Below are 57,671 nucleotides of genomic sequence, written 5' to 3' on the forward strand. Positions count from 1 at the left end.
CAGGTGGCTACAGCGAAGAGGTCACACCCGTTCCCATCCCGAACACGGCAGTTAAGCTCTTCAGCGACGATGGTAGTTGGGGGTTGCCCCCTGTGAGAGCAGGACGCCGCCTGGCAATTCAAAAGGACAGAAGATGCTGTTCTTTTTTTATTTAAATTGTAAAATTTATTCCAATAAAAAAGCTGCACAAAGAAGGAACGATCCTTCCAGTGCAGCTTTTTAAACATTATTTGGCTCATACAGCTCCCATGCATATTTCAGGGAATCCACGATGAAATCGGCGACTTCTTCGGCGGACCGATGATTAATAGACAATTTTGAATGATTGATGGCATAAGCACTCTGCCGTTTATAAAATAGCTCTTCAATTTCAGAAATGTCTTTGCTTTGCAAAATAGGCCGGCTGTCAATTAAAAGATTGAGCCGTTCTTTCCATTCTTCCCAAGCGACATCAAGATAAAATACAATACAGTGATCGAGGCAGGCTTTCCGAATATCTGGATTTAAAAAAGCACCACCGCCGATAGACAGTACTTTCAATTTTTCTTGCGCCAATAAGCATGTTTTTTTCTTTTCGTAGTCACGAAAAAATGGTTCGCCGTGCTGATCGAAAATTTCGGGAATAGTCATGCCAAAATCTTTTTCAATCTCTTTATCCACATCAATAAACGTTCGATATAATTTCTTCGCCACCAGCTCTCCGATTGTCGTTTTGCCGACACCCATAAAACCGATCAGCACAATTGTTTTCTGTCTTGCAGACGTCCTTACATTGTTCAATTAAAACACTACTCTCTTTAAGTGAATTACCTTTTAGTATAGTATAGCTGTGCAGTGGCGTAAATATTTTTTGGAACTTTAAAAAATAAACTGATGCCGTATGCGGCAAAAATACTGATAATCATATAAAACAAAGCATATCCAATATTCCAGTGGATATTTGAAACGGATTTATCCGTAAAAGATCTGATAAAATTGATACAGATAAATTAAATAGGCTGTACATGACTGTCGCGAGACTGCATGTAATGAATGAGTATAATTGTAAATGTGGAAGTAATGCAACAGCTCGCTTAGCAGCGTAATCGATATGAGCGGATGAAACCCAGTCAGCAATGTCACTAAAAAATAAAGGCCGATCATAAATTAAAACAGCAGTCTTTGATCCGAAGTGCTTCGAAATCTTTGCTGTAAAATAGACAGGGCATCGGATTCTGCAAGCGTGCTGACAAATAAGCCCACACTTAAGAACATAAAGAAGTAATTTGACAACCCTGACGTCCGCTGTTTCCAAGATGCCTTTAGTCTGCAAAGGCGTATTTAAAGGCCTATTTAGTTACAGGGCAGAAAGAAAAAAATCTGAAAAATGAATTTGATAATAAGTGGGCTGCCTCAAAACGGGGATGGTCCTTTTTATTTATTGTTACACTCATTTATGGGCTGAAAAAAGATCAATGAGAATTCTTTCCTGTTCGTGCTACAATGAAAAAAATAGCATCAGGAAAGGATGAATTAAATGAAACCAGTGGTTGTAGTCTATAATCGTTTGTATGAAGAAGCGCTCGAGTATATCCGGGCATCATGCGACGTTCATTATTTCCCGGGGTATAAAGAAAATTATTTGGAGTTTATGGAAGCGCTAAAAACGGCGGACGGCTTAATTGGTTCTGGCTTAAAGGTAGATGAGGATTTTCTGGACCAGGCACCGAATTTAAAAATTATTGCAAACAAGTCGGTCGGTTATGACAATCTTGATATTCCGCTTCTGAAAAAACGGGGCATTCGGGCGGCGAATACACCAGGTGTGCTGAATGACACAGTCGCCGATACGATCATGGCATTGATGCTCGCAGCTGCGCGCCGTGTGCCGGAACTCGATCAATTTGTGAAAACAGGCGGCTGGACAGAAAATGGCTTTAAGGATCATCAATTCGGTGTAGACGTTCATCATAAAACACTGGGGATCATCGGAATGGGCGGCATCGGCTCAACACTTGCCAAGCGAGCGCATTTTGGTTTTGATATGAACATTTTGTATCATAACCGTTCGCGAAACGAACAAGCAGAGAATACATATAAAGCTGTGTATTGTCAGATGGAGGAACTGCTTGAACAGTCGGACTTCGTTTGTGTGATGACACCGCTCACACCACAGACAAAAGGAATGATTGGCAAACATGAATTTACTCGAATGAAAAATACCGCCATTTTTATCAATGCTTCGCGCGGACCGGTTATTGATGAATCGGCTTTAATTGAGGCTCTGCAGAAAAAGCAGATTTTAGCTGCCGGGCTCGATGTATTTAAAGAGGAGCCAGTAGAGCGGGAAAATCGGCTTCTTTTAATGCCAAACGTTGTAACATTGCCACATATCGGATCGGCAACAGAAGAAACACGCAAAAAAATGGCAATGCTTGCGGCGGAAAATGTCGTGGCTGGCGTTACAGGTGGACAACTGAAGACACCGATTTTTTAGTGAATATGAGACCTGTTTTAATGATTGAATTATTCTTATTTTGATTGAATGCTATTACTTAACGAACTATATAAATTGAATTAAACTTCTTGCTTTCTCCGCTTCCTCTCATAAAAGGATACCTTTTTAAAAAGCTACCCTTTCATGACTGGGGCTAAGTGCCGCTGCCTGATTTTTTCTCAACGGCTAAGTGTGAACTTTTTTGTTTAACTTATATAAATAAAAGCTTTTTTCTTCATACGTGCTAACGATCCATTTCCTTCGTTTTGGGAAACTTTTTTCAAGGATTATTAACACGAGCGCAGGAATTTCGTTCGGTTAAAACAGGTTCGAGCTTTTTAGTGACTTGTTCAGCAGAATCAGTCTCCAGCTGTTTAAAAAGAAGCGAGACAATTTGTTCCGCAATGAGTTCTACCGGCACGCCGACACTTGTCAAAGGCACTTCGAGCGTTGACATTTGTGGAATGTTATCATAGCCAACTATGGAAATGTCTTTTGGAATAATCAAATTGGTTTCGCGGATCGCCCGAACTACACCGGCGCTAATATCGTAGCTTGCACCAACTACAGCAGATGGCCGTGAAGAACCCTGCAGCATGCGTTTGGTTGCCTGATAACCGTCGTACCATTCAAGCCCGGCAGAGTTGATAAAAGATTGTTGGTGGACAGGCAGGTTAAAATGATTCATTGCCTGCTGAAAGCCAATGTATTTTTCTTTCTGATGGGAATCAAGGGGAGAAAAATCACCAATAAATGTTATGGAGTGATGGCCTAGCTGCTGTAAATAGTCCACTGCTTTGAACATCGCTGCCTGGTAATTGACATCTATCAATGAAAAATGATCTTGCCAGCCAGCCCCATAAGAAACGACCGGAAAAGGTGCAGTAATAGGAGAGGGAACGCTGTTTCCTTCATCAAAAATAATCGCGCCGTCTACATGGCATCGCTTAAAAAGCTCCAGGGAGGAGTCCGCCGGATTTACTGATAAAATCATTGAAAATCCTTGCTTTTTAATTTCATTATTTAACTGTGTTACAAGTGTTGAATAGGCCGTACGCTCAAGCGTTGGCCAAATAAGCCCAATTGTTTTTGATTGCTTTGACACCAATTGCTGAGCCGCGAAGTTTGGTTCGTATCCCATTTTGCGTGCCACTTGATGAATTTTTTCTTTCGTTTTGGGCTGGACAAGTGGGCTGTCATTTAAAGCTTTTGAAACAGTGGAATAACTGACACCAGCCGCTCTTGCGATATCTTTTATTGTAATGGCCATAAAAATCACCTATTATATATTTTCTTCATAATACAATGAAAAAACGTTGTTATCAATGATATATTATGCTACAAATCGATATAAGTTAATATAATAACAACGTTGTTATTTTAAAGGAAGCGGAATTAGTAAAATCATTTATGAGGACTCAATTTTTGTTGACAAATAAGACAGCGATTACATCGCTTGAAACATAGGCAAAGAATATGCGATTATTGACTGACACTGCCATTTAAGCCTGAAAGAAATTTATGAAAACAAGCAGCTCAACAATATAGCTGAGGCGTGGCTGTACAGTGATCATTACAAGTGGCGTTTAAGGCGGGCGAACGGGGAATCACCTATTACGAGTGACGCAGACGATTACGATAAGTTTTCGGTGTGGGAGAAAACCGTTCTGATGCCGATTGGCAGCCCGCTTTACAATTAGGCACAACTTGAATGACCAAATGGAGTGTGGTATGCGAAGGAGAAATTTTACAACAGTTCATTCGGAAGACAGCCTTCAAGAAGTGTTGCACTTCCGTATAAGCAGTTTTTAGTTATGAATGAAGTAAATCAGCTTATCGGTATTTTAACAAGTAGACTTTTATATACGCAAAAAAATGGTGACAGCGCGATTTTAAAAAGAAAGCTACATATTCCACCCTTCATCAGAAAATACTATTCAAGTGCCTGCGCACAAATTTAATTTTTGACGGAGGGATAATATGGGTATATTAAGCGGGAATCCAAAAGATGAGCCTCTTCATTACGGTGAAGTGTATACATTATGGGTAGGATCGCTTTCAGCAAAAGGTATGGCGGCTGGTTATAGCACATTGCTGAACCATGCGGGAGACGGCGACTTGAAAAAGCTGGTTGAACAAGGAATAAAGCTTTCAAAAGACGAAGCGATGGCATATGACGAAGTATTAAAAGCAAATGGGGTGGCTTTACCGCCAGCTCCGCCAGAACGTCCAAAGGCGGATCTTAATGACATTCCGGATGGCGCGCGCTTTACCGATCCGGAAATTGCTGCAGCGCTCTCCCGGGACGTTGCTGTAGGAGTAACAGCATGCAGCCAGGCGATGGCACAATGTATCCGTGAAGATGTTGGTGCGCTGTATACTCGTTTTCATGGAGAAAAAGTAAAATATGGCGGTGAAGTCTTAAGACTGAACAAAGAAAAAGGATGGCTTGTTCCGCCGCCGCTGCACCGGGAACCGGGGGAAGCAAAGTAAATAACGTAAAGCTGCCGCAAAGCAATAATGTGGCAGCTTTTTTCATAAACTTTCTATTTATTCTTATGCCAGTGATTGACGCTCTTGAAGCACGTCCGATAAGATAAAAAGGACAAAATGTGGGAGGGGCATCATGAGCGAGACGTCAATTTTAAACAAAATAAACCGGCAGAGCAGCGAAATGAGCGCGGCTGAACAAAAAGTAGCGTCCTTTATTTTGGACAATGCTTATCTGGTGCCGAACATGACAACAGGAGATTTGTCGAGAAAAGCAGGTGTCAGTGAAGCGACGGTGATTCGTTTTTGTAAAACGATCGGGATTGGAAGCTATAAATCGTTTAAATTAATGCTGGTGAAAGAGCTGTCGAATACATCGGTTGGCGTCAACGATTTTTCACTGCTTCAGTCAAAAGATTCTCCATACGAATTATTCAATAAAGTGACTCATTTGAATAAAGGTGCACTTGAAGCGGCAGTATCAGCACTCGATAAGCGGGAATTAAACAAAGCGATTGAGGCGCTGCTTGGGGCGAAGACACTTTTGTTTTACGGTGTGGGCGGCTCGGCAGCGGCAGCGGTTGACGGACATTATAAGTTTGCGAAGCTTGGCTTCCATGCAATGATGACGCCGGATTTCCACTTTATGCTTTCGATCGCGTCTCATTTAAAAAAGGGTGATGTATTTATTGCCATCAGCACGTCTGGGAAAACAAAGGATATCCTGGAGCTTGCCCGCTTTGCGAAAACAAGAGGCGCTACCGTGATGGCCATTACGAATGTCAGCAAATCACCGCTTTACAAAGAAGCGGACATCACATTAGGTACACCGGTTGTTGAACATGAAAACCGCATCGGCAGTATTGCGTCGAAAATGGTTCAAATGAATATAATTGACGCACTTTATGTGGCGACATTCCACCGGATTGGTTTGTCTGTGGAAGAGCCATATAAGAAAGCATCTGGCGCGGCAGCGAAATTAAAAAAATAATTTTTTGAAAAAATTTAATTTCATAATATTACTGAAAAAAATTGTATTTTTATTTCTTAGGCGTATAATAATTAGTAGACGCTATAGGAATGAGTGATAAAATGCCAAGCATTCGTGATGTCAAAATATTGCCAGGTAATGAAGCTTTCAATAGTCTAGTTTTCATGAAGCAGCTTTTAAATTCAGATCAAATAAACGATTCTATAGCATTGAAGATAATCGAAAAGGAATTAAATTCTCTTTATAAAGTAGTAATTGCAGCTATAAATACGCTGCAAAACAATGGGCGGTTAATTTATATTCTTCCTAGATCAAGTGAGCGCATTCAAGTAATGGACCTGAATAGGCGGGTACAGCCAAAAAGCCGCATAGCAGGGAGGAAATATTGCTCGGGAACCGGAGGCAATGAACTGCTGGCAAGAATAGAGCTGAATAAGCTACAGGTTGGACCGCGTGATATGGTCATCTGCTTCATTCCGGCTGCAGAAGCGCCATATGTGAGCAGCAGCTTGAAATATGCGAAAAAAAACGGTGCAATGACTGTAGGTATTTCACTTGATAAGGGAATTCAGCAGGATTTGCAAGTAAATATAAGCATTAATCTGGAATTATTCGAAGATTCAATACACTTTAGAAAAGCATTCGTGCAAAGCTTTTTAATAAACACTATTTCCAATGCAGCATCGAACTATCTCATTGATCATGATTGAAAAACACCATTCTAATATACGACTGAGTATTTCCCCGCCTTCACTTCGTTGAAAGGCGGGTTCTTCTGCTTGTGGCGAATAATCATTTCAATGCACATAACTTTAGTGGTATTTGTGCAGGCTTTATTTTATAATAGGGAAAGCGTACAATTTTAACGATAAAGGAGTTTTTTTATCATGGCAGAAAAAACATTTACAATTACAGATGAAACGGGTATCCACGCTCGTCCGGCTACAGTACTTGTCCAAACAGCTTCAAAATTCAGCTCAGATGTAAATCTTGAGTATAACGGCAAAACAGTGAACTTGAAATCAATCATGGGCGTTATGTCTCTTGGGATTCCAAAAGGCGCATCCATTAAAGTAACTGCTTCTGGTTCGGATGAATCACAAGCGATTGATGCTGTAGGCGAAACAATCAAGACTCAAGGTCTTGGTGAATAATTAATTATTTCCATTTAGAATTATGCAAAAAAACGAAAAGAAGAGATGCTTCTTTTCGTTTTTTTTATTCAAAATAGGAAAATGAGGGGGAGAAAGATGAAATATTTATTAATTGCCATTGATTTAGATGGCACGTTACTGAGCAACGAAAAAGAAGTGGATGATTACTCCATTAAAGCGATTCGGGAGTTTGAGAAAAGGGGAGGACAGGTTGTCATTTGCAGCGGGCGAACGCCATTGGCAACAAAATGGATTGCGGAAACGCTGGAATTGAAATCTCCCATCATCTCTTTAAATGGAGCTGTCACACATAATCGTTCGGGCAGCTTAATTGAAAAAAAGACATTTTCAGAAGAATCTTTGGATACATTTTCTTTGTTTTGCTCGAATGAGAACGTTTACTTCCATGTGTATGATGGAAACAGCTTAATTATCCCCGAAGAAAATGTCTGGAATGAAAATTGGATTGAAAAAAATATTCTTTCGCTCCAAAAAACGGGCGGCAGCCAGCTGCTTAGAGAAGAGTTCATGAAAGAATGCCATGTGAAGGTTATTCCGCATATAGCAGAATGGCTAAGAGAGCGTAAATCGATTAGCAAGATAGCGGTATTTAGCGAGCAGAACAATTTACGCCATCTTAAACGTAAAGTGGAAAAATTATCCGGAGAATATGAAATAGCCAGCAGTATGAATTACATGAATTTAGAAATTTCGCCCCGTGGGACAACGAAAGGAACTGCTTTGGAAACCTTGGCTTCAAGGCTCGGCATCCCGATGGATCAAATAGCAGCCATAGGAGATAATTTTAACGACATTTCAATGCTTCAATGTGCCGGACGTGGAATTGCGATGGGGAATGCACCGGATGAAGTAAAGTCAATGGCAGATCAAATCACGGCATCGAACGAAGAAAACGGGGTTGGAAAAGCGATTTATTCATTGATCTAATAATATTTTTTTGCCTTGATTGAAATTTAATTTCAAATAAATAAAAATAATATTGAAATTTAAGTTTAAAAACAGTACAATATTTTTAATCTTTAAAAGGGGGGGTTTGGGTGGAAGAAAAGCTCATGCAGCTGACGACAGAGTCAAGAAATACTCGGACAGTGCATATCGATACAGCGGACACGAAAGAGATCTTACAAATAATGAACGATGAAGACATGAAAGTGGCGCACGCGGTAAAAGAGGTTCTGCCACAGGTTGAAAGAGCCGTCCAATTTGTTCTCCACTCATTTAAAAATGGGGGCCGCCTTATTTATATGGGGGCTGGAACGAGCGGGCGGCTGGGCGTTTTGGATGCGGTAGAATGTCCGCCGACATTTAGTACATCTCCAGATATGGTTCAAGGGCTGATGGCTGGCGGTGAAAAGGCATTTATTAAAGCGGCAGAGGGTGCAGAAGACAATGAAGAAGCAGGTCAAATGGATTTAATAAATTGCAGGCTGACAAGCAATGATACAGTGGTTGGTTTAGCTGCCAGCGGGCGAACGCCTTATGTAAAAGGTGCTTTAAAATACGCGCAGAAGGTTGGCGCAAAAACGGTTTCTATTTCGTGCAATAAAGAAGCGCCAATCAGTCAGTTCGCCGACCAAAGCATTGAAGTCATCGTTGGGCCGGAGATTTTAACAGGTTCCACACGCTTAAAAGCTGCCACGGCGCAAAAGATGATTTTAAATATGATTTCCACTGCTTCTATGCTGCAAATGGGCAAGGCGTATGAAAATTTAATGGTGGATGTTCATGTCAGCAACTTTAAGCTGAAGCAACGTGCGGTTCATACGATTACCCGTATTACGAACGTGTCGAAAAAGGAAGCGGAAGGCACACTTGATTTGGCAAATAATGAGGTGAAGCCTGCTATCGTTATGCTGAAGTGCGGTGTCACATTTGGTGAAGCAAAAGAGCTGTTAAAAAAAGCAGAAGGCTATGTAAGAAAAGCCATCCAATTTGGCAGTCGGAAAGGGGATGCGAAGTAATGGCGGCCGGTGGATTAAATATGCTGAGAAATATCTTAACACAGCTCCCTCCATCAGAAAGAAAAGTGGCAGAATTTATCTTGAAAAATCCTGAAAAATTACTCCATTCTACTGCAGGGGAAATCAGTCAAATGGCGCATTCAAGCAGCGCTGCTGTCATTCGGCTCTGCAAGTCAATAGGGGTTAAAGGATATCAAGAATTAAAAGTACGGGTCGCCGGTGATTTAGTGAAAGACCATGAAAAAGGCTACCGCGATATTGAAAGTGGTGAATCGTTAGAAGGGATCGTCCAAAAAACGACCAGCAATAGTATCCAAAGCTTAACAGACACGGCAGATATTATTAATTATGCAGAATTGGAAGCGGCAGTGGATGCGCTGGCTAAAGCAAGAACCATTCATTGTTTTGGGATTGGAGCATCACATCTTATTGCAATGGATGCCCAGCAGAAATTTTTGAGAATCCATAAAGGAGCCACCGCTTTTACAGATGCACATCTTGTCGCTTCATTGATTGCGAATGCTGAAGAAGGCGATGTTGTATTAGGGATCTCTTTTTCAGGCGAAACAAAAGAAGTTATCAACATACTATCCTTAGCCCAAAAAAGAGGAATTAAGACCATCAGCTTAACAAAATACGGATCATCTTCCGTGTCGGATCTGGCAGATATTCCCCTTTTTACATCAGCATCCAATGAAGCGCCGTTGAGAAGTGCTGCCACCGCTTCAAGATTTGCCCAGCTTTTTGTTATTGATATTTTGTTTTTAGGTATTGCCACTACGGAATTCGAACAAACCGTGCAATACATTGACAACTCAAGAGAAGCCATTCAATTTTTAAAAAATTCTAAATAAATGAGGCGTTATTCGGCTCTTAAGCCGTTGTCTGTTAAATAAAGGGTTGAAATATTGGGGGAAGGGTGGAAATAATATGTCAAATGAAGATAAAATTATCGCACAGCAGATCTCTGATTGTCTCGGTGGGGCAGAAAATGTAGACTCCTTCACACATTGCATGACCCGCCTGAGAGTAACACCTGTTGACCGCACACTTGTAAATGCAGGAGCAATTAAGCAAATTGACGGCGTGTTCGGTATTGTAGAAGAGGAAACGATTCAAATTATTTTGGGACCGGGCAAAGTAAACAAAGTAGCAGAAGAGTTTGGCAGGGTCGTGAAGGAGTCCGGCCAAAACATGCTGAAGGATCGCACAGCTGTTAAAAAGTCAGAATTAAAAGAAAAAAATTCGACACCTTTTAAATTGTTTCTTCGCAAAATTTCCAGCATCTTTATTCCTTTAATACCGGCATTAGTTGCTTCGGGATTAATTACCGGAATTTCGAGAGCGGTCATCCAGGCCGGATGGCTGGATGCTGAATCACAATTTGCCATACTGCTGACGACGATTGGCGGCGGTTTATTCGCTTACTTAGGAATTTTAGTCGGGCTCAATGCGGCGAAAGAATTTGGCGGATCGCCCGCGCTTGGTGCGTTAGCTGGTATTTTGGTTATTAATCCGGGTGTAGAAAGCATTACGTTGTTTGGGGAAGCATTACTTCCCGGGCGTGGCGGCTTAATTGGTATTTTGTTTGCTGCCATCTTTATTGCATATGTAGAAAAGTGGGTTCGAAAAGTTGTGCCGCAGTCACTTGATATTATTTTGACACCAACGATTGCTTTATTAGTCACGGGGATTGTGACGTACATTATTTTTATGCCGATTGGCGGTTTTATTTCAGATGTGATAACAGGCGGACTGCTGGCTGTTCTGGATGTTGGCGGTATTGTTGCAGGCTTTGTATTAGGCGCAACGTTCCTGCCGCTTGTTGTAACAGGGCTGCATCAAGGGCTGACACCTATTCACCTTGAATTGATTAATTCAATTGGCGATGATCCGCTTCTGCCTATTTTAGCGATGGGTGGAGCCGGACAAGTAGGTGCGGCATTTGCGATTTATATGAAAACGAAAAAAGTTCGATTGAAACGGGCGATTGGAGGAGCGCTTCCTTCGGGGATGCTTGGAATCGGAGAGCCGCTTATTTTCGGTGTGACACTGCCGCTGGGCCGGCCATTTTTAACAGCTTGTCTTGGTGCGGGTGTAGGGGGTGCTTTTCAAGCTTATTTTAATATTGCAACGGTTGCTGTAGGTGTTTCCGGATTGCCGCTTGCATTCATCGTGCTTCCGCATCAAATTGTTCTTTATTTAGTCGGTTTGGTGATTGCGTATATCGCCGGATTTATCTTTACGTACTTATTTGGATTTAAAGACGAAATGGCCGCAGAATTTGACTGATTCAAGAGCGCAGAATCATATTTGAAAACAGGGGGCTAAGAATGTTTGGGATTTCAATTTATTTAAATGAAGAAATAAACGAAAAGCAGCAGGCATACATAGAGCAGGCGCGGAAGCATGGTTTTAAGTGGATATTCACGTCGCTGCACATTCCGGAAGATGATTCATCCAAGCTTCGCAGCCGGTTTAAACAGCTTGCTCAAATGGCAAAACAAGCTGGGATGGATCTCATCGCGGATGTTTCTCCTGTCTCGTTGCAATTGATTGAAGCCTCAATCGATCAGGTAGAAGAGCTGCTGGAATGGGGTGTGACCGGGCTTCGTGTCGATTATGGCATTGATTCAGGTCAAATTGCCTTCCTTTCTACTAAAATGCAAGTGGCGTTAAATGCGAGTACATTAACAAATGGTGATTGGCAGGAAATACTTCATGCGGGGGCAGATATAAGCAACATAGAAGCATGGCATAATTTTTATCCGCGTCCTGAAACAGGGCTTGATGACCAGTACATAAAAGAAAAAAATGAGTGGCTTTGCTCACTCGGATTAGCCACAATGGCCTTTGTCGCAGGTGACAGCGACAAGAGGGGGCCTATTTTTGAAGGGCTGCCAACGCTTGAAAAACATCGTTCTGAGCCGCCTTTTGCTGCCGCGATCGAACTTGTACGTCAGTTACATACAAAAAAAGTGTTGATTGGCGATCCTCATTTATCAGAAGAAGCGTTCCAGCAGTTTAAATGGTTTGGGCAGGAAGGATGTATTCCGTTAAGAGCGGAGCCATTCACAGATGTATCGTTCTATCAAAGTATTCAAACGAACAGGCAGGATCCGGCAAGAGACTGCATTCGTTCTGTTGAATCAAGAGGGTTTGCGCAAGTCGGCAGAGGTACATTAGAGCCGTTTCAGACGACAGCCCGCCAGCGAGGCTCGATAACAGTTGATAACAAACAGTACTTAAGGTATGCAGGTGAGATGCAGATTGTCCTCAATCCATTGCCAGCGGATGAAAAAGTAAATGTAATAGGTAAAGTAATAGACAAGGATTTGGACATTCTTTCTTTTATAGGTGCGGGACAAAAATTTGTGATTATCTGGAATGAATAATGAACTGTAACAGTCACCGAATCAGATTCGGTGATTTTTTTGTGCAATTTGGAGAAAAGAACAGGGGGGTGATGATGATGAACATTGAAGTAAAACCAGCGGCAGCTGCGGAACTGAAAAAGGTTGAGTACAAGGAAAATGAAGGCGTGCGAATTGAGTCGGTTTTTATTGGAAGCTGCTCGATTGCATCCGAATATCATTTGAAAATTGATCGAAAAAAAGAAGGAGATGATTTATTTGTTGTAGAGGATATTCCGCTTCTTGTTTCAAAGGAAAGCCAGGAAAATCTTCATAAACAAATTTCGCTCGACTTTAATCCGGCTATGGGCTACAAATTAACATCTGCAGAAGAAACATACCGTTACAATTTAAAATTAGAACGTGCTTAAAAGAGATCTTCGGAAAATGAAGGTCTCTTTTTTTATGTTAGATAATATAACAAAAACCACTTATTTTCTGGAAGGATCGCTGTATAATGAACACATCAACCATGTTATCTTTTGTTACATATTAAAGGTATAAAAGGCGACGAAAAGGAGGGGATAAAAAAGCATTCTCATTTCAATGAGAATGCCGTCCGGAGAACAAGCATAAAATGATCAGTCCTATGCCTTGTTCTCATTATATCATACGAAAACAATACTTTTTAAGGGGTGTCTGTATGACAGTAATGAGAAAATTTTGGAGCAAACACACAATCATCGCAGCGATTTCAGCTGCCGCGCTTACGCTGAGCGGCTGTGCAGCGTCAAATGCTTTAAATGAAGAGGAAGATGCACCAGCTGCCGACACGAGCGATACGGTTAAGGTCGGTGTGCTGCATTCATTGAGCGGTACAATGGCGATCAGTGAAGTATCACTGCGAGATGCAGAATTAATGGCGATTGAAGAAATTAACGCAGAAGGCGGCGTTCTTGGCAAGCAGATTGAACCAGTTGTCGAAGATGGAGCATCGGACTGGCCGACATTCGCAGAAAAAGCGAAAAAGCTTTTGCAGAAAGATAAAGTAGCGACTGTTTTTGGCGGCTGGACATCCGCAAGCCGAAAAGCAATGCTGCCAGTATTTGAACAGAACAATGGTCTGCTCTGGTATCCGGTCCAGTACGAAGGGATGGAGTCATCACCGAATATTTTCTACACAGGTGCAACAACAAATCAGCAAATCGTGCCATCTGTTACATGGCTTCTTGAAAACAAAGGGAAATCTTTTTTCTTAATTGGGTCTGATTATGTATTCCCTCGTACGGCAAATAAAGAAATTAAAGCGCAGCTCAAAGCGGAAGGCGGCACGCTTGTCGGTGAGGAATATACACCGCTTGGCCATACGGATTACAGCACGCTGATCAGCAAAATTAAAGAAGAAAAACCAGAAGTCATTTATAACACGCTGAACGGTGACAGCAACGTTGCTTTTTTCAAGCAGCTAAAAGATGCAGGGATTACAGCGGATGACATTACGGTTCTTTCTGTCAGCATTGCAGAAGAAGAAATCCGCGGTATCGGAACAGATATTTTAACCGGTCATTATGCGGCGTGGAACTATTTCCAAACAACAGATACGCCGGAAAATGAGAAATTCGTCGCAGCCTACAAAGAAGCTTACGGAGACGATCGCGTGACAGGTGATCCAATTGAAGCAGCTTATAATGCCGTTTATTTATGGGCAGCCGCTGTTGAAAAAGCAGAATCATTTGATGTCGATGCTGTAAAAGAAGCGGCAGGCGGCATTGAATTTAAAGCACCGGGCGGAACTGTAACGATTGATGGTGATAATCAGCATACGTACAAAACAGTTCGCGTTGGCGAGATTCAAGCAGACGGCCAGTTTAAAGAAGTATGGAATTCAGGGGAGCCTGTTAAACCGGATCCGTATTTAGAAACATACCCTTGGGCAGAAGGCTTAAATTAATCGGAACAAATAAGGGAGGAAAACTTCTCCCTTATTTGTTTTTAAAAAGGAGTGAACAGCATGGCAGTTGTCATCACACAGCTATTTAACGGGATCAGCCTCGGATCGATCTTGCTTCTCATTGCGCTTGGACTGGCAATTACATTTGGCTTGATGAATGTGATTAATATGGCACACGGTGAGTTTATTATGGCTGGGGCGTATACAACATACGTGGTCCAGCAGGCATTTTCACATTATATTCCGGCCTCTTTGTTTAATTATTATTATGTTGCAGCAATTCCGCTCTCATTTTTAATTGGTGCGCTGCTGGGATTCGTGCTCGAAAAAACGCTTATTCGCTTTTTGTATCACAGACCGCTCGACAGCCTGCTTGCTACATGGGGTGTCAGCTTGATTTTGCAGCAAGTGGCACGTTCCATTTTTGGCGCGCCAAATGTGGCGGTAACAGCGCCGACATGGCTTGACGGTGGTTTAACTATTGCTGGGGCAGTGCTTCCGTACAAACGTTTATTTATTATTGCACTTGTAACCATTTGCATGGTGTCCCTCTATTTATATCTTGATAAAACAGCAGCAGGCCGCAAAATGCGCGCTGTAACGATGAACCGCAGTATGGCATCAAGTCTTGGTGTTTCAACGAAAAAAGTGGATGCAACGGCGTTTGCGATCGGTTCAGGTCTCGCTGGGATTGCCGGCTGTGCGCTGACCGTTCTTGGGCCGATTGGTTCAACAATCGGCACGTACTATATTGTTGACGCGTTTATGATTGTTATTTTAGGCGGGATTGGAAGCTTGATTGGTACGGTTTTCGGAGCACTTAGTGTCGGCATGCTGGGAACGATTGCTGAATTTTGGAGCGGCGCTTCTATGGCGAAGGTCATTGTGTTTGTGGCTATTATTGCGTTTTTACAATTTAAACCGGCTGGACTGCTTTCCGCACGTACACGGTCATTAGAATAGGAGGGAGCGGAAAAATGGATAAGAAAAAACTTGGCTACTGGCTCTTTTTTATCGCGTTGTTTTTAGGCCCTCTTTATTTAACAGAATTTCGGCTGGCGCTGATGGGTAAATTTTTATGTTTTGCTATTGTGGCTCTTGGCATTTGTCTGATCTGGGGGTATACCGGCATTTTAAGTCTCGGTCATGGGGTTTACTTCGGTATCGGTGCGTATTGCACAGCCATGTATTTGAAGCTTGAATCGTCAAATGGCCAGCTTCCGGATTTTATGGAATGGAGCGGCGTATCAGCTCTTCCGGCATTTTGGATTCCTTTTTCTAATCCGGTTTTTGCGCTGGCAGCATCCCTGATCGTTCCGGCCCTTCTTGCGGCAATGCTCGGATTTTTGACATTTAAAAACCGGATTAAAGGCGTTTATTTCTCTTTAATCAGCCAGGCTGTTGTCGTCGTATTTGTGACACTCTTTGTTGCAAAGCAGGACTGGACTGGGGGCACAAATGGATTAACGAACTTCACCACATTTCTTGGTTTTTCACTGGCATCCCCGCTTGTGCAAATTGCCCTGTACATGCTGACAGTTATCATACTTGGCCTTTCATTTACTTTAGCTGCCCGCTTGACAAACAGCCGCGCGGGACGGGTGCTATCCGCTGTGCGGGACGGGGAAAACAGAGTCCGCTTTTTGGGGTTTAACCCGACTTCCTATAAAGTATTTGTTTACAGCCTCTCAGCCGCGCTTGCGGGCCTTGCGGGCACACTATTTGTCCTGCAGGTCGGTCTTATTTCCCCGGCAATGATGGGGATTATTCCTTCTATTGAAATGGTGTTATGGGTAGCAGTCGGCGGCCGTCATTCATTAATCGGCGCCATTTTAGGAGCGGTGATCGTGAACAGCGCCAAAAGCTTCTTCAGTGAAACGTATCCAGATATATGGTCGATCTTTTTAGGACTTCTTTTCATTATTGTCGTCATGTTCCTGCCGAATGGCATTGTCGGCGCCTTTGAGTCGTGGAACGAAAAAAGAAATAAAGCGAAACAAAAAGGAGGAACTGCCGATGCAGCCGATTCTGTCGTGTCGTGATGTGCGGGTTTCATTTAATGGGTTTCAGGCACTTCAGGGTGTTGATTTGGAAGTAAAGCCGCAAGAAGTCCGTTTTTTAATCGGACCGAACGGCGCGGGAAAAACAACGCTGCTCGATGTAATCTGTGGAAAAACAAAGGCGAGCGACGGCGACGTATTATATCGTCAAGTGGAAAACATTCGCAAGCTGCAAGAGCATGAAATTGTTCGTCTTGGTATTACACGCAAATTTCAAGCTCCTTCCATTTTTGCGAATTTGACTGTATGGGAGAACCTGGAGCTTTCGCTAAAACAGGAACGGGGTCTCTGGTCTGTCATGCGGGCCAAGATGACAGGTGAAGACAAAGAAAAAATGGAAGCAATGCTCAGCCGGATTGGCTTAATGGATCAGCGCCATCAGTTAGCGGGTATGCTTGCACACGGCCAAAAACAATGGCTTGAAATCGGCATGCAGCTTATGCAGGATCCAGAGATTTTACTGCTGGATGAGCCAATTGCCGGGATGAGTGGCACCGAGCGCCATAAAACGGGTGAACTTATTCATGAAATTTCAACGGCCTGCTCGGTCCTGATTGTAGAGCATGATATGGAGTTCGTCCGGAATTTTTCAAAGCAAGTGACCGTCATGCATGAAGGCAAAGTGCTTTGCGAGGGAACGATGTCGGAAATTCAGCAAAATGAACAGGTGGCAGAAGTATACCTCGGAAGGAGAGAAAGCGCATGTTAACAGTTCAATCAATCCGGGCGGGATATGATGAAAGCATGGTGTTAAATGATGTGTCTATTCAGGCGGAAATTGGTAAGGTAACAGCGGTGCTTGGACGGAACGGCGTCGGGAAGTCTACACTCATTAAAACGATCGCCGGTCTGCTTAAGCCGGCAGCTGGATCGATAGAGTGGCTAAACGAAAATATTGAAAAAAAGGCCCCTGAACTTCGGGCAAGAAGCGGCATTGCGTATGTGCCGCAAGGACGAGAAATTTTCCCTTCCTTAACAGTAGAGGAAAACCTGCTGCTCGGACTTGAAGCTTTGCCAAAGAAAGAGCGAAATGGCCTGCCGGACCAAGTATTTGAGTGGTTTCCCGTTTTGCGTGAGATGATGCATCGCAAAGGAGGTGACCTGAGCGGCGGCCAGCAACAGCAGCTGGCAATTGCGAGGGCCATCGTCGGCAAACCGAAAATGCTTCTCCTGGATGAGCCGATGGAAGGAATCCAGCCGTCTATTGTGCAGCTCATTCAAGATGTGATCATCGAGATTGCATCAAGTCAGGAGATGGGGATTATTCTAGTGGAGCACAGCCTTGATCTTGCGTTTGCATGTGCCGATTATTACTATATTTTGGATCACGGAACGATCGTAGGTGAAGGCGTAACAGATACGACGCATAAAGATATTGTAAAACAACATTTAGTTGTTTAAGAAGGGACAACATTCCTTCTTTTTTTATGAACAAAATTAATTTTCAGAAAAGATGAATTTCTTTTTTTCGGAAACTAAGCTATAATTATGTTAGAAAACATGACATAAGACTGAGAGATTTCAAATTTTTAGTTTAAAACGATTGGAATGACAGCGGTTGATAGAAAAGAAAGAAGGGGTCTTTAGTGAAATTGACGGCACGTGAGCAGGAAAAATTGATGATTGTCGTAGCAGCTGATTTAGCCCGCCGTCGCAAAGGCAGAGGATTAAAGCTGAATTATCCAGAATCTATCGCTCTTATAACGTATGAAGTGATGGAAGGAGCGCGTGACGGGAAATCGGTACCGGAATTAATGCAGTTTGGGGCGACGATTTTATCACGAGATGATGTGATGGAAGGCATTCCGGAAATGATTGAAGACATTCAAGTAGAAGCGACATTCCCGGACGGCACAAAGCTTGTGACCGTTCATGACCCAATACGATAAGGAGGAGCAAAAATGATACCTGGTGAATACAAGCTGCGCGGCGGCGCGGTCGTATGCAATGAAGGAAAAGAAGAAGTGTCCGTTTTTGTCACAAATCGGGGCGATCGGCCGGTACAGGTCGGCTCGCATTTTCATTTTGCGGAAGTAAACGCGTCGCTTGAGTTTGAGCGTGATCAAGCTTTTGGAATGAGATTAAACATTCCGGCAGGCACAGCGGTCCGTTTTGAGCCGGGAGATGGCAAGCCGGTCGCCCTCGTTCCATTTTCGGGGACACGCCACGTATACGGATTAAATAATGGCGTGAACGGCGCGCTTGATCAGGAGGGAGATTCATGAGTTTTCACATGCCGCGACGCCAATACGCAGATATGTTTGGCCCAACAACCGGTGACTGTGTCCGTCTTGCTGACACGGAGCTCTTTATTGAAATTGAAAAAGACTACACGGTGTACGGTGATGAAGTAAAGTTTGGCGGTGGAAAAGTGATTCGGGATGGGATGGGGCAGCACCCGCTTGCCACACGAGCTGAATCCGTTGATCTTGTGCTGACCAATGCGATTGTGCTTGATTATACAGGTATCTATAAAGCGGACATCGGCATTAAAGATGGGATGATTGCGGCAATTGGCAAAGCGGGCAACCCGCTCCTAATGGACGGCGTGGACATCGTGATCGGCGCATCGACAGAAGTGATCGCGGCAGAAGGGAAAATTGTGACAGCAGGGGGGATCGATGCCCATATCCATTTTATTTGCCCGCAGCAAATCGAAACGGCGCTTGCATCCGGTGTGACGACGATGATTGGCGGCGGAACAGGACCCGCCACAGGAACAAACGCGACAACGTGTACACCGGGCGAATGGAATATTTTTCGCATGCTTGAAGCTGCGGAAGCATTCCCAATGAACATTGGCTTTCTGGGAAAAGGAAATGCGTCCGGGCTCCAGCCGCTTGAAGAGCAAATTGAAGCAGGGGCAATTGGCTTAAAGCTGCACGAAGACTGGGGTACAACAGCAGCTGCGATTGATGCGAGCTTAAAAACAGCCGACAAGTATGACATACAGGTGGCGATTCATTCCGATACGTTAAACGAAGGCGGCTTTGTGGAAGATACGATTGCGGCGATTGACGGCCGGGTCATTCATACATACCATACGGAAGGAGCGGGCGGCGGCCACGCACCGGATATTATTAAAGCGGCGGGCTATTCAAACATTCTTCCTTCATCCACGAATCCGACCCGCCCGTATACAGTAAACACATTGGATGAGCACTTGGATATGCTTATGGTGTGCCACCATCTTGATCCATCCGTGCCAGAAGACATTGCATTTGCAGATTCGCGCATTCGGAAAGAAACGATTGCGGCAGAAGACATTTTACATGATTTAGGCGTATTCAGCATGATCAGCTCTGATTCTCAGGCGATGGGACGGATTGGCGAAGTGATTTTGCGCACGTGGCAGACGGCGGACAAAATGAAAAAACAACGTGGGAAAATGAGTGAGGAAACAGGCGAAGGCGACAACTTCCGGGCGAAGCGCTATGTGGCAAAATACACGATTAATCCGGCGCTCACACACGGCATCTCCGATTATGTCGGTTCTGTTGAAAAAGGAAAACTGGCGGACCTTGTGCTGTGGGAACCAGCCTTTTTTGGCGTGAAACCGGAGCTGGTCTTAAAAGGTGGACTGATTGCACACAGTGTCATGGGGGATCCGAACGCATCCATTCCAACGCCGCAGCCGGCATTGTACCGGCCGATGTTTGCGAGCTTCGGCAAAGCGCTTTTCAAAACATCAATCACATTTATGTCGAAAGCCGCGATTGAGCGTGGCGTACCCGAAAAGCTGGGCCTTGAGAAAATAATCCGGCCAGTTGGAGATATCCGTACATTGCAAAAAAGCGACATGAAATACAACGGGGAAACACCGGACATTGATGTGGACCCGCAAACATATGAAGTGAAAGTAGATGGTAAGCTTGTTACGTGTGAGCCGGCGGAAACTGTTCCGATGGCGCAGCGCTATTTCTTATTTTAAGGCGGGATAAAGATGATTATTGAAAAAGTAGTTGGAAACGTCGCAACAGACGATATCCGTGCGCCGCATATAGAACGCGTTTTTCTGGCGAGCGATGAACTGGTTAAAAGAATTCAGCGCGTGAAAACAGACCATGGCCGCGAGCTCGGCATCCGTCTTCGCGAACCGAAAGATTTACAGAATGGCGATGTTTTATATTGTGATGAAAAAAATATGATTGTCATCAGTGTTTTGGCAGATGATGTGCTGACGATTATGCCGGAATCGATCGGGCAAATGGGTGACATAGCCCACCAGCTCGGCAACCGCCATTTGCCGGCTCAGTTTGAAGGCGATGAAATGATTGTCCAATACGATTATTTAGTCGAAGAATTGCTTCAGCAGCTTGAGATTCCATTTCGACGGGAAGAGCGCCAGGTGAAAAAAGCATTCCGCCATATCGGCCACAGCCATGATTAATCCGATGCTGTCCTTCATGCAGCTGTGTGATTCCAATTTTCCATCGGGTGCGTTTTCGCATTCGTTTGGGCTGGAAACATACATTTATGAAGGCGCCATCCATGACGCAGCCACATTTGAAGCTGCAATGCGTATTTTTATGGTGAATCAAATGGCTTATACAGATGCGCTTGCCTGCCGGCTCGCGTATGAGGCGATTGAAAACGGGCAATTTGACGGTATCATTGAACTGGATCACGTTCTTTTAGCCCTTTCGCTGTCCAAAGAAACACGGGAAGGCACAAGGCGGATTGGGGAACGAATGGCGAAGTTATGCTCCGATTTATACGAAAGCCTGCTGATCGACACGTATTATCAGCGCATTCGCCAAAAAGAAGCGAAGGGCCACCCTTCGATTGTATTTGCACTGGCGGCTCATCATTTACAGGCAGATAAAAACGACGCGATCGCGGCACATCTTTTTTCCGGTGTGCATTCACTTATTCAAAACGCAGTTCGGGCGATCCCGCTTGGACAAACAGACGGCCAGCGCATTCTTTTGGCGCTTCAGCCGATTATTCAAGCTATTGCGGACCAAACAGAAACGATGACAGAAGACGAGCTTGGCATGAACATGCCAGGTCTTGAAATCGCGCAAATGAGGCATGAACAGCTGCCAGTTCGGCTGTTTATGTCTTAAATTATTAAAGGAGCTGAATAGAATGGAACCAGTACGTATTGGCGTCGGCGGCCCGGTTGGCGCCGGCAAAACGATGCTCGTTGAAAAATTGACGCGGGCGATGAAAGATGAATTCAGTATGGCGGTTGTCACAAATGATATTTATACGAAAGAAGATGCGCAGTTTTTAATGAAAAATGGTGTGCTGCCGGAAGACCGGATTATTGGTGTAGAAACAGGCGGCTGCCCGCATACAGCGATTCGTGAAGATGCATCGATGAACTTTGCGGCCATTGATGAATTGAATGAAGCGCATCCTGATTTGGACATTATTTTTGTCGAAAGCGGCGGCGATAACCTGGCGGCTACCTTCAGTCCTGAATTAGTAGACTTCTCGATTTACATTATTGATGTGGCGCAGGGAGAGAAAATTCCACGCAAAGGCGGACAGGGCATGATCAAGTCGGATTTGTTCATTATTAATAAAACGGACTTGGCTCCGTATGTTGGTGCAAATTTAGATGTCATGGCGGAAGATACAAAAAAATCACGCGGCGAGAGCAAGCCATTTTTCTTCACAAATTTAAAAGAGGAAACCGGGCTTGATCATGTGGTGAAATGGATTAAAGAAAATGCATTGTTAATGGGAATCGAAGCATGAGCATGACCGGCACGCTGCGCATGAAAGCGGTCTGCCGGGGCGATAAAACCGTCGTGGCCGATACGTATTTTGATGGCGCCTTTAAAGTGGCGCGTCCCGTGTACTTTCAAGAAAATGAGCCGACCGTGTACAGCCTGCATGTCGGCGGCGGCTATGTCGGCGGCGACCGTTATCATACGGACGTTGTTCTTGAGCAAGGCGCAAAAATGACGCTCACAACGCAGTCAGCGGCGAAAGTATACAAAACACCGAATGAACCGGTGTACCAGTCGATGGCTGTTTCACTCGCAAAAGGCAGCGTGTTTTTGTATGTGCCGGACCCGCTGATCGCATACGAGCAGGCACGTTTTCAGCAGGAAACGATAATTCATATGGAAAAAGGAGCCACGTTGCTGTACAGTGATAGTATAACACCGGGCTGGTCGAAAAGCGGCCATCCGTTCCAGTATGAGTGGATTCGATCAAAGCTGAAAATATATGAGGATGGCTCTCTTCAAATGTACGATCACCTTTTTTTGAAGCCAAATCATCAGCAGTTGTTTTCACTTATGCAAATGGAAGGGTATACGCATGTCGGCTCGCTTTTTATCATCTCACCGATGCTTGGGCAGGATTGGCAGAAAGAGCTGGAGCAGATTTTGGCGCCCTATGAGGATCACATTCGCAGTGGGTTTTCTGAACTTAAAAATAGCGGATGCGCCATTCGGATTTTAGCCAATGCGTCGCATGTAATCGAAGAGATTATTTTGCAGTGCGCCAACTGGATGCGCCGCAAGCTTGACCAGGAACCGGTTCAGCTAAGAAAGTATTGAAAAGGGGAACGAATCATGATTCAAGGCGGACTTTTATCGATTTTACTGCTTGGGTTCACGTTAGGCATTAAACATGCAACGGAACCAGATCACGTTATCGCGGTTTCAACAATCGCAAGCCGGACGAAGAAGTTGTCCCGTTCTTCACTCGCAGGTGTATTTTGGGGACTCGGACATACAGCAACTCTCCTGCTTATTGGTGTAACAGCCGTAGCGCTTGGCCGGCATATTCCGGAAAACGTGGCGACGCTGCTTGAATTTTTTGTTGGGGTGATGCTCGTTTATTTAGGCTTGAACGGCGTGCGCAAAAGCCGGACAGTTGAAGAAGACGGAAGGCACCAGCACTTTCACAAAAAATCGTTTGTGATCGGTGTTATTCATGGGCTTGCCGGAAGTGCGGCGATGGTATTATTGACCGCGACAACGGCAAATACCGGTTCAGAAGCGTTTCAGTTTATTTTAATTTTCGGTGCTGGCACGGTCGTGGGGATGCTGCTCTTTACAACTCTTTTAGGCCTTCCGTTTTTAATAACGTCTAAAAAAGCCATCCCGATTATGCTGATGAGGATCACCTCCGTCATCAGTGTTCTTTACGGATTGTATTATATGTTCCAGACAGGCTCTGGCTTCTTTTCATAAAAATGGGGCTGTTCCGAAACTCGGTGAAAACTGGCTTTCGGGAACAGCCCTCTTTTTTGTGATCATCAGTATGGAATATTCGAGCCCATCTATTGCTTGTACTCGTAAATATCTAAAAAAGCTCGGAAATACCGCCTCCAAAAGGAAGGCTTTGTGTAAAGTACAGGCTTAATCCTTTCTTAATAATTAGAATTCTCTGACTAAATAGCAAAGCAATACCATGCATCTCAACTAGAATATGCGGTCTAATTCGGTGTATAGCCTGCTCTGTCACGCGAATATTCACGGCCGAGTTTTCTATAAATGGTACTTCTGTGAATGCCCAGTCTTTTCGCGGCTTCTGTCACATTCCCATTTAACTCATTAAGCATATCAAGAATCATATGCAATTCCTGGTGCTTTAATGAAGGCAGGGAAGAAAATGACGCTGGCAGTGCTTCCGCATTTATAGAAGGATTCGATGAACCAGACGTTTTAGTGTGCTCTGTAGCTGTTTGTTCTTCACTAAATTCCTTTGGAAGATCAGCGCAGGTTATGAAATTGCCTTGTACCTTTACAGCCATTTTATAAGCGAAATTCTTTAATTCACGTAAATTTCCTGGCCAGTTATACATCTCCAAAGCATCCAAAGCTTGATCGTCTGTCTCAAGGTGGGACCGCCCCATATCCGTACAGATTTTTTTAAACAGATGTTCTAAAATCAACGGGATATCTCCAGACCGCTTACGCAATGGAGGTACTTGTAAGGAAAGAACATTGAGCCGATAGTAAAGATCTTTACGAAACTTGCCTTCTTCACAGGCTTTTTTTAAATCACAGTTTGTTGCTGCAATTACCCTGGCATTTAGCTTAATGGACCGGCTTCCGCCAAGACGGACAATTTCCCCTTCTTCAAGAACACGTAACAATAGGGTTTGTAAATTTAAAGGCATCTCCCCAATTTCATCTAAAAAGATCGTTCCGCCTTCAGCCTGCTGAAACTTCCCTGCGCGTCCTCCTTTTAAGCTGCCTGTAAATGAACCTTCTTCATATCCAAATAGTTCACTTGCTGCGAGTTCTTTTGGAATAGCTCCACAGTTAATCGCTACAAAAGGTCCGGAAGACCGGTATCCGGATGAATGAATGGATTGGGCTAATAATTCTTTTCCCGTCCCGCTCTCTCCTTCAATTAACACTGGTAAATTGAGGTTTGTTATTGAACGAGCCTCTGTCATAACAGATAAAAATGTTGAGGACTGGCCAACCATGCTTGAAAAATTGTGCTTTGTAAAATTCCCGGTGTTTTGTGATGCTTTTATAGGGGAAAGTGCATGCACGACAGCACCAATGGGATACCCTTGATGTAAATAGGGAATGAACTCAAACGTCCATCCTCCTTCCCCTTTTTCGGCCTCCCACTTATATTGAGCATCTAATGACAAAGCGGTGTTATCTAAATCAATTAAGCGATTATCCTGGCCGACCCAGCCGTTTTCGTAAAAGAGAGGAGAAGCTTTTATAACTTGATACCCGCGATCAAGTACTGCTACTATTCTGCCGGGGTTTTTACAAGTTGTTTCTATATAATGATCCAGTAACACAAATTGTTCGAATTTCAGATGATTCAAGAGCTTCTCCTCAATCACCTTGGCAGTAGACACGACAGTAGAAAGTGAGTGGGGATGTACTGCATCCCAAATGCCAGTTAAATTAATGGCCCCAAGAACCTTTTTGGTGGCAGGATCCTTAATAGGGGCCGCTGAGCACACCCAATCGTGGACCGGCTGACAAAAGTGCTCGCCGGCAAATACTTGCATAGGAGCACCTATCGCTAGAGAGGTGCCCATAGCGTTGGTCCCTGCGTGGAGTTCCGACCATGAAGTTCCAACTATGAAGTTCATGTCTTCCGCTTTCTGTTTAAGTGAGGAATCTCCATCTATATATAATAGTTCTCCACTATGATTACAAAAAACGACTAAATGGCCTGAGTCTAATGCTGAATCCTTAAGCTTCATAAGGAGAGGATCTAAAATAGAATAAAGGGGGTTGGCAGATTGATACTCTTGTATTTTGTCCTGCGATAAAACTATAGGTGCTTTTCCTTTAATCGGATTTATCCCGTTTTTCAAGGAGCGTTCCCAGGATTTATAAGTTAAATCTCTCACATCACAGCCTAATTGTTCACCCGATATAAAGTGCTCCCAAGCTTTCTCAATTCTAATTCTTTCACTCTTTGGCGAGGAGGGAATATTCAAGGAGATAAACGGACTTTTCATATTGTGATCTACCTTCCTTTATAAAGTAATGTAAGTATAAGCAGTCTATTTTTGCTGCAAACAGAAGGGTCAGTTAAGGGAAGCGCTTTCAAAGTAGGTTGTTAAAAGAATAAAATGCAGCACTAAGCGTAATTGTCGCCATTATATACTAAATATAAGGAATGATCAATTGAACTTTTAAAGTCGTTCATTGCAGTCAAAATGTCGCATATTGCGTCATTTGTCTTTAATTGCAACAGTGTCGCATGTTAATTCATCTGTTGCTATAGACTCAATCATTTTATAAACTGCGTTTCTTTTATTTTTCCTGAAAATAGTAATAATCAACTAAATTCCTTTAATACGGGTATTAAATGATGATATTAATGGGGAATTTCAATTAATATCCATCCTTATTTCCTTCCTAATCCAATGAAAATGAATTTTTGGCACAACTCTTGCAGTATAAAAGTTGTACAGTATTGAATATTGAAAATGGAAGAGAGAATTTCATTAAAAGAGTTGATTAAAACTTTCAAATCAATTATGAAAGCGTTTACTAATGCAAAGTTTTTGTCTTGAAAGAAAAGTATGAATAGTTACTACATTTTTTCGAGGGGGAAGAAAAATGTATAAAACGGCAAGCGGAGAAGAAATTTTCGTGATAGACGCTCACATTGCTTTATGGGATGGAAGCAAAGAAAATCAGTTGAATATTCAAGGGGATCAATTCATCAGCTGCTTTTATGATTATCATAAGAACCTAAGCCCGGAGGAATATCTGTGGGAAAAAGAGAAGTTTCTGAAATATGATCCGGAAACGCTGGTGAATGATGTCATTGTCAAAGGGTATGCTGATATGGCCATTTTTCAGCCTGTTTATTTAAGAGAATTTTATAAAAATGGCTTTGGTGATTTTGATGCCAATGAAGCGATCGCAAAACAATATCAGAACCGTTTTATTTGCAATGGAACATTCGACCCTCGCCATGGCAATCGTGGATTAGAAGAGCTGGAAAAAATGAAAGAAAAATATAACTGGCAAGGAGTGAAGCTTTATACAGCCGATTGGGTAGGAGATTCAAAAGGGTATAAGCTGTCTGAGCCTGGAGCCCAGCGCTATCTTGAAAAGTGCCAGCAGCTCGGGATAAAAAATATTCATATTCATAAAGGGCCAACGGTAACGCCTTTAAATCGTGATGCTTTTGATGTTGCTGATATAGATGACGCAGCGAGTTCATTTCCTGAGTTAAATTTTATCGTGGAACATGTGGGGCTGCCCCGTTTAGAAGATTTCTGCTGGATTGCCACACAAGAGAAAAATGTGTACGGCGGATTAGCCGTTGCGATTTCGTTTCTCCATACACGCCCTCGCTATTTTGCGGAAATTATCAGTGAATTGTTGTATTGGATGGATGAAGATCGCATTCTCTTTGGAAGTGATTACGCGATTTGGGAGCCGAAATGGCTCATTGAAAAATTTGTTGATTTTGAGCTTCCAGAAGATATTCAGCAGGAAACAAGAGTTACATTTGATCTGAATGTAAAAAAGAAAATATTAGGAGAAAATGCGGCAAGGTTGTACAACATCGATATTGAAGCTCAAAAAGAGAAATTAAATAAATGCCAGTTAGTGTCACATAACGCTTAATTTTTAAGAAATTTCGAACAAAGGTAGTTAATCTACTCAAAAAAGAGGTGAATAAGACTTTATGAATAAAGAAAAAAAAGTGTATGAGATGCTTGATAAAGTTTATGACCCTGAGTTAGATCAGCCTTTAACAGAGCTGGGTTTTATTGACCATATCGTCATTAAGGAAGCTCAAGTTGAAGTGGTGTTCCGGCTGCCAACATACTGGTGTTCTCCGAATTTCGCTTATATTATGGCGGAGGATATACGCAAATACGTGTCTGAAATAGAGTGGGTAAAGGAAGTAAAGGTAAATTTACTTGATCACTGTGCATCTGATGAAATCAATCAGGGAACGGCAGAAGGAAAACGTTTTAGTGAATCTTTTAGCGGCTTAGCCGATGGGGATCTTGATGAATTGCGAAGAACCTTTCAAATAAAAGCATTTTATGGAAGACAAGAAAAATTTATTAAACATTTACTTAGCGATGGGATGTCAAAAAAGGACATTACCGCCTTATCGCTAGAAGAGCTGCATGAACTGGATCTTTCAACAGAAGGACAAGTATTAAGAGATAAATACCTTGAAAAAAAAGAGGCATTAAATCACTCAAGCCTTGTTGCAATAACAACACCTGAAGAGGAAGCGCTAACAGAAGAAGAGTTGGCTGATTACTTGCTTGGTGCGAAACGGACAAGATTAAGTATGGAGTTTAATGGAATTTATTGCAGAGGTTTATTGGAGGCCAGGTATAATCTGCCTTCTATTAATAAGGTTTTGCAATAAAACAATAATTGTGGCTTCAAGAATGCATTTGCTTTCTTAATATAAATCTACTAAAGGAATGGTGATGAATGATGAGTAAAAACGTACTAATTATAACTGGTGATGCAGTAGAGGCTTTGGAAGTATTTTACCCTTACTACCGATGCATTGAAGACAATATAAATTGTACGATTGCGTCACCTGTGAAAAAAAAGCTTCAAACCGTGGTTCATGATTTTCTCCCGGAAATGGATACATTCACAGAAAAGTGGGGGTATAAAATTGAATCACATGTTTCTGTGGATGATGTTAACCCGGCGGATTATGATGGGTTAATTATTCCTGGCGGGCGTGCACCTGAATATATTCGTATGAATACAAAAGTGCAAGAACTTACAGCTCACTTTTTTAAAGAGAATAAGCCAATCGGCGTTATCTGTCACGGGCAGCTCGTACTTACAACAATCCGCGAGCACATTCAAGGACGGGAAATGACGGCATATAGTGCTTGTCGTCCGGAAGTAGAGGCTGCTGGAGCAACGTATATTGAAGAACTTCTTCATGTTGAAGGTAATTTAGTGTCGGGGCATGCATGGCCCGACTTGCCTGGATTTATGAGAGAATTCTTTAAGTTGCTGAATGTTAAAAAAGAAGCTTCTGTTTAAATCTGAAAAAACAAAATAGTGATAATAGGAAATACGCATAACAAATACAAAAGCTCGAGTTCACCGACTCGAGCTTTTTTTATTTGATCTTAAAAAAGAGCAGGCAATCTGTTCTTGTCTTTTATAGTATGGCTTCTGCTAAAAGAGCATAAGATTGAACTTTTTCTTCAAAATCATACACATTGGTAATGACCATGAACTCATCCGTTTGATAGGCCTCGCTTAATAAAAGAAGCTCGTTCCTCACTTTTTGAGGGGTTCCAATGATCATTCGTTTCCTGTTTTCTTTTACTTTTTCTTCGTCCATTTTAGACAGGATCCGGTTTTTTGCCTCTTCAATAGTGGGTATTCTTGTATCGCCGCCTTTTTCAACAGCTAACAGCCAGGCGTCCTGGCTGAGTGCTATTTCCTGCGCTTTTTCTTCTGTAGAAGCACAAACAATAAAGATGCAAACATTCACTTTTGGCTGTTCCATCATTCTCGACGGCTGAAAATCATTTAAATACTGATTTATTGCTCTCTGCCCGCTGTGAGGATTGATAAAGTGTCCGTATGTAAAGGCCATTCCTTCTTCAGCCGCTACTCTGGCTCCGCGATGCGTGATGCCTAACATCCACGTCTCAGGAGCACTTTTGATGAAAGGATACGCTTTTACAGTTTGATCTAGTCCCTCATTTGTTAAATATCCCTGCAGGTCTCTTACTTGTCTTGGAAAGTCATTTAAGCTTTTCCTGACCCCATCTGTAAGGGCTAAACGAGTCTCCGGGGAACCGCCTGGTGAGCGGCCCACTCCTAAATCAATTCTGTTTGGAAATAACGCTTCTAAGACTTTAAAGTTCTCAGCGATTTTATATGGACTGTACTGGGGGAGAAGGACACCTCCTGATCCTACCCGAATAGACTTGGTGCCTGAAGCAATATGAGAAATTAAAACCTCCGGCGAGGAACCTGCAATTCCGTTTGTATTATGATGTTCGGCCACCCAAAAGCGGGTATATCCCATTTCTTCTGTTATCTGGGCTAATTTAAGCGTATTCCTCAAGGCGGCCGCTCCATTACCGCCTGTAGTAATCACGGATTGATCAAGAACACTTAACTTCATTTCAAATCACCACCTGCCCATCAATATTGTATTTAGTCTGTATTAAAAAAGATATGTTGTTAGACAACACAAGTAAAGAAAGAAGATCTTAAAAAGATTTTTCCCGAATTTCTTAATTATAATAATGAGTTGGAGAGCGTTTGAAAATGATATAATCCGTTTGTTTTTAACAAACGGATTAAACAAAAAGCTCCCCTTGTTCCAACTATTTTCTCCGAACAAGGAAACAATAGTTGGAACAAGGGGAGAATCATCTCTTTTGTTTATTTTAAGAAGCTCCTGCCAGGACAGGAGCGATACTATTACTCTTTAGTGAATTCCTTTGTGCTTCTCACTGTATCGATCGGGCGGACTAATTTTTCAATTTCTTCTCGTTTTGGCTCTAAGAATGGAGGCAAAGATAATTTTTCCCCAAGGGTTTCATAAGGTTCATCACCCATAAATCCTGGACCGTCCGTCGCAAGCTCAAATAAAATTTGCGGAGCTACTCTGGTGTACAAAGACTCGAAAAAGAAACGATCAACATGGCCGGACGTCTGAAATCCGAAACTGTGGTAACGCTCATTCCATTCGTCCAGGGCAGCCCGGTCTTCAACCCGGAATGCAACGTGGTGAACCGTGCCGAAACCTTGCTGCGCTTCCGGAAGGAGAACATTATGTTCAACGATTACCTGCGCCCCGTTACCGCCCACGCCGACTTCAAATAAACGAAACGATCCTTCTTTGCCGATTTCCTTAAACTGAAAGACTTTTTCCAACATTTCTTTAAAATAATCAACGTTTGCAATACGGATAAATATAGGTCCTAAACCGGTAATCGCATATTGCAGCGGTATTGGCCCGTTTTGCCAAGGTGTACCTGAAGCAACGCCTTCATTGAATTCATCTGAAATCAATTGATACTGCTGGTCATCAAAGTCAACAAAAGAAAGGGTTTTCTTGCCAAATTGCTCTTTAATGCCGGAGTGTTTTACTTCCAGGCGGTCAAAACGCTTTACCCAGTAATCCATGGATGCGTCGTTTGGCACCCGGAAAGATGTTTTGGAAATTTCATTTGTCCCGTGAACCCCTTTTGGAATGCCAGGAAAGTCAAAAAACGTCATATCAGTTCCTGCGCTGCCGGTGTCATCCGCAAAAAATAAATGATACGTTTGAATATCATCTTGATTCACTGTTTTTTTAACGAGGCGCATCCCTAAAACGTACGTGAAAAATTCATAATTTTTTTCTGCACTGCTTGTAATAGCCGTTACGTGGTGTATACCTTTTAAGCCGTTGTTCATTTCAAATTCCTCCAATTGAGCTGGAAACGATGCTCATTTCTTTTTTTAGAAGCTTCTTCTTTTTTAAGCCGGTTCTTACAGGATAAATAACTATATAAGTTAAATTAAACTTCTTGCTTTCTCCGCTTCCTATCATGAAAAGATTCCTTTTTAAAAAGCAGCGAATGGGCGGCAAGCACGGGGCGGAGACTCCCTATGGGACTAGCGGGCATCTAAGATCGACGGCGCAAAGCGGTGAAGCCTGAGCTTCGCGCCTGCCCCATAGAAAGCGGAGCCGCGCGAATGCCGCTCTTACATGACGGGGGCTAAGTGCCGCTGCCCGAGTTTTTCTCAACGGCTAAGTGTAAATTCTTTTGTTCAACTTATATAGCTGCTACTATATTTTTTCCCTATATGCTGTCTCATTTAATCATAAAGGATACAAGTTCTTCTTTGATACATTTATCTCGAATTCGAGATAAATGTATCATGAATAAAATGTGGTGTCAACAAACCTTACTTTCTCTTTTTGCATTTTTATTGGCTATAACAATTTAAATTGCAACACAAGTCTCTCTATAGATTATTTAAATCATATAAACCGTAAAAACAGCAGAAAAGAAATGAACTATCTATACTTTTTTACAGTTCAAAAAATTCAGTATATTCGACATAATAAAGCTAGAATTTGTAAGCGCTTTAAAAATCCTGATTCAAAAACAAGGGGGGTCTATTTAAGTGACGATTGGACAAAAAGAAATCACCAGAAAACCATTAACAGGACAAGAGTATTTGGACAGCTTGCGGGATGGACGGGAAATTTGGATACATGGTGAAAAAGTAGAAGATGTAACAACGCATCCGGCTTTCCGTAACTCAGCCCGGTCCATTGCAAGACTGTATGATGCGCTGCATGATGAAAAAACAAAAGATATTTTAACAGTTGAAACAGACACGGGGAATGGCGGTTATACACAAAAATATTTTCAATTTGATAAAACCACCGATGACCTTTTAGCTTCCCGCGACGCGATTGCAGAGTGGGCAAAATTATCATACGGACAAATGGGAAGGTCGCCGGATTATAAAGCTGCTTTCTTAGCTACACTCGGTGCGGACCCGGATTATTATGCACCCTATCAAGACAACGCAAGAAAATGGTATAAAGAAGCACAGGAAAAAAACCTGTTCTTCAACCACGCGATTATCAATCCGCCGGTTGACCGCAACAAACCTTTGGAAGCGGTATCAGACATCTTTATTAAAGCCGTACGTGAAACAGAAGAAGGCGTGATCGTCAGTGGCGCAAAAATGGTCGCGACAGGATCGGCCTTGACGAATTACAATTTTGTTGCCCATTACGGTGCTGCGCCGATTACAAAAGAAGAATTTGCGCTTTGCTTCATAGCTCCAATGAATACACCAGGTATGAAGCTGGTCAGCCGTACTTCATACGAAATGAACGCAGCAGTGATGGGAAGCCCATTTGATTATCCGTTAAGCAGCCGATTTGATGAAAATGACGCAGTATTGATTTTTGAAGAAGCGCTCATCCCACGGGAAAACATTTTGATCAATAAAGATATTGAAAAAATCAACAATTTCTTTGCTGAAACAGGCATAAGCGAAGCGGTGGCTGTTTCAGCGTTCGCCCCGCAGGAAAGCGCAGCCGCCAGCACGCAGCCCATTACACAGCAAATTAAACAGCCGCCAGCCTATCTAAATCATCTATGTCAACTCGGACAGCAGCGCGCGGGTCTGTTTAGTGATTTCAAGGCTTATGGACCAATATTGCTCTGCGAAAGTTGAGCTATGGTAAGATGAATTTTTATGAGGTCCGGCAGAAGAATGGTTTTCTCCTGAAAAATAAAATCAAACATGTGCCGCATAGAAGAATGGATCATTTCAATCAAAAAAAATCCGGGTCATAATAATGATATAAAGAGTGAAGAGAAAGGATGAAAAAAGTGTCAAAATTAAATTTAAGTTTTGCGTGTTGGGATTATGACCGAATTCAAGCGTTAACCAATGGAACTGTCCAGGCAAAAGGAATTGATTTAAACTGGCTGAACATGCCGGTTGAAGAAACATTTTGGCGAATGATGCGTCATCAGGAATTTGATATATCCGAATTATCGCTATCTTCTTATTTAATTGCAAAAGACCGCGGTTATCCTAACTTCACCGCCATCCCTGTCTTTATGTCACGCTTTTTCCGCCATTCCGGTATTTATATTAATAAGCATTCCGGTATTGAAGAAGCGGCAGACTTAAGAGGCAAGCGGATTGGGATTCCAGAGTACCAGTTGACGGCCTGTCTTTGGATTCGAGGTATTTTACATCATGATTATGGTGTTCATCCGTCTGAAATGAACTGGTATACAGGCGGACAGGAAGAGCCGGGAAGGGTTGAAAAAATAAAACTTACATTACCGCCGGATATTAATATACAGGTAATAAATGACGAACAAACATTAAATCAAATGCTTGAATCCGGAGAGATCGATGCGCTGATCGCTCCACGGGCTCCATCTTGTTTTTTAAATGGTTCATCTCATGTACAACGGTTGTTTCCTGACTACGCCTCTGTCGAAAAAGATTACTATGAACGAACAGGCATTTTTCCGATTATGCATGTTGTTGCGATTAAAGATGAAATATTGGAAGAACACCCATGGGTCGCAGCCAATCTTTATCAGGCTTTTGTGGAAGCCAAGCAAAAAGTATATGACGGATTTAACCAAACGGCGGCTTTAAAAGTTACTCTGCCCTGGTTTGTTTCAGAATGGGAAAATACCCGTCAGTTAATGGGAGAAGATTTCTGGCCATATGGACTGGAGAAAAACCGAAAAACATTGGAAGCAGCCGTCACATATTCGTATGAGCAAGGAATGATTAAAAACCGTTTAAGCGTGGAGGATTTGTTTGCGCAGTCAACGCTTGAAGCATACACGCTCTGAAACAAAAGGAGGGGTTGAATTGAGCCAAAAAGTTTTGTCAGCAGTCGCAGTTGGTGAAAGGCAAACGAAGCTTCAAGAGTTTGAAATGCCTGAGTTATCGCCTGAAGAAGGCATTTTGCGGGTAGAAATCGTTGGCGTCTGCGGGACGGATGTTTCATATTATCGGAAAAGCCAAGAGCCTAGAATCTTAGGCCATCATATTGTCGGTCATATTGAGAAAATTGGCGAAAATGCGGCGAAAAAATGGGGAGTGAAAGAGGGAGATCGAGTCGCTCTTGAAGAGTATATTCCGTGCGGGCAATGTGAACATTGCCGGACAGGAAACTACCGTGCCTGTTTATTTACCGACCCGCGTGCAGGCGGAATCCGCTATGGAGCAACGCCGGACTCATTGCAGCCTTCTTTATGGGGAGGATTCAGTCAATATATGTACCTCCATCCTAACTCGGTCGTGCATCGAATGGCTGATCATGTTCCTGCAGAAGAAGCCGCTTTAACGCTTCCGTTAGCAAATGGCTTTGAATGGATGATCATCGAAGGGAAAGCACAGCCAGGGAAAGTAGTCGTCATACAAGGACCCGGTCAGCAAGGGTTAGCTTGTGCCCTGGCTGCCAAAGCAGCCGGAGCAGAAGTGATCGTCACTGGCCGCATGACGAGTCTGCGCCGTTTGGAATTGGCAAAAGAACTCGGCGTTGATCATATTATCAACATCCACACGGAAGATCTCCAAACCCGTATCCATGAAATTACGGATGGGAAAATGGCAGATATCGTTTTGGATGTCACTTCGGGCGGTACGGCTCCCATTACGTCTTCTTTAGAGATTGTCAAAAAAGGCGGCATGGTTATTTTAGGAGCGTATAAATATCAGGAAATACCAAACTTTAACGCAGATTTGATTATACAAAAAATGCTTACTGTAAAAGGCGTTCGTGGACATAGTTACCAGTCGGTAAAAATGGCAACAGAGTTTATCGCTTCCCAAACATTTCCGTTAAATAAGATGCACTCGCATAACTATGGACTGCATCAAGTCGATGAAGCGCTAAAAACCGCAGGAGGAGAAGGCGAGCCATCTCCGCTTTTGGTTACCGTATCCCCATGGTCTTAATGAAATAATTAGAGAATTATATTGAAAAAGCATCCTTAATTAACTCAGTGAAAACTTAGTTGAACTTATTAAGGGTGCCTTTTTACCCTATTTTTATTTAAACTGTATATTCAGAAAATATTTTATTTTCAGTATTGATTTAGTGATTTTTCGTTAGTATAATAAAAACCATTATACGGAATGCATTTCGTATGGTGAAATAACATACGAATAATCATGAATATTTTCAATGCTATTTGCAGTGATACAAACTGAAAATAGGCACTGGGAAATCCCTTTTATGATTATTTATGAAAGCGATTTTGATTAGTGGTAACAAGCTGTGGATTCAAAACAGAAATCTTTACAGGGGGGGAAGATGGTGGACCAGGTAACTGAAAAAGAGGTAAAGCTTCAATTAGCAAAAGCCATACGCATGTTGGAAGCAATTGAACTGCTTGATATGAATGGGCATGTCAGTTGTCGGATTCTTGGGACAGACCGATTTTTAATAAACTCCCGTAAGGCAAGCAGAGCGTCTGTTACGGTGAATGACATCGTGATGTGCGATTTGAATGGGAAATTGTTAGAAGGGGATTCAGAACCGCCCAGTGAGTACCATATTCACACTGAAATTTTTAAAAGACGCAATGACGTCATGAGTGTCATTCACAATCATCCGCATTATCAAACGGTATTAGGAATTGCGGATGTGGAGATGAAACCGGTATTTGGAATTGGCGCTTTTGTCAATAACGTACCTGTGTATGAAAAATCGAGCTTGATCAACACTGCGGAAATGGGCGCTGAATTAGCAGAATCGCTCGGAAATGAAATTTCTGTGCAACTCCGTAATCATGGTACAGTTGTTGCCGCTGAAAGTGTAAAGGCTGCATTTGCAAGGTCGGTATTTCTTGAAGAAAATGCAAAAAAGCAATATGATGCAATGCTGTTGGGACAGGATATACGGGTGCTGGAAGGAGAAAATCTGGTGCGTACGAGAGAGACTGCCTGGCAGCCAAGTATTATTCGAAAAGTGTGGACATACCACGAAGAAAAGGCAATAAAAGAAGGAACCCTAGCCGGAATTAATGATCAAACACCTAAAACAGTGTTGTCCTAACAGGCAAGGCTGATAAACATCTATTAACAGTAGGAGGGACTTAAGATGTTGAGTCAGGAACAAAACGAATTATTAACCAGTGTAGCACCCGGTACACCAATGGGGAATTTAATGCGTCGCTATTGGATTCCCGTCGCTGCAGCGAGCGAGCTGCAGGATAAAGCAACGAAAAAAGTCAGAATTCTTTGTGAGGATTTGGTTCTGTATCGGGATCTTTCCGGGAACCTCGGCCTAATCAACGAAAAATGTCCGCATCGAAAAGTATCCCTCGTTTATGGGATGCCGGAAAAAGACGGACTGCGCTGCCAGTATCATGGCTGGTGCTTTAACCAAAAAGGGCAATGTATTGAGCAGCCGAATGAACCAGAGACGAGCACCTTTAAAGACCGCATTAAAACAAAAGCGTATCCTGTACAAGAAATGGGAGGACTTATTTTTGCTTATCTTGGCCCGGCACCAGCACCGCTGCTTCCGCGTTTTGATGGGTTTGTCGTCGACAATGCTGTCCGGATGATCGGCAGCGCCGTTCTTCCGTGTAACTGGCTGCAAATTATGGAAAATTCGCTTGATCCAATCCATACGGAATGGCTGCACGGACATTACCATGCGTATGTGACAGGTTTAAAGGGCGAAACACAGGAAGTCGCTTTCCAGCGGAAGCATAACAAAATTGCTTTTGATGCGTTTGAGTATGGCATTGTAAAAAGAAGGCTGCTCGAAGGCCAGTCAGAAGAAAGTGACGATTGGCGCATCGGACATCCTGTTGTATTTCCTTTTATGCTGGCGGTGGGCAGTGGAGGACTTGGGTCTTACCAGTTCCAAATCAGGGTACCGATTGATGATGAGAACACATGGCACGTGTGGTACATGGCGTATGCTCCCGGACCGGATGTGGAAATTCCTGAACATTTAAAAGAAATCCCATTATATGAAGTACCTTACAAAGATGAAAACGGAGAGTTTTTAACGGATTACATTGACGGGCAGGATATCATGTGCTGGTTAACACAGGGAACAGTGGCGGACCGTATGGATGAACGGCTTGGTACAACGGATAAAGGAATTATTTTTTACCGGCAGATGCTAAAAAAAGAAATTGATAAAGTCGAACGGGGAGAAGATCCGATCGGTACGATACGTGATGAAGCAGATAACCAAATCATTGTGCTGCCTTTGGAGCGGAAAAAGCACCATTTCAGTGACGGTTTTGAAAGTGTATTTAAAAGATTCCAGACGCGTTTTTCACCGATTATCGATGATGTAGTCGCATTATTTGATGGAGTGGGGGTTAAATAAAAATGGCTCATACGCTGCGAGGAAAAGACATATTACCTGTCGATTCCTCCCCCGCCCAAGCGGGTGAGGGAGGAGCTGCTTTTGCGCCAACAGTCCACTACTGCAACCATTGCGGCGAGTCGATGAATAACCCGCGAAGTTTTATTGTAGAGTATTGGAGATCTGAACAGACTGTTTATTTTTGCTGGTGCCACTCCTGTGGACACCGCTGGGAATTAACAGAGATAAAACAAGTGACAACGATGGAACTGGATGAAGACGATGAAGGATTCTGACAGAATAATAATTTAATTGTACTTTGTTGAAAGCGATTTCAATAACAAAATCACAAACCGAAATCAGGAGGCGTTTTCATGAAAAAAACCACTTTTACTAAATGGGGGCTTACATTCATTGGCTGTACATTGATGACGGGAATGGCAGCTTGTTCAGGCGGAGAGTCAAATCAAAATGAGCAATCGGCGCCAGCTGTCAGCGCAAAGGATCAAACGATCGATAAAGAAAACATGGAACCCATTGAAGTAACATTAGCTGGTGGTTCAGTCGGAGGGTTTTGGTCCGGCCTTGGACAAGTTGTTTCCAAATCATTTGCAGATAGTTACAAAAATTCAGCGGCAACATATGAACCTGGAAGCGGAGCCGGCAACATCAAGTTAGTAGATGAAGATCAAGTAGAGCTTGGTATTATCCAGAATGTGGAAGGGATAGCGGCCAAAAATGGAACGCCGCCGTTTGTCCAAAAGTATGAAAATATGCAGGCCATTGCCACCATCTATCAAAATGCAACGATGCAGATTTCGGTTCGAGAAGACTTTGCTAAAAAGCATGGAGTGGAGAGCCTGGAGGATATTGCAGAAAAAGAGATTCCGGCACGAATCGCGATTAATCAACAAGGAAACTTAAACTCATTGGCAGCAAAAACGGCACTTGAGGTAAATGGCATTACAGAAGAAAAATTGAAGGACTGGGGAGGGTCTCTTACATGGTCCGGTAGTTCCCAGCGCTGGGAAGCAATCGGAAGTAACCGGATGGATGTTTCAATTGACTTTGTTTTTGCGCCGGATGCGAAAGTGCAAGAAAATGAGGTTCATACCGATTTGCAGCTTTGGTCCGTTAATCAGAAAACGGTAGATGCTTTAGAAAAAGAGTGGGAACTGCCGGCATACACGATTCCAAAAGGAACATACGGTTTTCAAAAGGATGATGTTCAGACAGTGGCGATGAGCGGATTAATTTTAGTCAGCGATCAAGTCAGTGCAACAGATCAATATAAAATGGCTAAGTCATTAATTGACAGTTTGGAAAACATTCAAGCACTTCACCCGGCAATGAAAAATATGACGGCAGAAAACCTGGCAGAAACAGGTTCAATTCCATTAGCTCCAGGGGCAGAAGCATTTTACAAAGAAATTGGGGCTATTAAGTAATTTGTACGACTACTTCGGTTAACAGAGAAAGGCGGGAGACGAGTGAATTCTCAAAAAGCAGAAAAAGAATTGGGCATGTTCCGAGCTTTTTTTAAAGAGGGAAACCGCAGGGAATTAAAAGGTATTGTTCGCAACTTGATCTTAACCATATCCATTATTTTGTGTATCTTTGAAATTTGGCTTGGTTCAGTTGGTTCGATGGATTTGTATCAATATACAACTGTGTTTTATCCGTTGATTTTAACGGCAGCCTTTCTTCAGTTTACTGCAACGAAGAGAATAAAAGGAAATCAGCCGACATGGCCGGATATTATTTTGGCAGCGATATCCCTCAGCATTGGTGTCTATTTTCTCATTAATATTGACCTTTACTTGACGCGAATTCCTTTATTTAACCCGCTGACTCCGCTGGAATTAGCAGTGGGGATTGCGACTGTACTTTTAACACTGGAGGCGACACGCCGGACATTGGGCTTCACACTTACGTCTGTTGTGCTCGTTATTTTAGCATACGTTTTTTGGGGGCAGCATATCCCAGGCGCTTATTCGCATCGTCCTATTGACTTTAATCATTTTCTGGATGATATGGTCTTTACAGTGAATGGAATTTTCGGCACGCCGCTCGGGGTGGCCGCAACGTACGTATTTCTATTTGTTTTGTTTGGCGCGTTTTTTACCGCTGCCGGAGGGGGAGACTTTTTCTTCCGATTAGCAGCGACTATTTCCGGCAGGAGTGTCGGGGGACCTGCTAAAATTACGGTCATCACTTCCGGAATGTTTGGAATGATTTCCGGCAGTCCAACGGCCGATGTGCTAACAACGGGATCGATTAATATCCCGACGATGAAAAAGATGGGGTATTCTCCCGTTTTTGCCGGGGGTGTGGAATCAGCCGCTTCCACTGGCGGAAGTATATTACCGCCTATAATGGGCTCAGCCGCCTTTTTAATGGCGGAATATGCGGGAATCAGCTATGGTGCAATCGTAATAGCGGCGACAGTTCCTGCCATTCTTTATTATTTAGGAATCTTTTTACAGGTGCATTTTCGTTCTATCAAAGAAGATATGCCGACGCTGAAAGAAGAAGAAATTCCAAAAGTAAGCGATGTGTTTAAAGAAGGATGGATTTACCTTGTTCCTCTCGTCTTCCTGGTGGTTGGCATTATGAACGGCATGACGGCTTCCTTGGCCGCGGTGCTGGCAACGGCCATTGTTATTGTATGTAGCTGGCTTAAACCGGTGTATCGGATCGGGTATAAAAAATTGATCCTCATTTTTGAAGAAGTAATTGAACGAATGGTGCCTGTTACAATGGCCTGTGCTGCAGCTGGAATGCTGATTGACGGGATTATGCTGACAGGTCTTGCCTCCAAGTTTGGAACATTGATTTTCTCGCTTACAGCAGGAAGCTTGTTCCTTACATTAGTGGCAACAGCCGTTTTATGTATTGTTTTCGGAATGGGGATGCCTGTCTCTTCCGCTTATATCTTGACAGCGGTTTTGGCGGCGCCGTTGTTGATCAACATGAATATACCGGCGATGAACGCTCATCTGTTTATCGTGTACTACTCTTGTTTATCGGCGATCACGCCTCCTGTAGCAGTGGCGGCATTTGCTGCCTCAAGTATTGCACAGGCGGACCCGATAAAAATCGGGCTGAATGCTTGTAAGCTGGCGCTTGTAGCGTTTATTCTACCATTTATTTTTGTCTATGACCCAGGAATCCTTTTGCAGGGTGATTTATGGGATATTACAAGCAGCATTGTGCTTTCTGTAATGGGTGTTATTGCAATTGCCGCCGCCGTGGAAGGCTGGTATAAAGCAAAATTGAACAAGTTGGAACAAGTGGTCTTATTTGCCGGAGGTCTTCTGCTTATTGTACCGGGAATGCTTAGTGATGTGACAGGGCTCATCATTACGGTAACCATAATTAGTTTAAACCGAATCAAAGCGAAGAAAATTTTGAATCAGCCTATCTTGGAAAAGAAACCGGAAGATGTCGATATAAGGGAAGCTTAAGCTGGATAAAAGTGTCTCCATTTTAATACTGGAGACTTTTTAACGAGAAGGGAGGATACAAATGAGTGAATTGAAAAAATACTGTTGGGACAATTTGATCGACGCTGAGACGAGAGAAATCTATCAATCATATGAACGTGCACCGTTCATTGGGAAAAAGCCGGCTTTGTTGCTGATCGACCTTTATAATCTTGCCTACGAAGGCGGGCCTTTGCCGGTAAGAGAAGTGGTGAAGAATCATCCGAGTTCATGCGGTATTCATGCTTGGAATGCGGTGGAGCCAACAAAACAATTACTTTCCTTGGCCAGATCCCACCATATTCCAGTCATTTATTCTACCCAAGGGACCAATCATATTAAGGCTACAAACCGGCAACGAAATGCTGTATTAAGCAACTCATATGAAATCCATGAAGCTTTCCGTCCAGAACGAGAGGACCTCATCATTCGAAAAGAACGTGCAAGCTGTTTTTTCGGGACCCCATTGATCGCTTATTTAACACAGATGGGCATTGATTCTCTTATCATCTGTGGTGAAAGTACAAGTGGATGTGTACGGGCTACGGCGGTGGATGCGTATTCTTACGGATTTCATCCGGTTATTGCAGAAGAGTGCACATTTGACCGAAGTGTTATTTCCCATAAAATAAGCTTGTTTGACCTTCACCATAAATACGCGGATGTGATGAGTATGGACGAAGTGAAAGCACATCTGAATTTACAAATGGGTGTGTTTTAAGCATCAAAAAACGAGTTTCTTCTATTATATTAGAGGTGCAATGATAACAGCTTGCTCTTAATGTAAAGGGTTCATTTTGGTTTATCATCACCTCCATTTTTCAAAGGTGTGTTAACTCTTATCAGTGAAACATGATAAACTATATGAAATAGTTTGATCATTTGTTTTCGACCTAAAAAGATAAGAGGCAATACATATTGGTTGAGAGATGGGGGAGTATTGATGAGAGAATCAGCCCAAACAGTACAATCTGTAGAAAGAGCTTTGATGATTATGGAATGCTTTACACTCGAAAAGCCCCAACAATCATTGGGTGAACTTGCGGCCCAAACAAGTTTGTCGAAAAGCACCATTTATCGCTTGCTCACCACACTCGCAAAATGCGGGTACATTAAACAGGATGAATTAACTCAAAAATATAGTTTAGGTTTTAAGCTATTTAATTTGGGGGCCGTGGTTGCAGGGGATATGTCCTTGCGAGATACAGCATTGCCATTTATGAAGAGGCTGTGTGATGAATTATCAGAAACGGTTGATCTTAATATTATTGAAGCGGATCAAAGAGTGTGCATTGAAATGGTAGAAAGTTCAGAGCAAATCCGCAATATTGTAAAAGTCGGACAGCGTAATGCTTTATGGACAGGAGCTTCTGGTAAAGTACTGCTTGCACACTTAGAGGAAGCCGAACGCAGGAGAATATTGGACGAGGCAAAAATACTTAATCAGCTATCCATCGAGGAAAGCGTTTTAGAAAAAGAGCTGGAGGCAATTCGCACACAAGGGTACGTTTTCTCTATTGACGACAGACTTAAAGGTTCCTTTGCCATTGCTTCGCCGATTTTTAATCATACTGAAAAGCTCATAGGCGGCATAACAGCTGCAGGCCCAATACATCGATTATCAGAAGAGCGAAAGCCGTTTATTATTAAGCAGGTTATGTATACGGCGTATAAAATTTCAGAAGCGATGGGAGACAGTGGCGCGAAAAATCGGTATCCTCTGCTGCTAACACTATAATGAAGATAAAGCTGTACTGATATATAAGTTGAATTAAACTTCTTGCTTTCTTCGCTTCCTACAATGAAAGGATACCTTTTTAATATTTTTAATAATCAGCGTAATGGATTGCGGGCTTGCGGCTACGCTAACAACAGGGGCAAACACTGAACTAGCCACCGTTTGCTACCGTTTCGCGCTGCCCGTTTCAGCCTGTCCGCTCGTCCCATGGGAGCCTTCCGTCATTCCATTACTTGGGCTAAGCGCTGTTCTTGAACGCTTTTTCTAAACGGCAGTGTGTAAAATCATTTGTTTAACTTATATAGAAATAATCAGCACATTTTTATCATTTTTCAGAAAATTTGAAATTAATGAAATGAAATTAAATGAAAAATATTATATTTTTTTAACTCAATAAAACGAAACATATTCCATAATGCGAAATGAAAAGAAAGAAAAAAATTTTCGAATATCTTATTCTCATTAAAGGAGTGGCATAATGACGAATTTTCAAGATCTTTCTTACCAGCTCCGCATTGGTATTGTTGGCTTAGGAAACGCGGGGAGCGCCCTGCTGCCAAGTATTGCGAAACATCCGAATGTAAAGGTTACGGCAGCTAGTGGAAGAAATGTTGAACGTTTGAAAAAGTTTGCCGGTGATTACCAAGCGGAATATTACTTGAGTGTAGAAGATTTATGCCGCAGTGAGCTGGTTGATGCTGTATACATTGCCAGCCCGACTGAGCTTCACGTGGAACATGTAAAAATCGCAACGAATTATAAAAAACATATTATTGTTGAAAAGCCTTTGGCTGTGTCAGTTGAAGAAGCCGATTTGCTTATTCAGTCCGCTGAACAGGCAGGCATCCATTTGATCGTTGGACATTCGTTTAGTTTTGAGCCGCCTATACGAAAAATAAGAGAAATCGTCGAGGAAGGCAAGCTTGGAAACGTGCGCATGATCAACAATTGGTATTATAACGATTGGATGTACCGTCTGCGTACGCCGGAAGAGCTGGATACAGCACTTGGCGGCGGTGTCACGTACCGTCAAGGCTCTCACCAATTTGATGTTATTCGCTATATTGGCGGCGGAATGATCAGAAGTGTCCGTGCCATGACTGGCCGTTGGGATGAATCCCGTCCGACAGAAGGAGCTCATGCTGCCTTTTTGGAATTTGAAGATGGCACTGCTGCCACTGCTGTTTATAACGGATATGATCATTTTTTAACAACGGAACTTACATTTGGAATTGGTGAAGGCGGCCCTTCACAAAGAACTCAAGGCTACGCGTCTTCTCGAAAAGCCATTCAGCAGCTGAGCAGCAGCGACGAGGAAAGAACGTTAAAAAGTCAAAAAGGGTATGGTGGGAAACAATCTAAAAATTATGCTCAAGAAAAAGCACATCAGCCGTTTTTTGGCTTAACGGTTGTCAGTTGTGAACGGGGTGATATCCGTCAATCGCCGAATGGATTATACGTTTATGGAGAAGATGAAAAATACGAAGTTCAGCTTGGAACTGAAACAGGACGCGATGTCATGGTTGCCGAGCTATATGATGCTGTTGTCGGCGATAAACCTCCTATCCATGACGGGAGGTGGGGCAAAGCGAATTTAGAAGTTTGTCAGGCGGTCCTGCAATCTGCGAGGGAGCGTAAAGAAATTTACTTGTCCCATCAGGTAGCGATCGACTTATCTCATCGAACGTTGATGAAGTAAGAAGGACTACCGATAAAAAATAGTTAAGGTTGCAACGAGCTTCAACACTTTGTGTGTTGAAGCTCGTTATCCTTTATTTGAGGTGAAAGGAGATTGGTTCTTTCCTACTTTTTAATTATTCAAACGTTATATTCAATCGCTGTGCAGGGAACACGTCCGATCGTTTCTTTATTTGCAGATTCACAGGGGGCATCCGTAGCGGTTATAGGATTTTTGCTTTCTGCTTATGCCTTTTTTCCGATGCTTTTAGCAGTAAAAGCAGGGAAATGGCTGGATGTCTATGGCGCCCGGCATATGTGTTTGTTAGGCAGCTTGGGCATGCTGCTGTCTGTATTCATTCCCATCATGCTTCCTGTTCTTGCGGCACTCTTTTTTTCACAATTATTAATGGGTTTTTCGCAAATATGCTGTCTTGTCTCGTTGCAAAAAACGGTTGGAAACCTGCCTGGGAACCGGGATAATTTGATTGCGATGTTCAGTCTTACCGGCTCGATGGGCGAGTTAATCGGCCCGCTGGCAAGCGGATTTGGATATGAATACATTGGTTTTCGCTTTACATTTGCAATGGCAGCTGTTCTGGTCGGTCTCGTCTTTTTAAGCTGCTTGCTTGTCCCGAAGGAATTCTGGAAAAGCGCTGCCGCTTCTGGAATGAAAAAATCGGAAGATAAAACATCCTCCTGGAAAATGCTGAAACATGTGAATTTGCGAAAAGCACTCATCATCAGCGGATTAGTTTTGTATTCAAAAGATCTTTTTGTGGCTTATTTTCCTGTTTTGGGTACTGAAGCCGGAATGAATGCAAGCAGCATTGGCATAATTTTATCCCTTGTGGCAGCATCATCCATTGGCGTTCGTCTTATTCAATTTCGTCTTTTGCAAATCTTTGGACGGGGAGAAATATTAACCGCTACATTGGTGATTAGCGGGCTTTCTTTTATGTCTTTAAATTTAAGTTCATGGCCAGTAATCTTTGGACTGATCGCTGTATTTCTTGGGATCGGTTTGGGACTAGGCCAGCCGCTCAGTCTGACTTATGCAATGAATGTAAGTCCGTTGGATAAACAAGGAGAAGTGCTGGGTTTGCGTTTGACCTTTAATCGTTCTTCTCAGTTCGTCTCTCCTTTTTTCTTTGGGACAGTAGGCAGAGTGGCTGGAGTTTCAGCGATTTTCCTGGTGAGTGGAATTGTCCTTCTTCTGGGAGCCTACTTTACCCGAATGCGGCAGGTAGAAATGGAAACATTACCTGGCAGTATGAGCGATTTTCCACTTTCCTCTAGTGAAGAAGAAGATGGATTAACGAAAAAAACAAATTAGACTACACAAAAAAACAACCTGCGCCTGGATGAACTGGGCACAGGTTGTTTTGCTCGTTAACTGATTTTCATTTCTTCAGTAAATGTATGGTCTGAAATTTTAATCGACTCCGTTGGACATCCTTCACAAGCTTCGTCCAAGTCATCCAATAATTCCTGAGGAACTTCCGCTGTCCCTTCATTTTCATCCAAAAGCACAAAAGCCGTACCTTCATCGTTATAATCAAAAATGTCCGGGGCAGCCGCCCCGCAAGCGCCGCAGGCAATACAGGTTTCCTGATCCACCCATGTGAATTTTGTCATCTAGAACCCCTCCTGAATCATGATTAAAAAAGTTACGTTACTACCTTCGTTTCTTTCTTCTCCATTAAACTCGTGCTGTGCAGCGGCTGCACTTTCGCCGAAGGCTCAATGTACACCTTCGCATTGCTTACAGCCGTAGCTGCCTCGCCAAAACCGGTCGCAATTAATTTGATTTTGCCGTCATATGTGCAAATGTCACCCGCTGCATAAATGCCTTCAATATTCGTTTCCATTCTCGAGTTAACGACGATCGAATTGCTTTCAATGGCCAGATCCCATCCTTTAATAGGGCCCAGTGAGGAAACAAACCCGTAATTCACTAACACATCGTCTACTTCAATTTCTTTTCTTTTAGAACCTTTCACTTCTTCCAGCACCACTTTTTCAACGGAATGACCGCCCTCTAATTGAACCGGAACATATGGCGTCATGATCTCCACTGATGATTCTTCTAACAGTGTGACGCTATGTTCGTGGGCACGGAACTTGTCGCGACGATGGACAAGGGTCACTTTTTCAGCAATCGGCTCAAGCATCAGCGCCCAGTCTACCGCTGAATCGCCGCCGCCAAAGACCACGACTTTTTTCCCGGCGAACCGGTTCAAATCATTGACGAAATAGTGGACATTGGCCTGTTCATGCGTCTCTGATACGTCGATCGGCAGCTTTCTCGCCTGAAAGGCGCCATTGCCGGCCGTGATGATAATCGCTTTTGAATAGTGGGTTTCATTCTCAGTTTTGATCGTAAAAACCCCATCCTGTTTCTCGATATGCTGGACAGACTGGCCGAGGCAAAGGGTTGTGTTATCTTTAAACAGATTCATTTGTTCTGTGAGGTTATCAATCAGTTCCTGGGCCCGCACTTTTGGGAACCCTGCGATATCATAAATATACTTTTCTGGATATAAAGCAGAAAGCTGTCCCCCAAGCTGGGGCAGGCTCTCAATGATTTTCACTGATGCCTGCCTCATGCCTGCGTAAAATGCGGTAAACAATCCGACCGGTCCTCCGCCAATAATAGTGATGTCAAACACTTTTTCATTTTCCTGCACTCCATGCCCCCCCTTTTGCTGCTCGTTGTGATTTATGAAACTTAAATGTGTATATCTATATTTTAAAATGATCTTCTTTTTGAAGACAATCACCTGTTTCTCTATATGAAACTCTTCCAAAAAAATTTATAAAATCAGCGGTTCTAAACCAATGAATGAATGAAAGGAAATCTATAAATTCGAAGTCTATTGTGCTCTACTTAATTTTCTGTTAAGTTTGAATTATCTATCTTTAGTGGCGCGGTTTTTCACAGAGACTACATTCTGGAGCTTTGGAGGGGTGTTTTATGTCAGTAAAAACAGAAGGGCTGTCTTCCGTTCACAATGCCATTCGAATTTTGCAAACATTCTCGTTATCAGAACCTGAGCTAGGTATAAGCGAGTTGAGTGTACGTCTCGGTTTGGCCAAAAGCACAGTGTACCGATTGATGAAAACGTTAAATGAATCTAATTTGGTTGCTCAAAATAAAGAAACGCAAAAATATTATCTTGGTATTGCAGCCTTTGAGCTTGGATTCACCGTTTATCATTCAATGGAACTTAGAAGAATTGCACTCCCCATTTTGGATAAGCTGTCGATTTCGCTGCGAAAAGTTGTCAGACTTGCCGTATACGATAATGGCGGGATTGTCTATTTGTGCAAACGCATACATGATGAAGATAATGGAACGGTTTCAAAAATTGGCGATCGGGCTCCAAGCCATTGCACGGCGATAGGGAAAATGTTATTGGCTTATCAAAATGAACAAGAAATTGACCGTGTCTTAAAAGAGTATTTAAGTGCGTATACAAGCAAAACCATCACCTGTCCCGTCCAATTAAAGGAACAAATTCTTGAAAGCAAACAAAAAGGGTATGCGATAACAAGGGAAGAGCTGCGAGAAGGTATTTCTTCTGTTGCGGTGCCAGTTTATAATGATTTAGGAAAGATGATTGCATCGATAAGTGCAACAGGCTCGAAATTTCAATTTAAACCTGACCAAGTTCAGCAATATGTAAAAGAAATGAGAAATTGCAGCCGCCTGATCACAGAGCGGCTGGGAATGGGCTACTAAGAATGGGCGCATCAAAAACATATGTTCATTTCTTGGGAATGGGTGGCAGATGCCACTCATTCTTTTCTTTTCCGATCAGTTTTTGGGCATCACAAAAAAACATAAAGTTCTGTTCTGTATATAAGAACGAGAGGGTTTTTGTTTGAAACGATTATGAGAAAATCAGTATATTAATTTGAAATTTCTTAAAAGGAGTGTCTGCAATGATGATATTTGATTTCTAAATGGAAATGCATGAAAGTACATGAACACACCCGTTGTTCAATTTAAGTGTTTATTTTTTTTAGGGCGTTGCACGCAGCGGAATACGGTTATTTTCATTTTGACGAATTGTGATAAAGTAGCATTACGAATGATCAGGTCTATATTAATTGGCGAGATCTTAAAAAGGAATGCTGCAATAATTAAATAACCGAAAAGTGTAAGCGGTTACTTGCTTAACTGAATATGGCACATCAAACCCAAGGATACGGGAAGGGGAATTATGTATGAATCAATGTTCAAAGAAAGCGTTTATTAACTTAATGGCTTTTTTTCTCCTGGTTGTTGCAGTATTAAGCGGGTGCAGCAGTTCCGACAATGCGGGAACCCAAAACGTATCAGAAGAAGTTTCAGGTGAGACTAAAGGAACAGCGATACAAATGGGTCTTCCTTCTTCAAATGCCAGCTATCTTCCCTTATTTGTGGCTGATAAAAAAGGATTTTTTCAAGAACGCAATTTAACGGTCACATTTACAAAAGTGCAGGGTGGCGTCACAGCGCTTCGGGGTCTGCAGACGAATGATTTTCAAATTATTTCAAGCTTACCTGAATCTGTCATTACCGGCGTTGCGCAAGGGGCTGACGTGAAAATGATCGGAACGCTGGATGACGAGTCGATGTACAGCATTTACACGACAAAAGACATTAACAGCCCTGAGGATTTAAAAGGGGAAGTAGTGGCAACAAACCGAACAGGAAATGGGACCGATATTCAACTGCGCTGGTGGCTTAAAAACAACGGGCTGGAGCCGGACAAAGACGTTCGTATTATTGAAGCAGGTGAAAATTCAACACGCCTTCAATCATTAATAACAGGCCAGGCAAAATTAACAATTTTAAGTCAGCCAACAGATTTAAAAGCAGAAACATCTGGAATGAAGAAGATGGCGTTGATGCGTGATGAACTGAAAACGTACAACCATAATATGCTAATGGCAAATGGAGAATTTTTGAAAAACCAGCCGGAAGCCGCAAAAGCGTTTGTGGAAGCCGTCGGAGAAGCAACGGAGTATGCAAAAAAACCTGAGAATCGTGACGAAATGGTACAAGTGATTATGGATGAACTGCAAATGGAAAAACAAGATGCTGAAAAATCGTTTGATTTTGTCCTCCCTGCATTAGCAGATAAAGCGGAAATCAACCGTGAAGGTGTTCAATGGGCCATCGATACAACAAAAGAAACCGGCATGTTAAAAGAAGATGTATCAATGGATCAATTAATTTATGAGAGCGCTTCTGCCAAGTAATCCATGAACAAAATTTAGATGATCGAGGTGATTTTCATGATGGAAACAGTAGTGAAAACCAAAACGCCCATTCTGCAATTTGACTCGCTAAACGTCATTTATAACGAAGGGGAGCCAAATCAAGTTCATGCTTTGAAAAATGTTTCTGGAGAAATCCATGAAGGGGAGTTTATTTCCATTATCGGCCCCAGCGGCTGTGGGAAAAGTACGCTGCTTCATACGCTGGATGGATTGCTTAAGGCAACATCGGGGACGATATTTGTGAATGGATCTCCTGTGCATGGTCCGGACGGTGACCGGGCGATGGTCTTTCAAGATTTCGCTTTAATGCCGTGGCAAACGGTTTATCAAAACGTAGCGTTCGGATTAAGGCTGGCCGGGAAGAAAGAAAGTGAAATCCGTGACAAGGTCATGCATTATATTAAAATGGTCGGCCTGGATGGATTTGAACAAAAATATCCGCATCAGCTTTCAGGCGGGATGAAGCAGCGGGTAGGAATCGCTCGTGGTTTTGCAGTAGAACCAAAAGTGCTGCTAATGGATGAACCATTTTCAGCGATAGATGAACAAACACGGGAGATTATGCAGGAAGAAGTTTTAAAGATTATGCTTAATGAAAAGAAAACCGTTGTTTTTATTACGCATTCGATTGATGAAGCGGTCTTTTTATCCAGCCGCATTTTCTTAATGTCTGTCAGACCGGGACAAATTGTGGAAGAAGTAAAGATCGATATACCATATCCAAGAACATTGGAAACAAAATCATTGCCTGAATACCAAGAATACAAACAGGTTATTTGGGACCATCTTAAAGGAGAAGTTAGACGACAATACCGGAAGGGGGAAGCATAATGGAAAAAGTAGAAGCAACGATCAATGTTCCTTCGTCTTCTTTGAAAAAGAGAAAAAAGGTTCCTCAAAGTGTTTCTTATCCAGTCGTAACACTGGCCATTATATTATTTGTTTGGGAGCTGTGTGGACGTTTTAACTTAATTGACCCATTTATGTTTAGCTGGCCAAGCAAAATTTTCGTTGAAGCACAGGACTTTTTTGCCACTGGAGAGGTATTTAAACATCTGGCTGTCAGCGGAATGGAAGTTGGATTTGGTTTTGCGATGGCACTGATCGGCATTCCGATCGGATTGATGATGGGATACTGGAAAAAGCTAGAATTAGCTTTTGATCCATTTGTCACAGCGCTTTATACAACGCCGATGATCGCTTTAACGCCATTGTTTGTTCTATGGTTTGGTTTGGAAACACTGTCAAAAGTAATGATGGTGTTTGCTTTATCCATATTTCCTATCTTGATTAATACGATGGCGGGCGTAAAAATGACCGAGGTATCATTAATCAAAGCTGCCCGTTCCTATGGAGCGAGTGAGCGTCAAATGTTTAAGGAAGTCATTTTTCCATCTGCGATTCCATTTATTATAACAGGCATTCGGTTAGCGATCGGCAGGGCTTTAATTGCGGTTGTTGTTGCTGAGATGCTCGCTGGGAATATCGGCATCGGTTATGCAATCCGGCATGCTTCAGAACTCTTCCAGACGGCTGAATATTTAGCTTATGTCGTTGTCTTGATGGTGCTGTCCGTTTTATTGACGGAATTATTAAAAATGTTTGAAAAGAAATTGGCGCCTTGGCGGGATCGTTAACGGTGAGAGACAGTGCAAGCCACTGTCTCTTTTTTATGCAAAGAATAAAAAAACTTTTTTAGGTCGTTCCACATAAAAGAATCGTGTGCTCAGGGGGTTAAATTGGCGTTTTATAATTAAGTTATGAAAATAACAACTGACTAATGAAAGAAGGGATGGGAGTTATGTTAAAAAAAGAAGATAATGAAAAGCTTTGCCGGACGGATGCGGGAACACCAATGGGAGAGGTTTTCAGACGGTACTGGATTCCAGCGTTGTTAACGGAAGAAGTGCCGGAAAAAGACTGCCCGCCTGTAAAAGTAAAATTGCTGGGTGAAGAGCTTGTGGCTTTTCGAGATTCAGATGGAAAAGTTGCCATTTTAGATGCCTACTGTCCTCACCGTCGGGCTCATTTATTTTGGGGGCGTAACGAGGAATGTGGACTAAGATGTGTCTATCATGGATGGAAATTTGATAAAGACGGAAAATGCGTAGATATGCCAAATGAACCGGAGGAAAGCAGATTTAAGCATAAAGTTCAATTGACGGCTTATCCGACATGGGAGAAATCAGGCATTGTCTGGGCGTATATGGGTCCGAAAGAGGAACAGCCTGAACCGCCGGATTATGAATGGCTGCGTGCACCTGAAACTCATTTTCAAGTATCCAAAACATATGAGGGCTGCAACTGGCTGCAAGGACTTGAAGGAGGAATTGATACGTCTCATTCATCCTTTGCACATAACAATAATATTCAAGACAAAAGCTCAATGAGAAGCCGGGCAACCAACCCGAAGCTGGAAGTGGATAAAACGGATTACGGATTCAAGTATGTGGGCATTCGGGATTTAAAAGAAGACGGAAATTACATTCGTGCTTATCAATTTATTATGCCTGCCCAGCAAATGCGCGGGCAAATGATGAAATGGCATGATGGAAGCCGTGAAGAATACCCGACGATCAGAGGTCATATATGGGTTCCGATCGACGATGAAAGTGTGTGGGTATGGAACTTTAAATACACGAGTGAGCCGTCGATTCCGTTAGATCCTGAATTTTCCATGCAGCAAGAAATACTCTTCGGACGGGGTCCGGATGATATGCTGCCCGGCTACCGCTTAGTCCGTAATCCATCCAATGATTTTTTGATCGACCGTGAACTTCAGCGCACCAAAACATTTACAGGGATTACAGGCATTAACACGCAGGATTACGCCCTTCAGGAAACGATGGAAAAGCCTTTTCCGGACCGCACAAAAGAGCGCTTGGGAACAGCTGACCTGGCAATTATTGCAGCCCGGCAAATGTTACTGGAAGCCGCGAGAGATGTTGAAGCAGGGCGCCAGCCAAAAGGGGTTGATCCAGAATCCTATCGCCATGCACGGGCTTGTGACCAATTCCTCCAAAAAGGAGTGGACTGGCGGGAAGGCTTAAAAGAAGATATGTACGCAAAATATTAAAGAAGATACTAGAACTAGATGACGCAGGTGCATGATTCTGCCAGCAGAAGAGGAGTGAAATTGGTGGCCATCTGGGATGATGTATTAAACGAAGAGGATCGAAAAAGGTTTTTAAAATCAAATATGGGCGGAACGAGAGGGTTCGGTAAAAAACCGGCCCTCCTCATTGTGGATATGACGTATGGTTTTACAGACAGTAAATTTCGTTTAGGCCATTCTGAAACGGGATATCCGGCGGTAGAGGCGACGGCTCATCTGTTGAAAAAAGCAAGAGATAAAAAGCTTCCTGTATTTTTCACAAAACCCTTCTCGGAAGCACATCAATCGGGAATCGGTTTGTGGAAAGGGGGAGAAGCAAAGTCTGAAGAAGAAAATACCATTGTTAAGCAAATTATGCCAAGAGAAAACGAAGTTATTCTTCAAAAAAGAAGACCTAGTGCATTTTTTGGTACAAGTTTGGTTGATATGCTCATTTATCACGGGATAGACTGTTTAGTCATTACTGGCTTAACAACCAGTGGATGTGTCAGAGCCAGTGTTGTAGATGCATTCTCATACAATTATAAGGTAATTGTGCCGGAAGAATGTGTAGGAGACAGAAGCCAAATCTCTCACAAAACGAGTTTAATGGATATACAAATGAAGTACGGTGATGTACTCACGTTGGATGAAGTAACCAAATGGATGGAACATGCTCTTTAGTAAGTGAAAAATCACGATTAAGCCGTACATGCAAATGAGTCCTATAAGAAGTTGCTTTGATAGGGGGAAAAGTTTTGAATAAGCTAAAGAGCCATTTTTTATTAAAGGGAGTCACCGTCTTTTTAGCTGCTGTTTTCATGTTGACACTAATAGGCTGTGTTCAAAAGGAGAATGGCCAGACAACAGACAGCAGTTCAAATGGTGAAATCAAGAGAGTTCCTGACGAACGGACGGAGGTCATTGTGGGACTACCTTCCAAACGTAATACGAGTTATCTGCCGCTTTATGTCGCAGCAAAGAAAGGGTATTATCAGAAAAAAAATTTAGATGTTAAATTCACATATGTTCAAGGAGGCGTTTTGGCACTTAGAGGGTTACAAACAGGGGACTTCCATTTCATCTCATCTTTACCTGAATCGGTTATTACGGGTGTGGCTGAAGGGGCTAATGTGAAAATCATTGGAACATTAGACAATCAATCTATGTATTCAATTTATCTTACGAAAGATATAGAAGAGTTGAGCGATCTAAAAGGGAAAAATGCAGCAGGTATGGTCACTGGAAATGGAACTAATATTCAATTGGAATATTGGCTGCAAAAGCAAGGATTAGAGCCGAATAAAGACGTTAGGATTTTAAATGCAGGAGATAATGCAGAGCGACTGCAGGCACTTCAGCAAGGTCAGGCTTCCGTTACCATTTTGAGTCCCCCCACTGACTTAAAAGCAGATGAATTAAATTTAAAGCGCTTTCTAATGAGAGATGAACTTAAAACATACAATCATAATATGGTATCCGCTAATGGAGATATCATTAAAAACCAGCCTGAAGTTGTGTATGCATTTATGGATGCTCATGCAGACGCTGTAAAGTTTATAAAAAATGACAAAAACCGAGACGAAGTCATTCAAATACTAATGGATGAATTACAAATGAAAAAAACAGATGCAGAAAAATCATTTGAATTTGTACTTCCGGCTCTGGCGGACAAAGGAAAGATAAACATGGATGGTGTTAAGTGGGCAATGGATACCGTAAAAGAAGCAAAAGTACAGGAAAAAAATGTCCCGCTGGATCAGCTGGTAGACGAAAGATTTTATGCCGAATAAATAATTCGTCAAATGACAAAAGCCGTTGCATGGAGAGGAACGCGATGGTTAAGAGTGTAGACAAACTGCATGGAAAGATCTGTCCTTTTTGATCAGAACAGATAAGACGAAGCCGGCTGGACTTCGCCAAATGGTTTTATAAGGCAGTGAGCGGAATGCTGTCCTGTTTTTGCGTTTCAGATGAGCGAAACTCCACGCCCGCCGCCTTTTCGGCTCCGTTTAAACAGCACACCTATCTATCTCTCGTTAAGAAAAGAATTTGCCTACAGCCTGACCATTGCATGGATAAAAATGCAATGGTTTTTATGCATTTAATGTAAAAAAAATAGAAACCGTTCTGCATATAAGAACTGCTGCCACTGCTGGATTGCTTTTCTATATAAAATAACCTTAAGAAGTATTACAGAGATATGATCTAATAGGAGGGTATTTAACATGTATCAAGCTGAACAATTACACATTCCGGATTATTTACATGGGAAAACAATTGCCATTTTAGGCTACAGCGATGAAGGAAAAGAGTATGCACAGCTGCTGCGGGAGCATCAAATTTCGGTCGTGATTGGATTAAGACCTGTCGATGATGTATGGGCTGAAGCGGAAGGTGATGGGTTTGATGTTAGAACCTTGTGGGAAGCGGTAGAATCGGCCAGTATTATTCAAGTGTGGTAGAAGAGCTTTCATGGGAGATTTATTAGCATTACTGGCTGCTTTTTCATTTGGTTGTGCAAATGTAATGGTTAAGAAAGGGACTGATCAAAATTCGGTTAATAATGGGGCTTTTTTATCCATTTTAATTACGTTTTTTCTTGCGGGTTGCATAGCTTTTGGAAGAGGGATGCTGGAAGGATGGGTCATTTTTACTACCGTGGGTATTTGGTGGTTTGTCTTAGCCGGAATATTGACGGCATTTATCGGACGAACTCTTTTATTTACCTCCATTCAGCATTTAGGTTCCGTCCGTGCTTCCGCCATCAAGCGGTTAAATCCTTTATTTGCTGTTTTAATCGGGATATTCTTTCTTCACGAAGCGTTAAATACGTGGATCTTAATCGGCATCATATGTATTTTTGGAAGCTCAGCTGTGCTTATGTATGAATCGTTCATCACAACAAAAAAGAATAAAAAGAACACAGCTGCTTCTAAGCAGGATCAAAGAGGCAATGGACGGTTCAGGATATTGAAAATGATCGCCAGTTTCGGTTATGTATATGGAATCGTTTCGGCTCTCGCTTATGCGATTGGATATGTGGTGAGAAAAGAAGGATTAGAGGAAATGCCCGATCCATATGTGGGGACAATGATTGGTGCACTTGTAGGCATAATGGTCTTTTTATTTCTTTCTTTGTTTCAAAAACGATACAGGCAGTCCATTAAGTCTACTTTTTCAAGCTTTCAGCCATGGCTGTTTGGCGCGGGCATCGCTACATCTGCGGGTCAAATCTTGTATTTTGCCGCTTTACTGCAAAGCGGCGTGTCGCAAGTAGCTATTATTGCTTCAACTGATGTGATCTTTACGTTACTTTTATCTTCATTGGTATTTAAAACACATGAGGGAATTACAAAAACGGTCATCTTTGCTTCGATTACGGCAATGGTAGGAGCCGGGTTCATAGCCTCTGGTTAACGAAAAGGTGGTGGATGAGTTTATGCCAACTCAAATATTAAAGGAACAGCTAGCCATATCAATACGTATGCTGGAACGGGCAAACCATATCGACTTTAATGGCCATATGAGTACCCGTGTCCCTGAAACGGACTTTATTTTGATCAATTCGGCTGCAGTGAGCAGGAGTACAATAACGGCTGATGATGTCATAATGATTGATTTAGAGGGGAATGTGATCGAAGGGAATGGAAGACCGCCAAATGAATTGCCGCTTCATACGCAAATTTACAAGCGGAGAAAAGATGTTCAATCCATTGCTCATACACATCCGCGATGGTCGACCATGTTTACAATCGCAAACATTCCTTTACGCCCGGTCGTTATGCAAGGTGCAGTATTAGGCGAAATTCCGGTATTCCCAAAATCACAATCAATCAGCCAACAAGAAATAGCGGAGGATCTGGCTGAAAAATTGGCCGGGCATCACATTATACTGTTGAAGGCCCACGGAGCGGTTGTTACTGGTACAACGATAGAAGAAGCGTTTGTACGCAGTGTATTTTTAGAAGAAAATGCTTATCGGCAGTATATGGCAAGTCAATTGGAATATGCGCATTCTCTCGAGGATGAAGATATACAAAAAACAAAAAATGTAGTTTGGCAGCCGAACAACATTCGGAAAATATGGGATTATCATTTCAGCAAGCTGTAATATAGAAAATCCAATAAGAGCTCTTTTTTTAAAGGGAACCTCCTGGAATAGACATCGAAAACCTTTTGGGTCTAAATAGACTATTTTAGGAGGTTTATTTTTTATGGCTGACAAAGACAGACACTTAAAACACCCTCATCAGCTTGATGCGGATGAGGGTGTTTAGAATAGAGCTTGTACATTTAGTTAGCGTCTTGATCTACCACGGCATACCAATGACGACGAAAAGAAGCCATGCTAGTCCGGGACCGAGAGTGATGAAGACACCAGTCGTAATTAAGAGTTGTCTGAAAAATACTCTTTCTTTCATTCCTTGTACATTTGCCAGTAATAGTGCGCCAGCTGATGACAAAGGGCTTAAGTCAACAATGCTGGAGGATGCAGCCACCGCTGAAATAAGATTAATAGATGAAATGTCTGGATTCTGCAAAAGCGGCGTTGCAATAGGAATAATAGACGCTAAGAAACCAGTAGTCGAAGCAAACGCAGATACAAATCCGCCTACATACGAAACAGCAAGAGATGCTAAGATCGGGCTATCCATGCCTGTTATGAGACCGGTTAC

The 57,671-nt window shown here is 42.6% G+C and carries 57 protein-coding genes, 1 rRNA gene and 1 pseudogene (1 of these 59 running past the window's edge); 51 read left to right on the forward strand and 8 right to left on the reverse strand.

Annotated elements, in window-relative coordinates; genetic code table 11:
* Nucleotides 1-115, forward strand: a 5S ribosomal RNA gene (gene rrf / locus BA724_RS08815).
* A 104-nt stretch (nt 116-219) separates the two neighbouring features.
* Here the strand turns inward: rrf and BA724_RS08820 are convergent.
* On the reverse strand, nt 220-726 hold the full coding sequence (locus BA724_RS08820; RefSeq protein WP_069938648.1) for a shikimate kinase: 507 nt from the start codon (nt 724-726) through the stop codon (nt 220-222).
* Nucleotides 727-1,516: 790 nt separating this feature from the next.
* On the opposite strand from BA724_RS08820, the gene BA724_RS08825 reads away from it, so the two are divergent.
* The gene (locus BA724_RS08825) at nt 1,517-2,476 is read left to right on the forward strand and encodes a 2-hydroxyacid dehydrogenase (protein WP_069938308.1); all 960 of its coding nucleotides are present in this window, start codon (nt 1,517-1,519) and stop codon (nt 2,474-2,476) included.
* A gap of 280 nt (nt 2,477-2,756) precedes the next feature.
* Here BA724_RS08825 and BA724_RS08830 read toward each other — a convergent pair whose 3' ends face one another.
* Nucleotides 2,757-3,746 carry a LacI family DNA-binding transcriptional regulator gene (locus BA724_RS08830; RefSeq protein WP_069938309.1) on the reverse strand — a complete coding sequence of 330 codons (990 nt, stop codon included), beginning with the start codon at nt 3,744-3,746 and terminating at the stop codon, nt 2,757-2,759.
* Between the two features lie 140 nt (nt 3,747-3,886).
* Here BA724_RS08830 and BA724_RS17980 point away from each other — a divergent pair.
* The 24 genes and pseudogenes from BA724_RS17980 to BA724_RS08945 form a co-directional block, all read left to right on the forward strand.
* Nucleotides 3,887-4,173, forward strand: a pseudogene (locus tag BA724_RS17980) (glucuronate isomerase); the annotation flags it as partial.
* 283 nt (nt 4,174-4,456) lie between these two features.
* Nucleotides 4,457-4,969, forward strand: a complete 513-nt coding sequence (locus BA724_RS08835; protein WP_069938310.1) for a DUF3231 family protein — start codon at nt 4,457-4,459, stop codon at nt 4,967-4,969.
* A 133-nt stretch (nt 4,970-5,102) separates the two neighbouring features.
* Nucleotides 5,103-5,957: a MurR/RpiR family transcriptional regulator gene (locus tag BA724_RS08840; protein ID WP_069938311.1), complete on the forward strand. Its 855-nt coding sequence runs from the start codon at nt 5,103-5,105 to the stop codon at nt 5,955-5,957.
* Between the two features lie 89 nt (nt 5,958-6,046).
* Nucleotides 6,047-6,667 carry a phosphoheptose isomerase family protein gene (locus BA724_RS08845; RefSeq protein ID WP_141719908.1) on the forward strand — a complete coding sequence of 207 codons (621 nt, stop codon included), beginning with the start codon at nt 6,047-6,049 and terminating at the stop codon, nt 6,665-6,667.
* Nucleotides 6,668-6,844: 177 nt separating this feature from the next.
* The gene (locus BA724_RS08850; protein WP_069938313.1) at nt 6,845-7,111 is read left to right on the forward strand and encodes a phosphocarrier protein HPr; all 267 of its coding nucleotides are present in this window, start codon (nt 6,845-6,847) and stop codon (nt 7,109-7,111) included.
* 96 nt (nt 7,112-7,207) lie between these two features.
* Nucleotides 7,208-8,059, forward strand: a complete 852-nt coding sequence (locus BA724_RS08855; RefSeq protein WP_069938314.1) for a Cof-type HAD-IIB family hydrolase — start codon at nt 7,208-7,210, stop codon at nt 8,057-8,059.
* 125 nt (nt 8,060-8,184) lie between these two features.
* Entirely contained in the window at nt 8,185-9,093 is a 909-nt protein-coding gene (gene murQ, locus BA724_RS08860; RefSeq protein WP_083256191.1) for an N-acetylmuramic acid 6-phosphate etherase, read from the forward strand.
* Entirely contained in the window at nt 9,093-9,947 is an 855-nt protein-coding gene (locus tag BA724_RS08865) for a MurR/RpiR family transcriptional regulator (RefSeq protein WP_069938316.1), read from the forward strand. Before murQ ends, BA724_RS08865 begins: the two co-directional genes overlap by 1 nt.
* Before the next feature lie 76 nt (nt 9,948-10,023).
* Nucleotides 10,024-11,385 carry a PTS transporter subunit EIIC gene (locus tag BA724_RS08870; RefSeq protein ID WP_069938317.1) on the forward strand — a complete coding sequence of 454 codons (1,362 nt, stop codon included), beginning with the start codon at nt 10,024-10,026 and terminating at the stop codon, nt 11,383-11,385.
* A gap of 41 nt (nt 11,386-11,426) precedes the next feature.
* Nucleotides 11,427-12,488 (forward strand): DUF871 domain-containing protein, encoded by a 1,062-nt coding sequence (locus BA724_RS08875; RefSeq protein WP_069938318.1) that lies wholly within the window; start codon nt 11,427-11,429, stop codon nt 12,486-12,488.
* A gap of 77 nt (nt 12,489-12,565) precedes the next feature.
* Nucleotides 12,566-12,877, forward strand: a complete 312-nt coding sequence (locus BA724_RS08880; protein ID WP_069938649.1) for an iron-sulfur cluster biosynthesis family protein — start codon at nt 12,566-12,568, stop codon at nt 12,875-12,877.
* A 281-nt stretch (nt 12,878-13,158) separates the two neighbouring features.
* Nucleotides 13,159-14,397, forward strand: a complete 1,239-nt coding sequence (gene urtA / locus BA724_RS08885) for an urea ABC transporter substrate-binding protein (protein ID WP_069938650.1) — start codon at nt 13,159-13,161, stop codon at nt 14,395-14,397.
* Nucleotides 14,398-14,457: 60 nt separating this feature from the next.
* The gene (gene urtB, locus BA724_RS08890) at nt 14,458-15,360 is read left to right on the forward strand and encodes an urea ABC transporter permease subunit UrtB (protein ID WP_069938319.1); all 903 of its coding nucleotides are present in this window, start codon (nt 14,458-14,460) and stop codon (nt 15,358-15,360) included.
* Between the two features lie 14 nt (nt 15,361-15,374).
* A complete protein-coding gene (urtC, locus tag BA724_RS08895) occupies nt 15,375-16,439 on the forward strand; it encodes an urea ABC transporter permease subunit UrtC (RefSeq protein ID WP_069938320.1) in 1,065 nt (354 codons plus the stop codon).
* Nucleotides 16,414-17,166 (forward strand): urea ABC transporter ATP-binding protein UrtD, encoded by a 753-nt coding sequence (gene urtD, locus BA724_RS08900; RefSeq protein ID WP_069938321.1) that lies wholly within the window; start codon nt 16,414-16,416, stop codon nt 17,164-17,166. The genes urtC and urtD overlap by 26 nt, the downstream gene beginning before the upstream one ends.
* A complete protein-coding gene (gene urtE, locus BA724_RS08905; RefSeq protein ID WP_069938322.1) occupies nt 17,160-17,858 on the forward strand; it encodes an urea ABC transporter ATP-binding subunit UrtE in 699 nt (232 codons plus the stop codon). The genes urtD and urtE overlap by 7 nt, the downstream gene beginning before the upstream one ends.
* A gap of 185 nt (nt 17,859-18,043) precedes the next feature.
* Nucleotides 18,044-18,346, forward strand: coding sequence for an urease subunit gamma (locus tag BA724_RS08910; protein WP_069938323.1), 303 nt, complete (start codon nt 18,044-18,046; stop codon nt 18,344-18,346).
* Nucleotides 18,347-18,358: 12 nt separating this feature from the next.
* Entirely contained in the window at nt 18,359-18,682 is a 324-nt protein-coding gene (locus BA724_RS08915) for an urease subunit beta (protein WP_069938324.1), read from the forward strand.
* Nucleotides 18,679-20,388 carry an urease subunit alpha gene (gene ureC / locus BA724_RS08920; RefSeq protein ID WP_069938325.1) on the forward strand — a complete coding sequence of 570 codons (1,710 nt, stop codon included), beginning with the start codon at nt 18,679-18,681 and terminating at the stop codon, nt 20,386-20,388. The genes BA724_RS08915 and ureC overlap by 4 nt, the downstream gene beginning before the upstream one ends.
* Nucleotides 20,389-20,400: 12 nt before the next feature.
* Complete coding sequence (ureE, locus tag BA724_RS08925) at nt 20,401-20,847, forward strand: urease accessory protein UreE (protein ID WP_069938326.1); 447 nt, start codon at nt 20,401-20,403, stop codon at nt 20,845-20,847.
* Nucleotides 20,840-21,526 (forward strand): urease accessory protein UreF, encoded by a 687-nt coding sequence (locus tag BA724_RS08930; RefSeq protein ID WP_069938327.1) that lies wholly within the window; start codon nt 20,840-20,842, stop codon nt 21,524-21,526. The genes ureE and BA724_RS08930 overlap by 8 nt, the downstream gene beginning before the upstream one ends.
* A 22-nt stretch (nt 21,527-21,548) precedes the next feature.
* Nucleotides 21,549-22,166, forward strand: a complete 618-nt coding sequence (gene ureG / locus BA724_RS08935) for an urease accessory protein UreG (protein WP_069938328.1) — start codon at nt 21,549-21,551, stop codon at nt 22,164-22,166.
* Entirely contained in the window at nt 22,163-22,978 is an 816-nt protein-coding gene (locus tag BA724_RS08940) for an urease accessory protein UreD (protein ID WP_069938329.1), read from the forward strand. Before ureG ends, BA724_RS08940 begins: the two co-directional genes overlap by 4 nt.
* 15 nt (nt 22,979-22,993) lie before the next feature.
* A complete protein-coding gene (locus tag BA724_RS08945; protein ID WP_069938330.1) occupies nt 22,994-23,617 on the forward strand; it encodes a HoxN/HupN/NixA family nickel/cobalt transporter in 624 nt (207 codons plus the stop codon).
* A gap of 245 nt (nt 23,618-23,862) precedes the next feature.
* On the opposite strand, the gene BA724_RS08950 is transcribed toward BA724_RS08945, so the two are convergent.
* A complete protein-coding gene (locus tag BA724_RS08950) occupies nt 23,863-25,872 on the reverse strand; it encodes a sigma-54-dependent Fis family transcriptional regulator (protein ID WP_083256159.1) in 2,010 nt (669 codons plus the stop codon).
* A 607-nt stretch (nt 25,873-26,479) separates the two neighbouring features.
* Here BA724_RS08950 and BA724_RS08955 point away from each other — a divergent pair.
* The 3 genes from BA724_RS08955 to BA724_RS08965 all read left to right on the forward strand — a co-directional run bounded on the left by BA724_RS08955 (nt 26,480) and on the right by BA724_RS08965 (nt 28,912).
* Nucleotides 26,480-27,502, forward strand: a complete 1,023-nt coding sequence (locus tag BA724_RS08955) for an amidohydrolase family protein (protein ID WP_069938332.1) — start codon at nt 26,480-26,482, stop codon at nt 27,500-27,502.
* Nucleotides 27,503-27,563: 61 nt separating this feature from the next.
* A complete protein-coding gene (locus BA724_RS08960; RefSeq protein ID WP_069938333.1) occupies nt 27,564-28,268 on the forward strand; it encodes an iron-sulfur cluster assembly protein in 705 nt (234 codons plus the stop codon).
* 71 nt (nt 28,269-28,339) lie between these two features.
* Nucleotides 28,340-28,912, forward strand: coding sequence for a DJ-1/PfpI family protein (locus BA724_RS08965; protein WP_069938651.1), 573 nt, complete (start codon nt 28,340-28,342; stop codon nt 28,910-28,912).
* A gap of 121 nt (nt 28,913-29,033) precedes the next feature.
* On the opposite strand, the gene BA724_RS08970 is transcribed toward BA724_RS08965, so the two are convergent.
* Nucleotides 29,034-30,014 (reverse strand): LLM class flavin-dependent oxidoreductase, encoded by a 981-nt coding sequence (locus tag BA724_RS08970; protein ID WP_069938334.1) that lies wholly within the window; start codon nt 30,012-30,014, stop codon nt 29,034-29,036.
* Nucleotides 30,015-30,316: 302 nt separating this feature from the next.
* Nucleotides 30,317-31,297, reverse strand: coding sequence for a ring-cleaving dioxygenase (locus tag BA724_RS08975; protein ID WP_069938335.1), 981 nt, complete (start codon nt 31,295-31,297; stop codon nt 30,317-30,319).
* A gap of 717 nt (nt 31,298-32,014) precedes the next feature.
* On the opposite strand from BA724_RS08975, the gene BA724_RS08980 reads away from it, so the two are divergent.
* The 12 genes from BA724_RS08980 to BA724_RS09035 all read left to right on the forward strand — a co-directional run bounded on the left by BA724_RS08980 (nt 32,015) and on the right by BA724_RS09035 (nt 45,960).
* On the forward strand, nt 32,015-33,085 hold the full coding sequence (locus BA724_RS08980) for a 4-hydroxyphenylacetate 3-hydroxylase N-terminal domain-containing protein (protein WP_245676179.1): 1,071 nt from the start codon (nt 32,015-32,017) through the stop codon (nt 33,083-33,085).
* Nucleotides 33,086-33,234: 149 nt separating this feature from the next.
* A complete protein-coding gene (locus BA724_RS08985; protein ID WP_245676180.1) occupies nt 33,235-34,236 on the forward strand; it encodes a PhnD/SsuA/transferrin family substrate-binding protein in 1,002 nt (333 codons plus the stop codon).
* Between the two features lie 19 nt (nt 34,237-34,255).
* A complete protein-coding gene (locus BA724_RS08990; protein ID WP_069938336.1) occupies nt 34,256-35,347 on the forward strand; it encodes a zinc-dependent alcohol dehydrogenase in 1,092 nt (363 codons plus the stop codon).
* A gap of 361 nt (nt 35,348-35,708) precedes the next feature.
* The gene (locus BA724_RS08995) at nt 35,709-36,449 is read left to right on the forward strand and encodes a class II aldolase/adducin family protein (protein WP_169818533.1); all 741 of its coding nucleotides are present in this window, start codon (nt 35,709-35,711) and stop codon (nt 36,447-36,449) included.
* Between the two features lie 45 nt (nt 36,450-36,494).
* The gene (locus BA724_RS09000; RefSeq protein WP_069938338.1) at nt 36,495-37,745 is read left to right on the forward strand and encodes an aromatic ring-hydroxylating dioxygenase subunit alpha; all 1,251 of its coding nucleotides are present in this window, start codon (nt 36,495-36,497) and stop codon (nt 37,743-37,745) included.
* A 2-nt stretch (nt 37,746-37,747) separates the two neighbouring features.
* Entirely contained in the window at nt 37,748-38,020 is a 273-nt protein-coding gene (locus BA724_RS09005; RefSeq protein WP_069938339.1) for a hypothetical protein, read from the forward strand.
* Between the two features lie 78 nt (nt 38,021-38,098).
* A complete protein-coding gene (locus BA724_RS09010; protein WP_069938340.1) occupies nt 38,099-39,172 on the forward strand; it encodes a TAXI family TRAP transporter solute-binding subunit in 1,074 nt (357 codons plus the stop codon).
* Between the two features lie 42 nt (nt 39,173-39,214).
* Nucleotides 39,215-41,191 carry a TRAP transporter permease gene (locus BA724_RS09015; protein WP_083256160.1) on the forward strand — a complete coding sequence of 659 codons (1,977 nt, stop codon included), beginning with the start codon at nt 39,215-39,217 and terminating at the stop codon, nt 41,189-41,191.
* 61 nt (nt 41,192-41,252) lie between these two features.
* Nucleotides 41,253-41,930 (forward strand): isochorismatase family protein, encoded by a 678-nt coding sequence (locus BA724_RS09020; protein WP_069938341.1) that lies wholly within the window; start codon nt 41,253-41,255, stop codon nt 41,928-41,930.
* 222 nt (nt 41,931-42,152) lie between these two features.
* Complete coding sequence (locus BA724_RS09025) at nt 42,153-42,947, forward strand: IclR family transcriptional regulator (RefSeq protein WP_069938342.1); 795 nt, start codon at nt 42,153-42,155, stop codon at nt 42,945-42,947.
* 478 nt (nt 42,948-43,425) lie between these two features.
* A complete protein-coding gene (locus tag BA724_RS09030) occupies nt 43,426-44,646 on the forward strand; it encodes a Gfo/Idh/MocA family oxidoreductase (protein WP_069938343.1) in 1,221 nt (406 codons plus the stop codon).
* A 93-nt stretch (nt 44,647-44,739) separates the two neighbouring features.
* Nucleotides 44,740-45,960, forward strand: coding sequence for an MFS transporter (locus tag BA724_RS09035; protein WP_069938344.1), 1,221 nt, complete (start codon nt 44,740-44,742; stop codon nt 45,958-45,960).
* A 56-nt stretch (nt 45,961-46,016) separates the two neighbouring features.
* Here BA724_RS09035 and BA724_RS09040 read toward each other — a convergent pair whose 3' ends face one another.
* Both BA724_RS09040 and BA724_RS09045 read right to left on the reverse strand, forming a co-directional pair.
* Nucleotides 46,017-46,262, reverse strand: coding sequence for a ferredoxin (locus BA724_RS09040; protein ID WP_069938345.1), 246 nt, complete (start codon nt 46,260-46,262; stop codon nt 46,017-46,019).
* Between the two features lie 32 nt (nt 46,263-46,294).
* Nucleotides 46,295-47,314 (reverse strand): NAD(P)/FAD-dependent oxidoreductase, encoded by a 1,020-nt coding sequence (locus BA724_RS09045; RefSeq protein ID WP_069938346.1) that lies wholly within the window; start codon nt 47,312-47,314, stop codon nt 46,295-46,297.
* Nucleotides 47,315-47,601: 287 nt separating this feature from the next.
* On the opposite strand from BA724_RS09045, the gene BA724_RS09050 reads away from it, so the two are divergent.
* The 10 genes from BA724_RS09050 (at nt 47,602) to BA724_RS09095 (ending at nt 57,106) form a co-directional block, all read left to right on the forward strand.
* The gene (locus BA724_RS09050) at nt 47,602-48,369 is read left to right on the forward strand and encodes an IclR family transcriptional regulator (protein WP_069938347.1); all 768 of its coding nucleotides are present in this window, start codon (nt 47,602-47,604) and stop codon (nt 48,367-48,369) included.
* 488 nt (nt 48,370-48,857) lie between these two features.
* A complete protein-coding gene (locus BA724_RS09055; RefSeq protein ID WP_069938348.1) occupies nt 48,858-49,877 on the forward strand; it encodes an ABC transporter substrate-binding protein in 1,020 nt (339 codons plus the stop codon).
* Between the two features lie 36 nt (nt 49,878-49,913).
* A complete protein-coding gene (locus BA724_RS09060; RefSeq protein ID WP_083256161.1) occupies nt 49,914-50,729 on the forward strand; it encodes an ABC transporter ATP-binding protein in 816 nt (271 codons plus the stop codon).
* Nucleotides 50,729-51,535, forward strand: a complete 807-nt coding sequence (locus BA724_RS09065) for an ABC transporter permease (RefSeq protein WP_069938350.1) — start codon at nt 50,729-50,731, stop codon at nt 51,533-51,535. The genes BA724_RS09060 and BA724_RS09065 overlap by 1 nt, the downstream gene beginning before the upstream one ends.
* Before the next feature lie 164 nt (nt 51,536-51,699).
* Entirely contained in the window at nt 51,700-52,974 is a 1,275-nt protein-coding gene (locus BA724_RS09070) for a Rieske 2Fe-2S domain-containing protein (protein ID WP_069938351.1), read from the forward strand.
* 63 nt (nt 52,975-53,037) lie between these two features.
* A complete protein-coding gene (locus BA724_RS09075; RefSeq protein WP_069938654.1) occupies nt 53,038-53,676 on the forward strand; it encodes an isochorismatase family protein in 639 nt (212 codons plus the stop codon).
* Nucleotides 53,677-53,750: 74 nt separating this feature from the next.
* Nucleotides 53,751-54,785: an ABC transporter substrate-binding protein gene (locus BA724_RS09080; protein ID WP_069938352.1), complete on the forward strand. Its 1,035-nt coding sequence runs from the start codon at nt 53,751-53,753 to the stop codon at nt 54,783-54,785.
* Between the two features lie 435 nt (nt 54,786-55,220).
* Nucleotides 55,221-55,457: a hypothetical protein gene (locus BA724_RS09085; protein WP_069938353.1), complete on the forward strand. Its 237-nt coding sequence runs from the start codon at nt 55,221-55,223 to the stop codon at nt 55,455-55,457.
* Between the two features lie 10 nt (nt 55,458-55,467).
* Nucleotides 55,468-56,412, forward strand: coding sequence for a DMT family transporter (locus tag BA724_RS09090; protein ID WP_069938354.1), 945 nt, complete (start codon nt 55,468-55,470; stop codon nt 56,410-56,412).
* Between the two features lie 22 nt (nt 56,413-56,434).
* Entirely contained in the window at nt 56,435-57,106 is a 672-nt protein-coding gene (locus tag BA724_RS09095; protein ID WP_069938355.1) for a class II aldolase/adducin family protein, read from the forward strand.
* A gap of 199 nt (nt 57,107-57,305) precedes the next feature.
* Here BA724_RS09095 and BA724_RS09100 read toward each other — a convergent pair whose 3' ends face one another.
* On the reverse strand, nt 57,306-57,671 hold the 3' portion of the coding sequence (locus tag BA724_RS09100; RefSeq protein WP_069938356.1) for an SLC13 family permease. 927 nt of this gene lie beyond the right edge of the window; 366 of the gene's 1,293 nt are visible here — the last part of the coding sequence; the start codon falls outside the window, past its right edge — the gene reads right to left on this strand; it ends in the stop codon at nt 57,306-57,308.

Source organism: Domibacillus iocasae, assembly GCF_001750285.1.
In the GTDB taxonomy this organism is placed as follows: Bacteria; Bacillota; Bacilli; order Bacillales; family Domibacillaceae; genus Domibacillus; species Domibacillus iocasae.

Excerpts from the sequence above, each read along its gene's own strand:
- BA724_RS08820 (WP_069938648.1), bottom strand. The coding sequence starts at position 726 with ATGGGTGTCGGCAAAACGACAATCGGAGAGCTGGTGGCGAAGAAATTA.
- BA724_RS08825 (WP_069938308.1), top strand. The coding sequence starts at position 1,517 with ATGAAACCAGTGGTTGTAGTCTATAATCGTTTGTATGAAGAAGCGCTC.
- BA724_RS08830 (WP_069938309.1), bottom strand. The coding sequence starts at position 3,746 with ATGGCCATTACAATAAAAGATATCGCAAGAGCGGCTGGTGTCAGTTAT.
- BA724_RS08835 (WP_069938310.1), top strand. The coding sequence starts at position 4,457 with ATGGGTATATTAAGCGGGAATCCAAAAGATGAGCCTCTTCATTACGGT.
- BA724_RS08840 (WP_069938311.1), top strand. The coding sequence starts at position 5,103 with ATGAGCGAGACGTCAATTTTAAACAAAATAAACCGGCAGAGCAGCGAA.
- BA724_RS08845 (WP_141719908.1), top strand. The coding sequence starts at position 6,047 with ATGAGTGATAAAATGCCAAGCATTCGTGATGTCAAAATATTGCCAGGT.
- BA724_RS08850 (WP_069938313.1), top strand. The coding sequence starts at position 6,845 with ATGGCAGAAAAAACATTTACAATTACAGATGAAACGGGTATCCACGCT.
- BA724_RS08855 (WP_069938314.1), top strand. The coding sequence starts at position 7,208 with ATGAAATATTTATTAATTGCCATTGATTTAGATGGCACGTTACTGAGC.
- murQ (WP_083256191.1), top strand. The coding sequence starts at position 8,185 with ATGCAGCTGACGACAGAGTCAAGAAATACTCGGACAGTGCATATCGAT.
- BA724_RS08865 (WP_069938316.1), top strand. The coding sequence starts at position 9,093 with ATGGCGGCCGGTGGATTAAATATGCTGAGAAATATCTTAACACAGCTC.
- BA724_RS08870 (WP_069938317.1), top strand. The coding sequence starts at position 10,024 with ATGTCAAATGAAGATAAAATTATCGCACAGCAGATCTCTGATTGTCTC.
- BA724_RS08875 (WP_069938318.1), top strand. The coding sequence starts at position 11,427 with ATGTTTGGGATTTCAATTTATTTAAATGAAGAAATAAACGAAAAGCAG.
- BA724_RS08880 (WP_069938649.1), top strand. The coding sequence starts at position 12,566 with ATGAACATTGAAGTAAAACCAGCGGCAGCTGCGGAACTGAAAAAGGTT.
- urtA (WP_069938650.1), top strand. The coding sequence starts at position 13,159 with ATGAGAAAATTTTGGAGCAAACACACAATCATCGCAGCGATTTCAGCT.
- urtB (WP_069938319.1), top strand. The coding sequence starts at position 14,458 with ATGGCAGTTGTCATCACACAGCTATTTAACGGGATCAGCCTCGGATCG.
- urtC (WP_069938320.1), top strand. The coding sequence starts at position 15,375 with ATGGATAAGAAAAAACTTGGCTACTGGCTCTTTTTTATCGCGTTGTTT.
- urtD (WP_069938321.1), top strand. The coding sequence starts at position 16,414 with ATGCAGCCGATTCTGTCGTGTCGTGATGTGCGGGTTTCATTTAATGGG.
- urtE (WP_069938322.1), top strand. The coding sequence starts at position 17,160 with ATGTTAACAGTTCAATCAATCCGGGCGGGATATGATGAAAGCATGGTG.
- BA724_RS08915 (WP_069938324.1), top strand. The coding sequence starts at position 18,359 with ATGATACCTGGTGAATACAAGCTGCGCGGCGGCGCGGTCGTATGCAAT.
- ureC (WP_069938325.1), top strand. The coding sequence starts at position 18,679 with ATGAGTTTTCACATGCCGCGACGCCAATACGCAGATATGTTTGGCCCA.
- ureE (WP_069938326.1), top strand. The coding sequence starts at position 20,401 with ATGATTATTGAAAAAGTAGTTGGAAACGTCGCAACAGACGATATCCGT.
- BA724_RS08930 (WP_069938327.1), top strand. The coding sequence starts at position 20,840 with ATGATTAATCCGATGCTGTCCTTCATGCAGCTGTGTGATTCCAATTTT.
- ureG (WP_069938328.1), top strand. The coding sequence starts at position 21,549 with ATGGAACCAGTACGTATTGGCGTCGGCGGCCCGGTTGGCGCCGGCAAA.
- BA724_RS08940 (WP_069938329.1), top strand. The coding sequence starts at position 22,163 with ATGAGCATGACCGGCACGCTGCGCATGAAAGCGGTCTGCCGGGGCGAT.
- BA724_RS08945 (WP_069938330.1), top strand. The coding sequence starts at position 22,994 with ATGATTCAAGGCGGACTTTTATCGATTTTACTGCTTGGGTTCACGTTA.
- BA724_RS08950 (WP_083256159.1), bottom strand. The coding sequence starts at position 25,872 with ATGAAAAGTCCGTTTATCTCCTTGAATATTCCCTCCTCGCCAAAGAGT.
- BA724_RS08955 (WP_069938332.1), top strand. The coding sequence starts at position 26,480 with ATGTATAAAACGGCAAGCGGAGAAGAAATTTTCGTGATAGACGCTCAC.
- BA724_RS08960 (WP_069938333.1), top strand. The coding sequence starts at position 27,564 with ATGAATAAAGAAAAAAAAGTGTATGAGATGCTTGATAAAGTTTATGAC.
- BA724_RS08965 (WP_069938651.1), top strand. The coding sequence starts at position 28,340 with ATGAGTAAAAACGTACTAATTATAACTGGTGATGCAGTAGAGGCTTTG.
- BA724_RS08970 (WP_069938334.1), bottom strand. The coding sequence starts at position 30,014 with ATGAAGTTAAGTGTTCTTGATCAATCCGTGATTACTACAGGCGGTAAT.
- BA724_RS08975 (WP_069938335.1), bottom strand. The coding sequence starts at position 31,297 with ATGAACAACGGCTTAAAAGGTATACACCACGTAACGGCTATTACAAGC.
- BA724_RS08985 (WP_245676180.1), top strand. The coding sequence starts at position 33,235 with ATGAAAAAAGTGTCAAAATTAAATTTAAGTTTTGCGTGTTGGGATTAT.
- BA724_RS09000 (WP_069938338.1), top strand. The coding sequence starts at position 36,495 with ATGTTGAGTCAGGAACAAAACGAATTATTAACCAGTGTAGCACCCGGT.
- BA724_RS09005 (WP_069938339.1), top strand. The coding sequence starts at position 37,748 with ATGGCTCATACGCTGCGAGGAAAAGACATATTACCTGTCGATTCCTCC.
- BA724_RS09010 (WP_069938340.1), top strand. The coding sequence starts at position 38,099 with ATGAAAAAAACCACTTTTACTAAATGGGGGCTTACATTCATTGGCTGT.
- BA724_RS09020 (WP_069938341.1), top strand. The coding sequence starts at position 41,253 with ATGAGTGAATTGAAAAAATACTGTTGGGACAATTTGATCGACGCTGAG.
- BA724_RS09025 (WP_069938342.1), top strand. The coding sequence starts at position 42,153 with ATGAGAGAATCAGCCCAAACAGTACAATCTGTAGAAAGAGCTTTGATG.
- BA724_RS09030 (WP_069938343.1), top strand. The coding sequence starts at position 43,426 with ATGACGAATTTTCAAGATCTTTCTTACCAGCTCCGCATTGGTATTGTT.
- BA724_RS09040 (WP_069938345.1), bottom strand. The coding sequence starts at position 46,262 with ATGACAAAATTCACATGGGTGGATCAGGAAACCTGTATTGCCTGCGGC.
- BA724_RS09050 (WP_069938347.1), top strand. The coding sequence starts at position 47,602 with ATGTCAGTAAAAACAGAAGGGCTGTCTTCCGTTCACAATGCCATTCGA.
- BA724_RS09055 (WP_069938348.1), top strand. The coding sequence starts at position 48,858 with ATGAATCAATGTTCAAAGAAAGCGTTTATTAACTTAATGGCTTTTTTT.
- BA724_RS09060 (WP_083256161.1), top strand. The coding sequence starts at position 49,914 with ATGATGGAAACAGTAGTGAAAACCAAAACGCCCATTCTGCAATTTGAC.
- BA724_RS09065 (WP_069938350.1), top strand. The coding sequence starts at position 50,729 with ATGGAAAAAGTAGAAGCAACGATCAATGTTCCTTCGTCTTCTTTGAAA.
- BA724_RS09070 (WP_069938351.1), top strand. The coding sequence starts at position 51,700 with ATGTTAAAAAAAGAAGATAATGAAAAGCTTTGCCGGACGGATGCGGGA.
- BA724_RS09085 (WP_069938353.1), top strand. The coding sequence starts at position 55,221 with ATGTATCAAGCTGAACAATTACACATTCCGGATTATTTACATGGGAAA.
- BA724_RS09090 (WP_069938354.1), top strand. The coding sequence starts at position 55,468 with ATGGGAGATTTATTAGCATTACTGGCTGCTTTTTCATTTGGTTGTGCA.
- BA724_RS09095 (WP_069938355.1), top strand. The coding sequence starts at position 56,435 with ATGCCAACTCAAATATTAAAGGAACAGCTAGCCATATCAATACGTATG.